This is a genomic window from Neobacillus terrae (assembly GCF_011393025.1).
GTDB classification, from domain to species: Bacteria; Bacillota; Bacilli; order Bacillales; family Cytobacillaceae; genus Neobacillus_A; species Neobacillus_A terrae.
Genome location: NZ_JAAOEO010000001.1, coordinates 1 through 56889, shown reverse-complemented (window position 1 = coordinate 56889; position 56889 = coordinate 1). Strand labels below are relative to the sequence as shown.

The following is a 56889-nucleotide window of genomic DNA, read 5'->3' as shown; positions in this document are numbered from 1 at the left end:
CGATGCATCCGCATAATGGGGAAGGAAAGCAATGAAAAGCGAGACAATGAGAGCAAGTATGCCTGGTTTCCTGATCCTAACCATTTGATAACCTCGTCTCCTTATATGTTTGTACAAGTTTATGCTGGACAAAGGCTGATATGACAAAAAACCGTCCAGGACTTCCTGAACGGTCAGAAATAATACTTATTTAATGGGTAAAATGATAAACAAACAGGCAATACTTGATTTAAATTACAGGCCATTTTAGTTCTCTTGCTTTTTCAAATCTGTTTTTTACATTTTCCCAATCAACAATCTTCCACCAATTTTCAATATATTCTGTACGGTTATTTTTATATTGCAGGTAATAAGCATGCTCCCAGACATCCAAGACAAGCAAGGGAATTGCGTCCCATTGTGCAAAGTCCATATGTTTTTCTGTTTGTAAGACTTCCAAATGCCTTGACCTTGGAGACCATACCAGCAGAGTCCATCCATTCCCCTCGACCTGCTTAGCTGCCTCTGTAAAATGTTTTTTAAATGCTTCAAAACTGCCAAAATAGCTTTCTATGCTTGAAAGCAGCAGCCCTTTTGGCTGTCCCCCGCCGGTTGGACTCATATTTGACCAGAAAATGGTGTGGAGATTATGGCCTGAACCGTGAAAAGCGAGTTCCCTTGACCAGTGCTTAACTAATGAAAAATCATTTGTGTCTCTAGCCTTTTTCAAATTCACTTCTGCTTTGTTGAGGCCATCTACATAGCTTTTATGATGCCTGTCATGGTGGAGTTTCATAATTTCCTCTGAAATTACCGGCTCCAATGCACTATAGTCATAGGGAAGAGGGGGAAGGTGATGGCCGCCAGGAGGCAGTACAGTTTCATGGACATATATATTGCCAATCTCCTGCTTTCTTTTAAAATAATTCTCAAAATCCTCATGTACCATCTCTGCCTTTTCCTGCAAATCCAGAAGATCTTTATTGTTTAAAGGATCTGAGACTCCCTCCATGATCTCTGTAAACCACTCCAGCCTTTCCCATAGCTCTGTACTTGCACCATCGTTCTCTGATTCCAGAAAATTTTTCATCTGCTCATTCCATTCGAATAATTCATTAACATACTGACGGAAACGGTCCATAAATATCTCCTTTCAGGTAGGACTGTTATAGAGACTGAGCCCATTTATAGAGATATTTTTATAATATGAAAAATGGTCGCAGGGGTTCTTATTAGAAAGGCTCTGTAAAATATGTCTGTTGATTTCCGCTTCACAAAGGAAAGCTCCCTTGAAGAATCATCGCAGGGACAGGCCGCAGTTTGCCTGTCACGAGACGCTCGCTTTCCGCGGGAGTCTCGCTCCTTTCTCTCCAATCAAAATAGTGATAAAAACAAAAAAGTGCTTTAACAGATACTATTTATAAAAAAATTAATGTTAACGATGTTGTCGTTTCTGAGGGAATTTCCGGTACTCTTCGAAAATGCCTTCGCATTTCCTTCGTACAGTGTTTAATCGAGGATGCTAGTTCAAGGAATAATGGGCTGGCAAGAGCCAACAGTAGAAACGAGTGAGGGGACTTGGCATTTCGTCCGCGGAAAGAGAGCAGATTCCCCCCTCTTTAAAAATTCAACAATAAATGTTAACACAGTACTTAAACAAAGGATAAAGAAAGGCACAAGAAAATGGACTGTATTTGCTTTAGTGCAATACAGTCCATTAAAAAAATTTATTTAGATTGAATCATTTTAGTCCGGTAATCTGTTTCATAGAATTCCAATTCTTCGCGCATACGCTGGAATTCCGCTTCAAGACTCTTTACCAGCTGCTGTACAGCTTCCGGCACTGCTTTGTAAAACTTAATTGAATTTTTTCCTGTATAAGCAGAACGGCTATCCTCATACCATGCATCATTTTTCGGAGAGAAAAATTCTTCAATGCACTGATGGAAAATCCGATATAAGGTTTTTTCAGCAGCAGCTTTCTGAAAAGGCTCGCTGCCTAATATTACTGCACATGCGTCATGGGTATCCTCACAGTTAACAAGCAGTTTCCTGAGACTTGAGAGAATTAATTTGCAGTAATCCTTATCGTCCTCATTGCCCGAAGAAAGCTGTTGTAGTGTCGTATCATTCAAAAAGTCCTCTAGCTTGAATTGGGTTGCTTCTAAAAAATTTTTAACATCGTTCAATTGTGTTTTTACTAATGTATTAGCCACTATTTTACCCCCGGATGATCAATTTGCTTTTAGCTGTGCAATAAACTCGAGCGGAGACCGTAATTCATATCCATTTTGAGTTCCCAAAGAGTTGAAAACTTCCGGCAGCTTTTCGAAATTTATACCTTGGAAATAAGAAACAAACTCCTGCTTTGAACTAATATAAACCCTCTTTCTATGTCGAAGGCCTGGATTTTTCAACAGGCACACGAGGGCTACTGTATCTTTAAATGTTACCTCCTGTGAACCAGCAGTAAAAATTGGCTCCTGAGTGAATGGAGTAAATTCAGGGAATAATTGATCAAAATAACGGACGTACAGAACATGCAGAGTTTTTTCTGTCCCTTCTTCAATAAAGGTTATTTCACTTCTGTTAAAGAAATCTTCCGAGGTATTTGATTTTTCCTTTACGAGCTCGTATCCCTTGCATTCTTTGATTAACAAAGATTTCTCCCCCTTGTACTATCCTATAAGAGTCCACCTTATTTTAACACAAATATCATCAAAATGTTTGAAAATTAAGAGCGTTTCCGCACCATCAATTACTTCATTGTTTCCTGGAACTTTTCGAAGAATAAATCTGCCTCTTCCTGTTCAAATTCTTCCTCCACTCTGTCCGGTAGAGGTGGAAGCTCATCAATATTTTTTAACCCAAAATAATCGAGGAATTCTTTAGTGGTTCCATATAGATAAGCACGGCCAGTACCTTCATTCCTGCCTACTTCCTTTATTAAAGCCTTAGCCATAAGAGTCTGAATAGGCCTTTCTGTTTTTACGCCTCGTATTTCTTCTATTTCCACTCTTGTTATCGGCTGCCTGTAGGCTATAATGGCCAAAGTTTCAAGGGCTGCTTGTGATAAGGTATGGTTTCCTGGGGAATCAACCAGCTTTTTCAAATATGGTGCATTTTCTTTTTTCGTTGCAAGCTGAAACACACCTGCCAACTGGACAATGATGATGCCCCGATCTTTGTTTTGTTCCAGTTCTGTTTTAACATCTTCGATGATATCCCTTGCGGTTTCAGACTCTATCTCTAAGACCTCCGCAATCTGCTTGAGGGAAAGACCTTCATCACCTGCAGCAAATAATAGGCTTTCGAGTATGCTTTTCCAATTAATAATTTCCAATCTCCCTTACTCCTTCCCCAATTGCTTCAACAAAAATCTCCTCAAAGTTCCCTTGCTGTTCCACATCTATTTCTTTTCTCTTAATCAATTCGAGGATTGCCAGAAAAGTTATCACTATATGCTCTTTGTCGGGATAGGGGAAAAGATCATTAAAGCTTTTTCTCCCATTAAAGGACTTAAGATCAGACAAAATTTCATCCATTCTCTTTTCAATCGATATTTCCTGCCTTGCTATTTTGGTAGCCATTGGCCTTTGCAATTTTTTTCGGCGCATCAGCTTTTGAAAGGCACTCAGCATATCATAGAGTGACACATTCATATCTATTTTTTCCGGCTTGATGTCTTTCGCAAAATCGGACAAATCACTTGGCGGCTTGGTATACATTAGGCTTCGTTCCTCTTCAAGCGATTTAAGGTCATTTGCTGCTTCTTTATATTTCCGGTATTCAATTAGCCTTTCGACAAGCTCATCACGCGGATCTTCCTCATACTGAATTTCGTTTTCCTCATCTTCCAGAGTTTCCTCATGCTTTGGGAGCAGCATTTTGCTTTTGATCGCAAGCAGTGTAGCTGCCATAACAAGATATTCACTGGCAACATCCAGCTTTAAATCCTTCATCGTATGTATATACATTAAGTATTGTCCGGTTATTTCAGCCACCGGAATATCGTAAATATCAATTTCAAGGCGATTGATCAAATGAAGAAGCAAATCAAGCGGTCCTTCAAAGGCATCAATCTTTACATTATAATGCTCGTCTTGCATGTCTCTCACCAATATTTCTTCACATATTTGTCCTTTGTTTTATGACTATTAATAGTATAGAGGATTCCCTAGGCTTATCCAATAGAAAATTAACCCTTACGCCGTTTTTCAGGACATCTGCCTATAACATATTCGTCACCTCTTACATATGATGTCAGGGAAAACAATCAAAATTATAGGAGGTTTTATAAATGTCCGGTGGTGGATTCGGCTTCGGCTCTGGTTTCGCTTTAATTGTTGTTCTGTTCATTTTGTTAATTATCGTAGGTGCTTCCTGGGTTTACTAATTGAACAAAAGGCTTTAGCGACCTTGCGCTGAAGCTGGATTATAATAACCTTGTCGGAGTTATTGGCAAGGTAAAGATCCTAGTTCCCTTAATACCTAGAAAGCAGACAAATCCTGCCAAAAGCCCGCTGATAATAGCGGGCTTTTTTCATGTTTAAGCGGGGCATATTGAACTTGAACATTTGAAGATATACCAGCAGCTACGTATCCTCTTTCTCGATTCAAGTTCTTCAGTTATGCTAGAATGTATATACTTGCGTATGGAGGATTTTAAGAATGTATTCAAAAGCTTATATTGAGTATTTAGCCCATTTCCATGGCGATCGTGATTATTTTGAATGCCATGAAATCCTGGAGGAATATTGGAAAGAAACAGACCCAGGCAATAAGAACTCTATTTGGGTAGCGCTTATCCTGCTGGCTGTTTCCTGTTATCATCACCGCCGGGACAATTTCAAGGGTGCTTTCAGAACCCTCAGGAAGGCATTGGATCTATTTTCTGCTTGCAGGGAAACCATTAGCGGTCTTGGAATAGATCCTTCAAGTTTCTTTTGTATCCTTGAGGAGCGTCAAAGCAGAATTGAAAAAAAAGATTCATTTCAAGTTCTTGATATACCCCTAAATGACCAGAAGTTAATAATGGAATGCACTGAGATGTGCAAAGTAAAAGGTTTTGAATGGAAGAGTCATAAACAATCCCCAGAGGATATTATCCACAGGCACTTAACGAGGGATAGAAGTCAAGTGATCCGGGAAAGAGAGCAGGCTATCCATATTAGAAAAGTTTAAAAACAATTATGTATAAAACAAAAACCAAGGCAGCGAATTTTTTATTCGCTGCCTTCTTCTGAACAATCATCATATTTTATACACTTTTCCATAAAAGGTGTAATAAATTCAGTAGCCTTAATCTGTTTTTGCGGAAACATATCCAGAAGGGCACGCACCATTTTTTTCCCTACGCCCTGATAGCGATGTGAAGGATTAACGGAAATATGCTGAACTTCCCAGACATCCTTTTCCAGAAAAAGCACTCCAAGAAGGCCTATTATATCATCTTCCTCTTTCCAGAGAAACAGCTGCCAATTTTCTTCATTTTCATATTGCTTCATGGTTTGCTGAAGTTTTTTTAAATCCTTTTCATTTGGCATGAAGGATAACAAACCCATCGCAATTTTCTCGAAAGTTTTTTTATATCTAATTAACATATTAACCCCTCATTATTTCAAATAAAAACAGAAACTTGTGGTATCCTATTCTTTCCCCTGAAGATTGCATTAAACGCTCTAACAGGTGTAATTTATTATATGTGCTGAAGGAATTATGTTTCATTACTCAACATCATACAAAATAACGAGCAATTGAGCAAACAATTATTATGGCCTTACTTTGGGGCAATGAATATCCAATAAATTAATCCCCATAATATTGCAATCCCCAGTAGAATCCCAAATAAGGTCCAATTGCTTTTTTTCATTAAATTCACTTTCCTTTTAAAAATTAAGTTCTGTAAGTTGATTTAGTCCATTCTACACCAAACCAAAGAATTAATCCATTTTCGTTCTAAAAACCCACCCTCGATAAAACCAAATGGTACAATATTAATTACCCCCTATGAAACTTTAAAACGAGATTTTACGTTTAATATATTGGGGAATATAAAATGAAATACTCACAATTAAAGGAGATCATCCCATGAAAAAAATGACCTTGTATTTAATCCTATTGTTTCTTTTCTTATTGCCGGTACACAGTTTTGCAGACATGGCAGAAGGAGATATGATTGTTACTCTTGGTGAAAATTTAACCCAACAGCAAAAAGCTGATCTTCTGGAAGAAATGAATGCTCCCAGCAGTGTGCAGGTTATCACCGTTTCTAATGCTGAAGAACATAAATATCTTGGAAAATATATTTCAAGCGCCCTAATTGGGACAAGAGCTCTATCCTCATCGGCGATTACAATGGCAGCTAAAGGAGACGGAGTTTCTGTTAAAACCAAAAACATTACATGGGTAACAGACGAAATGTATGTTAATGCCCTTATTACGGCAGGCGTAAAGGATGCGAAAGTTTATATCACTGCCCCAAGTCCGGTTTCCGGAACAGCAGCTCTGACCGGAATTATAAAAGCCTATGAAATATCTGCTGATAAAACCATTCCTGAAGATGTAAAACAAGCAGCCAATGAAGAAATGGTAAAAACAGCAAAGCTTGGTGATTCCATAGGAAAAGAAAACGCAGCAGCCTTGATTGCTAAAATAAAAGAAGAAATCGCCAAAGATAAGCCAAAGAATGATGCTGAACTGCGGCAGATTATCGAACAGGCCGCAAAGGAACTTAACGTCAAACTTACTGAACAGCAAATTCAGTCGCTCATGGACCTGTTTAACAAACTGAAAGACTTAAATATTGACTGGAACCAGGTTGGCGATCAGCTAAACAAAGCAAAAGACAGAATTTCAAAATTCCTTCATTCTGAAGAGGGCCAAAGCTTTCTCGATAAACTCAAAGAATTTTTTATCAGTCTAATAGACGCTATTAAAGCTTTATTTAGCTAAATGAATAAAATCAGCCCCGCTTTCATGAAAGCGGGGCTGGTGTATTTTATTTGGCTCTTTTCGTAAACTTTATTGTTTATTAAAACAAAAATAGACTCGCTTTCCGCGGGCAACCAAGCTACTGCCTGTAATAACTTCGTGATTAAGCATCTGTGTTCAGCTACTTGCAGCTCTGCGACGAGCTGAAGATTGGCTTCTTCGAGTATGCTGTGGCGCAGGAGCACGCCTCCTCGGTCGTGAACGATCTGCGGGGTCTCGCCTGGCTTGCTTTTCCCGCAGGACGTTGAGATTGCATCGGTCAATCGTCACCACACGAAGGAAATGCAAATGCATTTTCGAGGATCTCGCCTATTTTTGCTTACTGTTTCTTCAATTTGCAACAATCTTTTAGATAATAGCCTTTTATTTTAATGGTAAGTCACAGCGCAGCAAGTCCTCATATGTTTCTCTTCTGACTACAAGAACTGATTCTCCATTTTCAGTAAATACTACAGCAGGGCGCGGCAGGCGGTTATAATTATTCGACATTGAATAGCCGTAAGCACCTGTAGAAAACACTGCCAGAATATCTCTTTCTCCTGTTTCCGGAATAGGGAGATCCCAAATAAGCATATCCCCTGATTCACATGCTTTCCCAGCGATCGAAACAATCTCTTTAGACGGGGCTAACGGTTTGTTTGCAAGTACAGCCTCGTACTTTGCCTGGTAAAGCGCAGGTCTGATATTATCGCTCATTCCTCCGTCAACAGCAAGAAACTTTCTGATTCCGGGAACGTCTTTTGATGAACCGATCGTATAAAGTGTTACTCCCGCGTCACCAACTAGAGAACGCCCCGGTTCAATCCAAATTTCTGGCATTTTTAGAGAATATGAAGAAGAAAGCTTTTTCACTTCTCCAATAATTTCCTCCACATATTGTGATGGGGCAAGAGGCTCATCTTCCTTTGTATAGCGAATTCCAAATCCACCGCCAAGGTTTAAAACTGAAGCCTCAAAACCAAGTTCTCTTTTCCATAAATCAAGCTTTTCATAAATTTTTTGGGCAGCCAAAAGAAAGCCCACCGTTTCAAATATTTGAGAACCAATATGGCAATGAATTCCCAATACCTGAAACCGGCATGAATGAATAGCTTTCTCTAAAGCTTTTTGCGCTTGGCCATTTTGAAGATCGAAGCCAAACTTGGAATCTTCCTGACCGGTCAAAATATAATCATGGGTATGCGCTTCAATTCCAGGAGTTACCCGCAGCAAGATAGGAACTGAAGTGTTTTTTTCCGAGCAGATGCTATCCAATAAATCCATCTCATAAAAATTATCAACGACAATGCAGCCAATACCTTTATCAATGGCCATTTCAAGCTCATCACGGCTTTTGTTATTCCCATGAAAATGAATGCGTTCAGGGGGGAAATTTCCTGCGAGAGCAGTATAAAGTTCTCCTCCTGAAACAACATCAAGGGACAGCCCCTCTTCATCCGCAAGCTGTACCATGGCAACTGTTGAAAAGGCCTTACTAGCATAAGCGACCTGTGCATTTACATTTTGTTTTTTAAAGGTATCTTTAAAACCTCTGGCCCGATCACGGATCAGTGCTACGTCATAAACATACAATGGGGTTCCGTATTGTTCGGCAAGCTTTACAGCATCCACCCCGCCAATTTCAAGATGTCCAATTTCATTGACCTTTACTGTCATTTTTTGCAACCCCTTCTCCCGACCCTTTTAAAAAATAGACAGAATCCACGAAAGATACTGTCTACTTTAGTCCTTTATTTAATTAAAATTACTTTATCATAATTTAGGCCTTTTACGCAATCGCTTTTAATGTGGCTGCCGATACTTGTTTCTTGGATGTACAATGCTCGGCCTGATTTTTGAACCGGGAACAGCCCGGCGAATAACTATCTGCAAAAAGGCTTTTGGTTCAAAAGGCAGAAACGGCCAGAAATAAGGAGTATTGAGAACCCTGATATTGATGATAAAAAGGAAAAACAATGTACAGCCAATAATAAAACCAGGTGCATGGAACAGAGCAACTAATAACATTAAAATAATCCTTGCTATTTTATTGGCTACACTTAATTCATAGCTTGGAGTTGTAAACGTTCCTATGCCCGACACAGCGACGTAAAGAATAACCTCCGGTACAAATAATCCTACATCAATCGCTATTTGACCAATCAGCACGGCTGCAATCAAGCCCATGGCGGTTGACAGTGGTGTAGGAGTATGGATGGCGGCCATCCGTAAAAACTCAATCCCCATATCCGCCAGGAATAGCTGAATAATGATAGGTATATTGGTCTGTTCATTCGGGCCGATAAACGCTAATTTATCTGGGAGCATTGAAGGCTCTAATACAAAGAGCAGCCAAAGCGGCAGCAGAAAAAGTGATGATAAGACACCAAGGAACCTGGTCCAGCGGACAAAAGTGCCAACCGCTGGCGATTGCCTATATTCTTCAGCATGCTGTACGTGATGGAAATAGGTAGTCGGCGTAATAATTACGCTTGGGGAAGTATCGACATATATAATAACATGGCCTTCTAATAGATGGGCCGCCGCGACATCTGCCCGCTCCGTATATCGGACCAGCGGATAGGGATTATATCCCTGCTTGAGTAAAAATTCCTCAATCGTTTTATCTGCCATTGGTATTCCATCTATAACAATATTTTTAATCTCTTTGCGTACAATTTCAATTAAATCCTGGTCCGCGACATCCTGAAGATAGCCTAATGCTACGTCTGTTTTTCCTCTTACTCCTACTCTAAGCATTTCAAAGCGGAGCCGTTCATCGCGTATTCTTCTTCGTGTCATGGCTGTGTTAAGGATAATATTCTCTACAAATCCATCCCGTGATCCCCTTACAACCTTTTCTGTATCAGGTTCCTGTGGCGACCTCCCGGGATAGCTTCTTACATCAACAACAAGCCCGATCCCTACTCCATCGACAAAAACAACAATAAGACCGGAAAGAATCTTTGTAATACAGTCATCAAGAGTTTTAAATTGCTCAACAGACTGGTTTACCAGCCTGTTTTCCACTATTTTGAACAAATCGGTAGATAATTTTTCATGGTCATTGATACTAACTAAAACTTTAATTATCTGTGTAATATACGCAGTATCACACAGACCGTTTACAAAGTAGATATGTACATCCTTGCGAAGGATTTTAAGTTTCCTGACTCCCAGGTCAAAACTTTTTCCCAACCCGACTCTTTCTTTCATGTACTGCTCGATTTCATCGACAGTATTAGGGACTGGCCACTCCACTTTACCTATATCTACCATTCATAACCGCTCCTTTCCAAAATAAGTTCGACCGCTTTTTTTGTAATAGGTGCACCGCGCTCGTAGTGATCGCGTCGAGACATTTTCCCAATATCACCTATACCTACAATAATGGGTACATTCAATTGGTCGAGACAATAGACAGTATCTCCATTAATGCGGCCCATCTCCATTTCCGGAAATCCATATTTATCGACCCCATATGGTGTTAATTCCCCGTCTCTGTCGATACAGACATCGACCTTTGTCCATTCTTCCTTCCTTGTCTTAGAAGCAACAGCTATGATTCCAAGCACCTCAATATCTTCATGGAGTGCTACATACTTTAAGGCCATTTCCCCCAAACCTTCTCCCAGCAGACCTCCATCATCAAACATCACCAGGACAGGATCGTGATGGGCTTTTTTAATCATCTCTACCAGTTCCGGACCATTATGGACAGAAGGGTTCCCATGCGACATGGATATACAGCGGCCGCCTATTTCATAAGCCACATGCTCTACTGCCCGTCTGGCGTAATCATCTCCATCTGTTATGAGAATAACTTTTCTCTTCTCGCTCATCCTATTTTTCCTTTCGCCCGAAAGTTTAATGATGAATAAAATAAACCCATTGAAAAATAGATCCGAAGATTTTTCCAAGCACAAGAGCCATTAATAATGTGACTATCTCTCCGTCCATTCCAATTCTCTTGGCTAGAATAGGGATTACATTTAGGACTTCTGTTAATGCTGCAGCAAGCATACCCACATAAACCCCTCCGGCTAAGCCTAAGGGTATTAAAAACCATGGATGGATTCCCAGCACCGGGTCCCTAAGACTTGCCACAATGCCAACCACCGTTCCTAAAATAACTGCCATTTCATACCATTGAATCATCTTCATGGTTTTACTAAGCTGAGTTAACCTTGGAATAATACCAAGTACTGTTAAAAAAGCGACAAATCCTGCTCCGACTGCCAGCCCTCCGGCAAGGCCGATAAAGATAACAAATAAAATTTTAATCGTCATCATTAATTCTTTTAATACTTTCCTTGTTTTGACTGATAATGACATAATTATCGAGGTCCATCTGATAATTAAACATCTCTACTTCTAAAGGGCTGGGTTCTTCGTTAATTCGCTTTCGGAATATATGATTAAAGAACAGGATCATTCCCAGTCCAAGCCCAATAGAGTATGGGATTTGAAAAAGAAAAGGCTTCGGATCCTGTTTGCCGGTGATTATTGTTGTCAGCTTTGCCTGTACAGACCTCATGCTGACATCATCATGGAAGTTCATTATGGCGAGAGCAGAACCAAAGAAAAGCAAAAACCATATTAAAAGAAAAATGGGAGCAGACACTCTTTTTTTCTTATAAACCACTTCTATAATTGTTTGTACGGGTCCAATAGTTTGTATATCTGCTTCTTTAAATTGGTCTGTAATTTTTTCTAATACCTTCATTACATCGATAACGATAATATTGAGATCCCGCGGTGAAACCTTGTATATCACCATTTTTTGCAAGGCGGCAAGCATGTATTCGGGCGCAATAATTTGTGCCATATCTTCTAAGATCACTTTATCATCAGGCCGAACCTGAACACGCTGCCGCAGGCGAAGGTAGATCGTTTTTTCCAAAACTCTCACTTCCCACACAATGATTTCCTCGTATAGATTAGTATGGATTAAATCAATATTTTCATGATATCCAAAAATTTACAAAACAAAAAAAAGAACCGCAAGGATTTATATATCCATGCGGCTCTTCATTTCCTGTAATATCTTTTTTTCCAGCCTTGAAACCTGAACCTGCGAAATTCCCAGCCTTGCAGCTACCTCTGATTGAGTTTGATCCTTGTAATAACGCAAATACACAATCAGTCTTTCACGTTCATCGAGTTCCCTAATGGCTTCTTTTAAAGCGATTTTATCAAACCATTTGCCATTGTTTCCATCATCTATCTGGTCCAGCAGAGTAATAGGATCGCCATCGTTCTCATAAACAGTTTCATGAATAGACGTTGGAGTCCTGCTTGCCTCTTGGGCCATGATGATATCCTCGGGCGGCATTTCCAGATGTTCGGAAAGCTCACTGACAGTTGGAATCCTGCCGAGAACCTTGGATAATTCATCCTTTGCCTTCCGAATCCGATTGCCCATCTCTTTGAGGGAACGGCTGACTTTTACTGTCCCATCATCCCGAATAAATCGCTGTATTTCACCGATAATCATGGGAACAGCGTAGGTAGAAAATTTGACATCATAGGATAGGTCAAACTTATCTACTGACTTCAACAGCCCAATGCAGCCAATCTGGAATAGATCATCCGGGTCATAACCTCTGTTTAAAAAGCGCTGAACAACAGACCAAACAAGGCGCATATTCTTCTCAACAATGAGGTCTCTTGATTCCTGGCAGCCATCCTGGCTTTTTTTAATAAGCTCCTTAACCTCATGATCCTTTAAATACGTTTTGTTCTGATCGTTCTTGACCTCCACATCCATTGGCAAGTCTCCTTAATTGCAAAGCATTTTGCTCGATGACAAATGCTTACGTAATCTGACTTCGGTTCCTTTGCCAGGCTGTGAATGAATCTCTACCTCATCCATAAAATTCTCCATGATAGTAAATCCCATGCCGGAACGTTCCAGATCCGGCTTTGTTGTAAACAATGGCTGACGAGCTTCTTCCACATCTGCAATTCCATGTCCGATATCTTTAATGGACATCTCAATCAATCCATTTTCAATGGTTACATTAATAAAAACAATCCCTTCCGGGTCATTATCGTAGCCGTGGATAATTGAATTGGTAACAGCTTCTGAGACAACTGTTTTAATTTCGGTCAGCTCATCCATTGTTGGATCAAGCTGGGCAATAAAGGAAGCAACAGTAACACGGGCAAAAGATTCATTTTGGCTAAGAGCACTAAACTGTAGTTTCATTTCATTCTTCACGGTTACGCTACCCCCAATCTTTGCAAAGCAAATTCTTCTGACGGTTCCATGCCAATAATTTTAAACATGCCCGACATATCGAATAATCTTTGAATAGCAGGAGAAATAGCGCATACAACCATTTCACCGTGTACTTGCTTGATTTGCTTATATCTTCCCAAAATAACGCCCAAACCGGAGCTATCCATAAACGAAAGTTGTTCCAGATTCAAGACAATATGGCGAATTTGATGCCTTTCAATTGTCTCAGCTGCTTTCATGCGAAGTTCTTCTGCGGTATGATGATCTAATTCACCGCTCAAACGCAGGCACAAAACATCATTTTTTATTTCCATATCAATGTTAAGACTCACTATCCCTGGCCTCCTTAATCTGGTATAGTGAGTCAATTCGCTTTTAATTTGGCAATATCCTTCCCCTAAGACAAAACTAGTCGGCTTTCGCTAAAAGAAGTGCCCTTCCTTATCGTTTCGACAGAAGGTGGTGTTGGATTGATAATGGCCTGCTTTTATCGCCCGCTTTTAACTCCAAAGAAAGATTTGGCTTACTAAATGCCCTCTCTTTGTTACCGTTTTTCCTTCCGGTTGAAGGTTTGATGACTAAAGGCCTCTCTTTGTTACTATTTTTCTTTCCCATAGAGGATTTCGGTCACTAAAGATCAATTTAGATTTTTAACTTAAACTCTTATTCACCGGACTTTGTAAACATGCCGAATGCTCTCTTATAGAGGTTCCACCAGCTTGCTTCCTTTACATCCTTTTCAGCGACCAGAGGGCTTTCCATTAGAACTTTTCCACTTTTTACAAGCTGAATTGTTCCCACCTTATCTCCTCTTTCAATTGGAGCCTGAAGGTCTTTCATTATAACAATCTTTTTCTGGATCTTAGATGTCTTTTCTCCCTTCTTTGTTAGAAGAGAAATAGGTTCACTGGTTACAGCATTTACTTTACTTATTTTCCCTTTGCTGATTTTTGCAGTTCCTACGCTTACATTGCGTTTAAACATAGGATGAGTTTCATATTGGCTAAATGCATAATCTAGCATTTTTGTTACCTGTGCATTACGTTCTTTTGAAGTCGGAGCGCCAAAAACCACTGCAATGACTCGCATGCCATTTTTTTGCGCAGTAGCGGTAAGGCAGTATTTTGCTTCCGATGTAAAGCCTGTTTTAAGGCCATCAGCCCCAGGGTAGAAGCGGACAAGCTTGTTCGTATTTACAAGCCAGAATTTCTTATCTGTATCTTCACGAAGGTAAGCCTCATACATTCCGGTAAACTTCGTTATATCCTGATACTTTAATAATTCCTTTCCCATAATAGCCATATCATGTGCAGTGCTGTAATGGCCTTCAATCGGAAGTCCAGTAGTATTTTTGAATACTGTGTTTTTAAGGCCAAGCTGTTTGGCTTTTTTGTTCATCATTTTTACAAAGGCAGGCTCAGATCCACCTATTCTTTCGGCCATAGCCACAGAAGCATCATTTCCTGAACCAATAGCAATTCCGCGGAGCATTTCTTTTACCGTCATTTCCTCGCCAGGCTCCAGGAAAATTTGAGATCCGCCCATTGAAGCAGCATATTCGCTTGCTCGAATCTTTTCATTCCAGGATAATTTTCCTTTATCAATTTGTTCCATAATTAACAGCATGGTCATGATTTTTGTCATGCTGGCAGGGGGAAGCTTTTGATTGCTGTTTTTCTCATAAAGAATCTTTCCTGTATCCCTTTCAATTAGAATGGCAGACTTAACATTTTTGACGAGACTATCATCACTGTTTTCTTTGGCAAAAGCTGGCATGCCAAGGGATGAAATCAGTAAGAACATAACTATAATTGAGACGATTCGTTTCATTCGCATAACCCTCCTATTCTTTATAGGGTCATTTTTTCCAAAAGAAACATTTTTATACAGGATTTTCCTTCCCATAAAGAAAAAAGCCCGGGAAAGAATCCCAGGCCTAACTCAAACAACTATTCAGTTATTTCTCCATGTATTAAAATAGGCGCTTCTGCCTTTGCAGAAGTAAGAGTTATATTGTTATAAAGCATCTCTTTCACTTCATTTACATCTTCAAAATTACTATATATTGTAACGATTGATTCGCCCTTCTTTACTTGGTCGCCAATCTTTTTGCGTAAAACAAGCCCAACTGCCAGATCAATGACAGATTCTTTTGTTGCTCGGCCAGCTCCAAGGAGCATAGCTGCTGTTCCTACCTCGTCAGCGACGATTTCAGATACAAAGCCATCTTCTTTAGCTTCAAGTTCAAATGTATATTTGGCTTGGGGCAATTTCGATGGATCATCAACGATGCTTGCGTCACCGCCCTGGGAACTTAAGAAGACCTTAAGCTTTTCAAGGGCGGAGCCATCCTTGATAGAAGCCTCGAGCAATTCACGAGCTTCTGTCAGTGAAGAAGCTTTCTCAGCTAGATAAACCATATGGCTGCCCAGTGTGAGACAAAGCTCTGTTAAATCCTCTGGGCCTTCACCTTTAAGCGTATCAATAGCTTCCTTAACCTCCAAGGCATTTCCAATTGCAAAACCAAGCGGCTGACTCATATCAGAAATAACGGCCATTGTCTTTCTGCCAACATTATTTCCGATTCTGACCATTGCACGAGCCAATTCCTTTGAATCTTCAAGAGTCTTCATAAAAGCTCCCGCGCCTGTTTTTACATCCAGGACTATAGCATCGGCTCCTGCGGCTATTTTTTTACTCATAATTGAACTCGCTATCAGCGGAATGCTATCCACAGTCGCAGTTACATCTCTTAACGCGTAAAGCTTTTTGTCAGCAGGGGTCAGGTTTCCGCTTTGGCCAATAACAGCAATTTTATTTTTATTGACCAGATTGATAAATTCACTGTTCTCGATTTCAACATGGAATCCTTTCACCGCTTCAAGCTTGTCAATTGTTCCGCCAGTATGGCCCAATCCGCGCCCGGACATTTTTGCAACAGGTACTCCTACTGATGCAACAAGTGGCCCAAGTACTAGGGTAGTAGTATCACCAACGCCACCGGTTGAATGTTTATCAACCTTGATTCCCTGAATCTGCGACAAATTTATTTGATCACCGGATTCAACCATTGCCATTGTTAAATCTGCGCGCTCTTTCTCCGTCATTCCTTTGAAATAAATAGCCATGGTTAAAGCGCTGACCTGGTAGTCAGGTATACTTCCATCTGTATAGCCTTTTATTATAAAGTTAATCTCTTCTGAGGATAACTCCAGCCCGTCACGCTTTTTTTCAATCAAATCAACCATTCTCATTGCGATCATCACTCCGCTTAAAAAATAAATTATTCAGCCATGCTCAGAACAAGCTCTTTTACGTATAGCAGGAAGTCAGATTTTACTCTCTCAGTTGTTTCGATAACTTCATCATGTGTTAACGGCTGATCGAGAATTCCGGAAGCCATGTTTGAAATACAAGATATGCCAAGCACTTTAATCCCTGAGTGGCGGGCTACAATTACCTCTGGCACAGTTGACATTCCCACTGCATCTCCGCCTAGAACACGAATCATCCGCACCTCTGCCGGTGTTTCGTAAACAGGACCCGTATTGCCAAAATAAACACCTTCCTGGACTTTTAGATTCAGTTTTCCTGCAACTTTCTTTGCAAGGCTGCGAAGCTCTTTGGAATATGCTTCTGACATATCAGGGAACCGCGCACCCAAGCGGGCATCATTCGGTCCGATCAGCGGGTTGGAACCCATGTTATTAATATGATCGGATATAAGCATTAAGTCCCCTGCCTCAAAGCTTTGGTTAACGCCCCCGGCAGCATTAGTCACGATAAGAATTTCAATTCCAAGCTCTTTCATTACACGAACGGGGAAGGTTACTTTATCAAAGGAATATCCTTCATAAAAATGGAACCTTCCTTGCATAGCAACAACTTCTACTCCACTAATTGTGCCAAAAACAAGCTGACCTGCATGCCCTTCAACAGTTGAAACAGGAAAGTCGGGAATTTCGTTATAGGGAATCTTTACCGGATTTTCAATTTCATCAGCCAATACACCGAGGCCAGATCCCAGAATAAGACCGATCCTAGGCTTGTTTGAATATTTCTCTTTTAAAAAGTCTGCTGCTCCTTGAATTTGTTCTAATTTCATTTTTATCCCTCATTTTAACGTTATGTAAAATTTATCACCCGCTTTTAAGGCTATCCAGGTTAGGTACCTTACCTGGCAGCTATAGCGGGCGATAGTTGACACTTAAGCCTTTGATTAGAGCACTCTCTGCATTTCTTATTTCAATTCACTCAGGAAGCTTTTACCATACTCAGGCATTGTAACGTTGAAGTTCTCTGCCACAGTTGCACCGATATCAGCAAAGGTTTCGCGAAGAGGCAGCTCTTTTCCTTCCTTCAATCCTTTTGAATAGACTAAAAGAGGCACATATTCACGGGTATGGTCTGTTCCTGGATGGATAGGATCATTTCCGTGGTCCGCGGTGATGATTAAAAGATCATCTTCCTTCAGCTTAGAAAATACCTCCGTAAGCCTCGCATCATATTCTTCCAGTGCCTTGCCATATCCGATTGGATCGCGGCGATGTCCATAAAGAGCATCAAAGTCCACCAGGTTCAAAAAGCTAAGACCTTTAAACTCCATGTCCAGGGTTTGGACGAGTTTATCCATTCCATCCATATTCGAAACTGTGCGGAGTGATTGTGTTACACCCTCTCCATCGTAAATATCAGAGATTTTCCCTATTGCAATTACATCTAGCCCTGCATCCTTCAACTCGTTCATTACAGTCCGGCCAAATGGCTTAAGCGCATAGTCATGGCGATTAGCGGTTCGCTTAAAGTTCCCTGGTTCTCCAAGGAATGGTCTTGCTATCACACGGCCAACCATGTATTTTTCATCCAGTGTCAGTTCCCGTGCGATTTTACATATCTTATATAATTCATCAAGAGGGACAATCTCTTCATGTGCTGCTATCTGAAGGACTGAGTCTGCAGATGTATAAACAATCAGCGCACCCGTCTTCATATGTTCCTCTCCAAGTTCATCAAGAATTTCTGTTCCGCTTGCTGGCTTATTTCCAATTATTTTCCTTCCTGTGCGGTTTTCAAGTTCTGAAATTAGTTCGGGCGGAAAACCATCTGGAAAAACACGGAATGGAATTTCAATATTTAACCCCATAATTTCCCAGTGGCCGGTCATGGTATCTTTTCCATTTGAAGCTTCCTGCATTTTTGTATAAGAGGCAAGCGGCTTTTCTGCTTTTTCTACTCCGCCTATTTCACGGATGTTGCTCAAACCGAGCTTAGCCATATTTGGCATATTAAGGCCATTCATCCTCTCAGCAATATGGCCAAAAGTGTCAGAACCTTTATCACCAAATCTTTCCGCATCAGGTGCTTCTCCAATTCCCACAGAATCCATTACTATAAGAAAAACGCGTTTATATGCAGCTGTCATCGAGTTACCCTCCTTGGGATGAAAACGGTTACTTAATTACAGAATTAAACAGCTTCAGCATAAAAAGCTGAAACTTATTTATTCTGGAATACATAAGTGTATATTACCCTTTTTAGTTTAGATTAACCAAAATTTGCGAATAAATTCGTCAGAAGTCTGACATCTTTATTTTACTAAAAGTTTAAGAAATTACAAGAAAAAGCCACCCATTATTTATGGCAGCTTTTCGACATTTCTAGCAAAATATTAAGCTCTCGGATGAAATTGGCGGTAAACATCCTTTAACCTTGTTTTGGTTACATGTGTATAGATTTGGGTGGTTGATATATCTGCATGTCCCAGCATTTCCTGTACAGCTCTTAAATCAGCCCCATTTTCAAGCAGATGCGTTGCAAAGGAATGTCTTAGTGTATGCGGGGTAAGTTCTTTCTGTATTCCAGCTTCTTCTGAAAGCTTTTTGAGGATTTTCCAAAAACCCTGCCTAGTCAGCCGCTGTCCGCGAAGGTTCAGAAAAAGTGCATCATCCTTGTGTTTCTTGGAAACAAGCCTGCCTCGAGCGATCTCAAGGTAATTCTGCACTGCATTGGCCGCCGTTTTACCAAGAGGAATAATTCTTTCCTTATTTCCCTTTCCAATACAGCGGACAAATCCCATTGTTAAATGGATGTCTCCCATATTCAAGCCAATCAGTTCGCTGACACGGATACCTGTTGCGTATAGAAGCTCGAGCATAGCTTTGTCCCTTATTCCATAAGGATCGTTTAGTTTTGGGAATTCAAGCAGCACCTCAACTTCTTCCAGGCTTAATACCTTTGGCAAAGACCGTTCCATTTGCGGAGATTCAATGTGCACAGATGGGTCATGGTCTGTCGCCTTATCCCTTAGAAGAAATTGGTGAAAGGCACGAATGGAAGCTACATGCCTTGCCTGAGTTTTAGCAGACTTCCCCTGTTCCTTGAGATGTCCGAGGAAATGGACAATATGCACACGCTGGACATCGTTAAGAGTAGCAATGGTCTCTACATTTTTTAAATAAATCATATAACTCTTTAAATCACGTTCATAAGACACGATGGTGTTTTTTGCAAGTCCTTTTTCTACTATCAAAAAATGCATAAAGTCCTTCAAATGGTCTTCCATGTTTACATTACTCCCCGTTTAAGTAAAACAATAATAGTCTATCAAACCAGGAAGAGTTTTCATTTTCTGCCGCAGCGGACACTTTTACCGCTGCCCCTTCCGGCTTTTCATAGCGGTGGTAATTCTGATATTCTTCATTCATCCACATAATAGCATAATAAAAAAGTATCGTGCATCCAGTAAATAAAATAAAAACCTTTAATGTTTGATAAACCATTTTAAAAAAAGAAAACATAAGGGCGTTCCTCCAAATTGTCATAAATATGAGCCAGGGAAGACAAGGCTGATACTTGCCTGAAGATTCCGGCTAATAAAAGGTATGCCAATTTGGACAAGATTTATACCTCAGAGTCTTGTTTATCTATTAAAAAATAAAGAACCTCGTCATGAAGAGAAGGTTCCGGTTTCATTATTCAACTTGTCAGATTCTGTTTCTTTTTCCAGGCAGCGATGGCAAATACCATGGAATGTCAGCCTGTGATCTTTAATTCTAAAATTCCAACGGTTTTCAACAATAGCTTCCACATCTTCAAGCAGGTCCTCCTGAATTTCATCCACTGCTCCGCATTCAATACAGACAAGGTGGTGGTGAAAATGAGCGGCACCCTCCTGGCGAAGATCATAACGGGAAACTCCGTCGCCAAAATTAATTTTATCAACAATTTTTAATTCAGTAAGCAATTCAAGCGTCCGGTAAACAGTTGCAAGCCCGATTTCCGGCGATTTTTCTTTAACAAGGAGGTATACATCTTCTGCACTCAAATGATCCTCTTCATTTTCTAATAAAACTCGAACGGTAGCTTCACGTTGGGGTGTCAGCTTATAGCTCGATGAATGCAATAGTTTTTTTATTCTCTCAATTCTTGTCTCCATCCCGAAGTCCCTCCCTCGCTACTGTTAATTTTCATTATAACAGAAGGAAAACAGGATTCAAACTAAAATTATTATAAACAAGTCTATATAATTATTATTATATAATAATTATTTTTTAATAACCTGAACTACTGTTTTCATAAGTCCCGGTGACAGATATGCTTCTATTCCCGATGCAGCAGAAATAAAAACCGCTGCTGCAATAAGAGCAGCAAAATATCTTTTAATTAAAGGGGTAAATGGCTGACCTACTTTTTTCATAAACTGCCTGCTAATCATTTTTAATGAAAAAGAAACGGATACCACTGCCATTATTATAAATATTGGGATAATAATAAGGTTCTGAGGAAGAATGGAAACAAAGGCAAGCAAAAAACCATTCCATCCCATCTGGTTAACTAAAAAGCCAACCGTAAATCCTACAACCATACCTTTTATAAAAAGAAGAATTAGAATAATCGGAAGGCCAATAATGGAAATACCGAGAATCCACATCAATCCGATAAATTTGCTGTTATGGAGAAAGCTTTGAAGGAATAAATCCTGATTTCCCTCTACCTTTCCGTTTGAAATATCTCCGAAAAACTGAGAAAGATAATAGAATAAATCTTCTTTTTGGGACAAACTCATGCTGTTGACAACAACTGCTCCAAAGATTACTCCCATTAAAAATAAAATGATCACAAATAGAAAAATTGAGGAATGCTCGCGGATATAACTTGCGGCGACGTTCTGGTACATTCGTTTCTTCATTTCGGCTCCTCCTACTGCTAAATTACTACATTCTATGCCTGTCCTTTTGTTGTATGACAAAAAGATAGAGTCGCCTTATTGAGGGTGATATACTGTTTAGGAAAAATATAGTATTCCATTTGGGAGTTTTAAGAATTAAATAGTTTTATAGGGGATGTTAACTTGACAGAGATTGCTGAATTAAACTCAGTCGAAGAAAATATGGATGAACTTTCGGAAATGCTGATTAAGGTGGTGGAAGATGGAGCATCTATTGGTTTCTTACCCCCTCTTAATCTGAAGGATGCAAAAGCTTATTGGGAAACCGTAAACGGAGATGGGGTCTTATTATTTACAGCAAAGATAGATGACGCTATTGCCGGCTCTGTCCAGTTGCATTTAAACTCTAAACAAAATGGAAGCCACCGTGCTGAAATTGCTAAATTAATGACTCATCCGAATTATCGGCGCAAAGGGCTTGCCCGTTTGTTAATGGAGAAGGCAGAGGAACGTGCCCGGGAGGAAAACCGAACACTGCTGGTCCTCGACACCAGAGAAGGAGATCCCTCTAACCTGCTTTATCGATCACTCGGCTATATAGAGGCTGGCCGCATCCCTCAATATGCAAAGTCCTCCAACGGGGAGCTGGATGCGTCTGTCTTTTATTACAAATTGATTTAGATTGTTATGATTTGTCCTCGAAAGGCTCCCTCAGGCACAAATCCCACGCTGTTCTTATGAGTTATGTATTCGAAGGGCTGTCTCTGGGACAAATCCCTCGCTGTTCTTATGAGTTATGTATTCGAAGGGCTGTCTCAAGGACAAACCCCCTGGCTGTAAAAGAGCTCATAAAAATAAAGAAGGGAAACCACTCCCGAGGCTTCCCCTTATCAAACCATAAATGTCCTATTAAGGCATACGGCTTACCGATATGTTCAATCTGACAGCCGCTTATCAGCTTTTTGAAACAACGGTTCCGTATTTTCCCCCTCCACCTGCATTCAGTGACAGGGTCCCTTCTCTCGCCCGCATGATGAGATCAGCTATTTTAACAGGTACAACTTGTTTTATGGCTTCATAGGGCACTTCATGCAAGACTGCCATTTCTGTACCAAAATGCTGAAGCAGCGTATCCAGCATTTTAGGACCTAATCCCGGAATAAATTCCAAAGGAACCTGATGTACATAAGGAGGTCTCCAAAGTGGTCCCTCTTCCGCCGTTTTCAGTTCTCTAATTCGGTCAGAAACGCCTTTAACTATCTTCTTCTTTCCGCAATGCTGGCAAATTCCTTCACTTGGATCTATCACATGCATGCACTCCGCACAGACTGTTTTGTGATATTTCCCCAAAAGGGGATCGAGACCATAATTAGCGGCTATTTTACGCCCGCCTTCCCTCTTCAAAGCTTTCTCAAGCTCCTTAAAAGTAGGTTCTTCCATTTCAATCACCTGATATTCACGGGCAATTTTCGCAAGCGAATGTGCATCTGAGTTAGTAAGAAAAGCATAAGGGTGCAGTTCTTCAAGAGTATCAGCCATTGATGTGTCGGCACTTAGTCCAAGTTCAACTCCGTCTATGAGTGCCGGATCAAATACTTCTGTCAATGAACGCTGAACCCCTTTTCCAAAAAGGCTTTTAAAAGGAGTAAAAATATGAGCGGGAATAAACAATCCGCCAAGGTTTTTAACCACCTTTTGTAATTCCCTTCCAGTTACATAAATCCGCTGAGAGCTTAGCTGAATATTTTTCAAATGACCGCTCAGCCATTGAGAAAAAGAGCGCATTTCTTCCAGCCTTGGAAAAAAGCAAAGCACATGAACAGGTCCCTTACAATTTTCATCATATATTTCGAGTTCTGAACCAGGAATGATGGTTAAATCACCGTAAGCGATCCCTCCACCTTCATTTTCAACAATCTCCCCAGCTTCAATTAGCTGCTGCATTTCCAAAATGACCTCTGGAGAATGGCTATCGATAATTCCAATCATATTAAGGCCCTTTTCATTCCGGGCATGTGCAATGATATTCGAAAAGGTGAGCGTTTTTGCTCCTGTTATTTTTACCGGCTTGCCTGATGCGGTTCGCCCGATGTGTATGTGCAAATCGGCGTAGTATTTTTTCATTTTCCAGATAACGCCTCTTGAAGTTGAAAGTACTGAACGGCGTAAACTGTTTTGGCATCATATATTTTTTGTTCTTTAATATATTGCAATGCTTCCTCGAGGGTGATTTCTTCTAAATTCACAAACTCATCTTCATCAAGTGAAGCAGCATTTTCCTTCTTAGTTAATCCCTTTGCCTGATAAACATGGACAATCTCATCTGCAAATCCGGGAGATGTATAAAAAGATACCAGCAGTTCAAGTGATTCACACTCGTACCCTGTTTCCTCCTCTAATTCACGGCGAGCACAAACAGCTGGTTCTTCACCCTTTTCGAGCTTTCCAGCAGGTATTTCAACAATTGCCCTTTCGAGTGGTTTACGATACTGTTCCACCATTACAAGTTTATTTTCATTTGTGACTGCCAGCACTGCTACGGCACCTGGATGCTTAATAATCTCACGCTTGGAGGTTTTTCCATTAGGAAGCTCAACTTCCTGAACCTCCAAGGTAACTATTTTTCCTGAAAAGATCTTTTCGGTATGAATGGTTTTTTCCTCAAGGCGGCTCATTCCTGTCACTCCTGTTCTAATCCGTTATATTTTGCTCATACATTTTACCATACTTAGTATGGAGGGGCTGTCATGAAGGTTTATCTTCATTCAAAAGGCTTTATTATGGTCGGCAAAGGCTGGGAGATTGTACAAAAATTAAAGGAATACAATAAACATTATTCTTCCGTTTCTGAATGGATTCAATCCGTTAAGAGTTCAAAGACACATCATTTGAAGTAAGCCTCCATGTACCGTAAAATAGTGCAAAAAGGAAACGGGGCTGGCAGATGAAAAAACGTAAGCTTGGAAAATCAGATTTAATGGTAAGTGAGCTTGGCCTGGGCTGCATGTCAATTGGAACAGAGGAGAAAAAAGCGAAGGCTATTATCGAGGCAGCCTTAGAAGAAGGTATTAACTATTTTGATACAGCTGATTTATATGATTTTGGTGAAAATGAAAAGCTTATCGGAGACGCTTTAAAAAATGTCCGAGACAAGGTTATTATCGCCACAAAAGCAGGTAATCGCTGGAACGAGAGTCGTGAAGGATGGTACTGGGATCCATCCAAAGCACATATTAAAGAAGCAGTAAAAGACAGCCTGAAGCGGCTAGGTATAGAATATATTGACTTATACCAGCTTCATGGAGGAACTATAGACGATCCGATTGAGGAAACAATTGAAGCCTTTGAAGAATTAAAGTCTGAGGGTTTCATCCGCTATTATGGAATATCATCCATACGGCCAAACGTTATCAGGGAGTACGTTCATAAATCCAGCATTGTATCAATCATGATGCAATACAGCATTTTGGACCGCCGACCTGAGGAGGTTTTACCATTCATCCACGACCATGGCATTAGTGTAGTTACACGCGGACCGCTGGCCAAAGGACTGTTAAGCGATAAAATGCTTGAAAAGGCAACTTCAAAAGGGTATCTTGAGTACGGGTTGGAAGACTTGAAGGAAGTCCTTCCTGCTATTAAAGAAAAAGTGGCTGGAGCCCGTTCCATGACAGAAATTGCTTTACAGTATAATCTTGCTAATCCGGCCGTTGCATCGGTTGTTGCAGGTGCAAGTTCCACAGAGCAAATAAGGGAAAACGCAAGAGCAGTAAAAACCTCACCGCTGACTAATGAGGAATTATCTTTAATTCAGTCTCTTTCCAGAGCAGATACTTATCAGGACCATCGCTAAAATGCATAAGAGGAGAGCCCCTGTTTTGGCTCTCCTCTTATTTTTCAGCCCAAAACATTGCTTTTTTCTCCAACTCTTTTATTATCCCGTTTTTAAACTCAATATAAGAATCAATATTCCACGGAAACTTGGCAGCAGCCTCTTCCTTTACCTCAGCATATCGCCTTGCTTCATCCGGGAACTGTCTCAAATAATCCCGAAACACTAAGTGCCGCTTAATTTCAGGATTCCCTTTTTCAAAACCATGCAGATGAATAAGCCTATTCCCCTTTTCATCACACTTGAAAAAATAACGTCTTCCCGCTATTCCGTTTTCTCCTTTAGCTATATAACCTGAATTTTCGAATTGGTGTGTCTTTAAATCGAAATAATTCAGATTCGCCGTCTCGGCGAGAATATCAATAATTGGCTTGGCACACAATTCCGGAACAGATGTGCTTCCAATATGATAGAGATTTATTTTACAGGGAGAAAAGTCCCTGCTGATCAGCTCTTTTTCTGCCTGAAATTTCTCTATCCATTCCTTATTATAAGGAACCACTTCAACCTTTCTCTTTGCCATCTATTTAAAATCTTTCCAATTCATTTGATTCTCGTTCAACAATTCTTCAAAGCTTTTATTTTTTTCACGAAGCCTTCTTTCTTCCCTTTTTCTTGCTTCTTCCTCTTCCGCTTTTTTGGTTTCTGCAGCTTTTAGCTCCTGCTGCTTATCTTTTAATTGCTTGAATAAATCCTGGTTAATCATATCTCCAAGCGTAACCGGCGCGTCATCCTTTTTTGTTTTTTGCTGGATGTTTTTCCTTTTTTTCATCTAACTTCCCCCTTATTTTATTTGCAGTAATTATAACATTTAATGATGAAACTATCCTTTTTGCCTTATCGCTAAAGGTTATCTAGTATCTATTTTTCCAATCAACTTAGTGCAAAATATGACTTTAACACAGCCATTTTTTTAAATTTTCGTGTCTATCCACTATTGTCCCTTTCAAAATAAACAAGCTATACATATCATAATTAACTTTATAAAAAGGGTGGTGTTACTATGGGCTACCAGGGCGGTGGTGGAATGGGCAGCAATTTCGCTTTGATTGTTGTTCTTTTCATTCTGTTAGTTATTATTGGGGCTTCTTTTATGGGCGGCTACTAATATAGAAATAGTAGCTAGAATGGTCTCCGATAATATAATTATCTCACTGGGAAGCGTGTATGAACACGCTTCTTTTTAAATTCTAAAAATACCGCAAAAAAGACGAAACTAGTAAAAGTTTCGCCTTTCTTTTATTGCAAAGTTAAAATGCATTCAATTTAACATTGTCATCAACCTGAAGCTCTGCTTCTGTAGACTGAATGATGTCCTTTACTGTAAAACCTTCAGCTACTTCCACCAGTCGGAGACCGTTTTCGGTAACATCCAAAACGGCACGGTCAGTGATAATTCGGTTTACAACTCCCTTACCAGTCAAAGGAAGAGTACACTCCTTCAGGATTTTTGATTCACCCTTTTTATTCACATGCTCCATGATAACGATGATTTTTCGGGCTCCATGCACAAGATCCATAGCGCCGCCCATACCTTTAATCATTTTACCCGGAATCATCCAGTTGGCGAGATCTCCTTTTTCTGATATCTCCATTCCTCCAAGGATGGCAATATCAATATGGCCGCCCCGGATCATGGCAAATGATTCAGCACTATCAAAATATGAAGCACCTGGAATAGCAGTAACTGTTTCTTTCCCCGCATTTATGAGATCTGGATCTACTGCACTCTCTTCAGGGTAGGGGCCAATTCCAAGGAGACCATTTTCCGACTGAAGCACTACTTGCTTATTCTCGGTTATGTAATTGGCTACCAGAGTTGGCATTCCAATACCCAGATTCACATAAAATCCATCTTCTATTTCTTTTTCTGCTCTAATGGCAATCTTTTCACGAACATTGACCATGTTTATCTCTCCTTTCCCACACTATCAAAACCTATTTTTTTACCGTCAGTCTTTCAATCCTTTTTTCCTGCTGACTTTCAATAATAGCCTGAACATATATGCTTGGAGTGTGGATGTAATTAGGATCCAGCTCGCCAATTTCACAAAGGGTTTCAACTTCTGCGATGGTCACCTTGCCCGCTGCTGCTATCATCGGGCTGAAGTTCCTGGCAGTTTTGTTATACACAAGATTTCCCATCTTGTCGCCCTTCCAGGCACGTACAAGACTGAAATCAGCCGTTAATGCTTCTTCAAGAAGATATTCTTTACCGTTGAAGATCCTTGTCTCTTTTCCATCAGCAATTGGCGTGCCCACTCCTGCAGGTGTATAGAAGGCTGGAATGCCTGCTCCCCCCGCCCTGATTTTCTCAGCAAGGGTTCCTTGTGGAAGGAGTTCAACTTCCAGCTCACCTGAAAGCACCTGGCGCTCAAATTCTTTGTTTTCACCAACATAGGAGCCGATCATTTTTTTAATCTGCTTGTTCTGCATCAGCAGACCAAGTCCCCACTCGTCAACCCCGCAGTTATTTGAGATAACAGTTAAATCTTTTACTCCTTTCTCGACCAATGCGAGAATAAGGTTTTCTGGAATACCGCATAATCCAAATCCGCCAACCATAAGGGTTGCTCCATCCTGGATATCTGCTACTGCTTCCTTAAAGGAAGTACAAATCTTTTTCATTCTGTTCTCTCCCCTCAAAATTCTCAGGCAAGCTCTACAATAGTTGCTACACCCTGGCCGCCGCCAATACAAAGAGTGGCCAGTCCCTTTTGTGCCTGTCTGCGTTTCATTTCATGAATCAAAGTTACAAGAATACGAGCACCGCTCGCACCGATCGGATGGCCAAGTGCAATGGCTCCGCCATTAACATTGAGAACTTCCTGATTAAATTCTAGATCCCTGCCTACTGCAAGCGCCTGTGCAGCAAATGCTTCGTTTGCTTCAATTAAATCGATATCTCCAATGCTTAAGCCTGTCTTCTGAAATACTTTTCTAACGGCTTCAACCGGACCAATTCCCATTACGCTTGGATCAACCCCGGCATTTGCATTCCCTTTAATGGTAACAAGCGGTCGAACGCCAAGTTCATCGGCCTTCTTTCTGCTCATTAAAATAACAACTGCTGCTCCGTCATTAATGCCGGAAGAATTACCAGCCGTTACACTGCCATCTTTCCTAAACGCCGGTCGCAGCCCTGCTAATTTTTCAGCGGTTGTTCCCTTCCTTGGAAATTCATCCGTGTCAAAAATAACAGGCTCACCCTTACGCTGCGGGATCTCTACAGGAACGATTTCATCCTTGAATTTTCCTTCTTCAATTGCTCTTACAGCTCTTTCCTGGCTCTGTGCGGCAAACTGGTCCTGTTCTTCCCTTGTAAGCTCATAACGATCACAGAGATTTTCTGCTGTAACACCCATATGGTAATTATTAAAAACGCAGGTTAAACCGTCTGAAGTAAGGGTGTCAATCAATTTCTGATCACCCATTTTAAAGCCTTCTCTGGCATTTTTTAATATATATGGTGCCTGGCTCATATTTTCCATACCGCCGGCAACTATAACATCTGCTTCACCCGCAAGGATGGCCTGAGTCCCAAGGTGCACAGCCTTCAGCCCTGATCCGCATACCTTATTAATGGTTAAAGCGGAAACGCTTTCAGAAATACCAGCTCTTAATGATGCCTGCCTTGCCGGATTTTGTCCCAATCCTGCCTGGAGAACGTTCCCCATGATCACTTCATCAATCCATTCAGGCTTTACTCCTGATTGTTCGAGTGCTCCTTTAATTGCGACAGCCCCCAATTCAACCGCGGAAACACTTTTGAGGCTTCCGTTAAAAGTGCCTATTGCTGTGCGAACTGCACCAACAATTACGACTTCTGTCTGTGTCATTTACATCCTCCCTTTGCTTTGTGCTACTTTTTATTATTTCTAGTGAAAACGTGAAAATCCTTTTATTTTGTCAAAATTTCTATTATTCTTGATTTCTCCTAAAAAATGCCTCTACAATAAAAATATGAATAGAGGAGGGAGAACATGTATCTTCAATTACCTGAAAAAGTAACAATCATCGAGGTAGGACCTCGGGATGGCCTTCAAAATGAAAAGGTTTTCATATCTACAGAAATAAAAAAGCAGTTTATTTCAGGGCTTCAGTCATCCGGATTAAAAGAAATGGAACTGACGTCCTTCGTTTCACCAAAATGGGTGCCTCAAATGAGCGATGCGGCTGAAATTGTTTCTGATTGCCTTGATCCTTCAATCCGGAGCATTGTACTCGCTCCAAACCGAAAGGGGATTGACCGGTTATACATGACTGATTGCCAATCCGTTGCGGTATTTGTAGGGGTAAGCAATACCTTTAACAGGAAAAATATTAATAAATCAACGGAAGACAGTATGGCGGAATTAAGACCTATTATCAAAGAACTGAAAGAAAAAGGTTATTTTGTGCGCGCTTGCATTTCAACTGCCTTTTATTGTCCTTATGAAGGAAAAATTGAACCGGCTGATACAATCAAGCTCTGTCGCCAGTTTGTAGAAGCGGGTGCCGACGAATTGAGTGTGGCGGACACAATTGGCATGGCAGCGCCAACAGAAGCTTATTCCCTTTTTTTCATGTTGAAAAATGCTTTTCCCCAGGTCTTAATAACGGCTCACTATCATGATACCAGAAAACTTGCGCTTGCCAACATTCTTGCTTCGCTTCAAGCTGGAGTAGACCGGTTTGATACTTCTGCCGGCGGACTTGGCGGGTGTCCTTTCGCTCCAGGTGCTGCTGGAAATGCAGCCACCGAAGATGTTGTTTATTTATTAGAAAGAATGGGAATCCAAACAGGCGTTGATTTAGCAAAGCTTGTTTCTGCCATTGATATTGTGAGGCCTCATCTTACCAGAACCATTGACAGCGCTTATTACCAGCTAAATACCCAAACTGTTTAGATTAGACGAATAACCCTGCTCCCAATCAACCATCTTATTAAATGAGACCATTTGAAGGGAGATACGTTATGAGCCAAAAACGAGATAAAGGGTACAGTCAAAAAGGAAAGCCCAACGCTGATACCGTAAAGAAAACAATAGCCGCAGAGGAGCTTCAAAAAGCCATTCATCCAACAAAGGGAGAAAATGCAGAGTAAATATACTTCTGTGCTATTTGGCTGAGCCGCAGTTATCTGCGGCTCTTTTCATGCACACAAGTCCTTTCAGCCATTTCCCCTTATGCTTTAAATGTGTTTTAAATTCATTAAAATGGTAAAATTAGAGAATACAGTTTCTTCTACTCTGGAGGGATTTTTTTGAGAAGGGCCTTGCGAATTCTGTTTTCAACACTGTTTGTCTTATTTTCTTTTGGGATTTATTTTACAAACAGGATTATGTATATGCGGCGAAAAAAAGATCAATTCATTCTTAACCGTGAAAAAGAGACGGGATGGTTCAATCCGGAGCAATTTGAAGCCCTTCCAAAACGAGAAGTATTAATTTCCTCTCCTTTCGGATATACCATTAAAGCACAATTAGTCGAGCCTCATGACACCAACCGATATATTATTATCGCCCATGGGGTCACTGAGAATAAAATTAATTCAATTAAGTATATGAATATTTTTCTTAACAGGGGCTTTAATACCCTTATTTATGACCATCGCCGTCACGGTGAGTCGGGTGGAAAAACAACAAGCTATGGGCATTATGAAAAGTTTGATTTAAAAGCCGTTGTGGATTGGCTCAAAAATGAAAAAGGCCAGAATATTTTCCTTGGCATCCACGGTGAATCAATGGGAGCGGCTACCCTTCTTTTATACGCAGGGATGCTCGAGGATGGTGCGGATTTTTATATTGCGGACTGTCCCTTCTCGGATTTTAAGGAACAGCTTGCATATAGGTTAAAAAAAGAATTGAAGGTTCGAGGAGATATTTTCCTTCCCCTTGCCGACCTCTTCCTTAAATTTCGGGATAAATATTCGATTTCTGAGGTTTCACCTATCTCTGTCATTGAAAAAGTCAAACATCCTGTCCTTTTTATCCACAGCCAAAAGGACGACTTTATCCTTCCTTCCATGACAGAAGAACTCTTTGAACATAAAAAAGGTCCAAAGATGCTTTTCATGGCGGAAAATGGGTCTCACGCTCAATCTTTAAGGGAAAATCGTGAAGATTATGAAAAAGCTATAGATGAATTTTTAGAAAACTATGTGCTTTTATCTAAGCAATCAGTTGTTACCAGGTAATAGGCACAAAACCCTTCTTTTCAAAATGGAGGGTTTTCTTTTTAGAAGGTTTTCGCAATCTTGCTGCAAAAATAAATAATGAAAACTTTAAACTACCAAATATGGTGAAGAGCCTTATTAAGAAAAGCAGCAAGCGCCCGTTCAGCGAAGCAACTACCTTAGTAGACTTCCTATAACGGCTTCTTTGAATAGACGACATGCTGCTTTGCGACGAGCTGAACATAAGCTTCTTTGAAAAAGCTGTGGCGCTGGAGCCAGACAATTAAAAAAGCAGCAAGAGAGCTGCTTTTTTAATTTAAATTATTTAGACTTTTGTCCGATCAATAAGGCTAATACGCCCGTTCAGGATTTCTCCAGGGCTTTTTAGCTGAAAGCAGTTAGAGACACTTGAAAAGTCTAAGGTCATTTTCTCATCAAAAAAAACACTTCTTGATTTCTGAATATAAAGAGGAACCCCGTTCGTTTGAATCTCTACTTCATCATTATCCAAATCCCTCTCCAGGGAAAGAACTGCTACACCATTGACGGCACAGCCACATCCGTCGATATCATAAAGCAGCTTTAAATAACCGCCATTTTGCGTTTTTTCTTGTATTTTTCGAGCTGCCGCCTCGGTTATATTTATTTCCACTTCTCTTATCCCCTTTCCTTGCTCCAGTATCTTAACACAGGCCGGGGAAATTTTATTTCTATTTGCTTTTTCCACCTATTCCCTTTAACATTTAAAAGAGATAACTAAGAATTAGGGGTGCCGAGATGTCAAAAGTACAAATAAAGGTAAACGACAATGGTTCACTTCGTGTTTCTGGAGAAGTAGAACTTCTTGACGGCGAAGGCAATGTAATTCAAACAAAACCTGCTTTTTCCCTTTGCCGTTGTGGGCTTTCTAAAAACAAGCCATTTTGCGATGGTTCCCACAAAGGTGTTTTCCAATCAGAAGTACGTGTACAAAAAGAGGACGAATAACTCAAAATGTTTTTTTAGGCAGTTCTCCCTGGGGAACTGCCTTTTCTTTTTTTTCGTTTATCTCCAGACTGGTGTCCCTCATAGCCTTAATCGTGCAGCCGGACATCAGCAATATTCTTCATCGGAATCCGATGGACCTCTCCAAAATTATCGACTATATGAAGGTTCTGCGACAGTTCATCCCAATAGTGAATTTTTCCGAGCACAAGTTCATAATTTTGGCCTCTATAATGAGTAATAGCAACAGTCTGGTTAAATTCCATGGCTTCCCCAAGTACTTCGCTCATTAATTCAAGCTGCTGCTCATCCAATTCTTTTGGCTGTTCATACGTGTCCTCTTTTACCCATTCCCTCAGCATCTTTACATGCTCAGGAAGCATCATCGATGTCCATTTAATTCTTCCTCGGTCCCGGATCATCCTGTATCCCCCATTTCTGCATTACATTTTATGCCCGCCAACAAGCTGCGCCCGCTGTTTTGCCGTTCCGGCAGAGGTATAGGAAACGGCCCGCAAGAGAGATCCTGATCCAAATCTGTTGCGGATTCTATCCACTACATAACCCAGGTCCCTTCTTTGATCCCCTCGCGGATCAAACAAACTAAGCTGGATTTCACTGTCATCGACAATATTGCCGAGTGAAATGGAAATCTGCCTAACGGTTTTTCCGGAGTAATTTTCATGAAATAATTCAAGGCAAATGCGATATAAATCCATGGTGACGTTTGTTGGCTGAGCAACCGTCCGCGATCGGAGGAACCCTCCGCCAAATTCATCCTGGCTATAGCCAATGCCCAAACTCACTGTGCGCCCGGCTTTACGATGGGAGCGGGTTCTTCGGGCCACCTCCTCACACATTTCAAGAATAACGTTTTGAATTTCCTTGGCCTCTTTGTAATCTCTTAATAAAATCTGGCTTTTTCCGAAGCTGATCTGCCCCTCAATAATCGGAGCGCCCATATCGGAAAGGTCAATTCCCCAAGCATGGTAATAAAGCTGATTGCCCATAATCCCGAACTTTTTCTCCAACTTTTCCAAATCGTAACGTGCCAGCTGGCCAACAGTGAAAATCCCCATTCCGTTCAGTGTTTTTTCAACACGTCTTCCAATTCCCCACATTTCCCTCAGCGGTGAAACACTCCACAGCTTTTCCGGAACCTCTTCATATGTCCATTCCGCAATGCCATGTTTCTTTGCCTCTAGGTCAAGGCAAAGCTTAGCCATCAGCATATTCGGCCCTATTCCTACTGCGCACGGCAATTGAAATTCGCGTTCAATATCATCCTTTATTTTCCTCGCAATAGTCCACACATCACCCCAAAGATGAAGAACTCCATCCACCTTGATAAAGCTTTCATCGACACTGTATGTGTGAATAGCTTCCTTAGGAACATACCGGTTAAAAACACGGGATATTTCGGTTGAAATCCTCAAATAAGTTCCCATCTTCGGTTCAACAATTTTAATTCGGGGATCATTTGGGATTTCAAAGAGCCGCGAGCCCGTTTTAATTCCAAATTCTTTTTTCATCCGGGGAGAAGCAGCCAAAACGACACTTCCCTGCCTTTCATGGTTTCCAACAACAGCGAGATAACAGGTTAAAGGATCAAGTCCCTCCATAACAGCGGAACAGCTTGCGTAAAAGCTCTTCATGTCCACACATAAAATCTTGTTTTTCGGAAATTTGCTGTAATCAACCATTTTCCTTTCCCCCAGCCTGCTAAATAAGTAACGAACATCCGTTCTGTATCATTCTACCCATTATCTTAAGCGAATATGCGTTCTGTTTCAATGGAAATTTTTCCGAGAAAAGCAGAAGCGCCCGTTCAGCGAAGCTACTACCTGAGTAAAACTTCCTGAAAAACCTACTCTGAATAGACCACATGCAGCTTTGCGACGAGCGAACATTAGCTTCTTTGAATAAGCTATGGCGCGGGGCGCTGGAGCTAGACAATAAAAAAAGATAAAAATTAATTTGGCTTCTTTACCATGGTGGATATTGGCGAAAAAAGAGGTATAATCGGGTTGAGGTGCGCCTAATGGAGAAAAAATTCATTTTAAAAATGATTAAAAATTGCTTTAAACAATATTATGCCGAGGCAGAAACACTGCCTCTTAACGAAGAGGATTATGAAGAACTTTACAAACGAATTCTAATAGTGATGGACGAGCATCCGGATGCAGAGCTATATGAAATCGTAAATGATTCGGTTTATGAATTTATAACGGGGTGAAAACGAAAGCGGAGTGGCCCGGTTAGTGAAGCAACTGCCTGAGTAAACTTCCTGAAAATCCTTCTCAGAATAGACAACTTGCAGCTTTGTGACGAGCTGAACATTAGCTTCTGTGAATAAGCTATGGCGCAGGAGCACTTCGAAAGGTTCCATATTGACTTATCGATGGGAGGTGTGGGATGGACACTAGGCACCGGAGCTAGACATCAAAAAAGAACGTCTGCCTAAGGTTTAGGCAGACGTTCTTTTTCATCCAGTAAGATCAGTAGAAGAAATACTAAAATACTTTTTCTTATCGGGGAGATTAATACAAATGGAAAGAGTAACAGAGAGAATTACTGCGATAAGTGAAAAAATAATGGAGACTGGCTGGAGAGTAAAAATATCTGCCAGGAAACCAAGAATAAGTGTGAAGATAATTTGAATAATGGCCTGCAAAAGATTTGTGACACTCATAAACCGCCCCATAAGCCTGCCAGGTACCTGATTTTGCAGGAAGGTTGCAAACCCAGCATTGGCGAAGGATGCAAAAAATCCTAAAATAATAAACGCTGCCCCTGCAAAGAAAAAATGGGAAGAACTATAGAACAGCAAATAACCAATCATATTAAAGAATAACCCGATTCCAATATATGATTTTAATGACAGGCGGGAAGCTAGCGCAGTACATGCAACCGAGCCTGTAAGGTAGCCAACTCCGGCCATGCTGCAAAGTATTCCGTAACTTCTGTCTGATAGATTGATTACTTTTTTTATAAAGGTTACCTCCTGTGAATCGAGAGCAAATCCGAACAGAACGGCTGCCTGAAATAGGATATAAATTAGCATAAAATAACCTGCACCTTTTGCAAATCGGCTAATTTCTACCCAATCCCCCGCAAGAAGGGAAAAATTCATTTTTTGTTTGTGGCTAGGACTAGTATCAAGACCAGGCAAGAAATAAATGGCTAATGCACAAAGAAAAAAGGATAGGGCGTTTAAATAAATAGCCGTATCAATGTTTGTATAAAGGATTAAAATTCCAGAAAGGCCGGGACCAATTAAAATAGCGCCAGAATTTGCAAAACTGAATAAAGAGTTGAATTTTTGTCTTTTTTCAGCAGGCACCAATTTAGTTATATAAGCAGCAGAGGCCGGACCAAAAAAGGCAGTACCGAGGTTAATAGCAAACAAGACAGCATAAACCGCCCAAACGGATGTTAAAAAAGGAATGACTGCTACAAGCACCCCTCTTATACAGTCCATTATTATCATAAGCTTCCGCTTATCAGTCCGGTCAATAATACCTCCGGACCAGCTATTAGTAAACAGCATTGCAATTGGCCTAATGATAAACAGACCCGCTACCGCAGCAGCAGAACCAGTCATTTTAACAACCAATAGATTAATCGCCACTAAATAAATCCAGCTTCCTAAATTTGAGACCCCAATCCCTGCTACCAAGAGAAAGTGGTATTTTCTGTCATTCAAAGGTTCTCCTCCTCTCCCCTTTCGTATTATTCTATAGTTAACAGTAGAAACCCTTTAATAATTACAAATGACGATTCAATATCTTAATTAAAAAGAGAGGTTCAGAATGAATATTTTTGGTGAAAAGCTTGAGGGTGTTACATACAATCATTTTAGAGGATGGAAAGGCTGCAGCAGTCAAAACTTCAACGGGCTATTTTCTCCCTAGGGGAGGAATTGAAAGAGATGAAAGTCATGAGCAATGCTAAGAAAGAGAGTGTTTGGAGGAAATCGGGTTTAAAATAAATATTATGGGCTTTGTAGGAAGAGCCAAGAAATATTTTTATTCGACGACAAGGTTCGAATATATGGTAAGTGACGGTTATTTTTATTTGGCAGAATTAATCGGGGAACAACAAAAGCCAACGGAAGAGGACCATGAACTCGTTTGGATTAAGCGGGATGAGGTAAAAGAATTGCTTTTCCTCGAACATCAGGCATGGGCAGTTGAAAAAGCATTCGAAGTGAATTTTAAATTTTAAAAAATAAGAGCAGGGTTACCCCGGCTCTTATTTTTTATCGAATGCCCTCTTGCCAATCCGCTCGAACATGCGCGGAAAAAGGGCGAATACAATGCTGCCCATGTTCATCCAGCGCGGAAGATTAATCTCCCTGGTCGGGGTAAGCATCGCATCAACAACCTTCAGAGCAACATATTCCGGCTGAAGCATGTACCTCTGAACATTTTTTACATATGTACCCTTCTCATCGGCAATCTCAAAAAAGTTTGTTGCTATGGGACCTGGATTTACCGCTGTTACAAATACATGAAAGTCTGAAACTTCCATTCTAAGACTGTTTGTATAACCAAGAACAGCATGCTTGGTAGCAGAGTAAACACTCGATTTTGGTGTGGCAATTTTGCCGGCCTGCGAAGCTATATTGATAATATGCCCGCTGCGGCGTTCCCTCATTTCCGGAAGCACCATTTTCGTACAGGCCATCAGTCCAACTACATTGACGTTAAACATATTTTTAATTTCTTCCACCACAGCTTCATGCGCTTCACGAAAAATCCCAAATCCATCCGAAACTTTACTTCTGATTTTTGAGTTTTGTGTGTTTCTTCCTTCAAACTGATTTTTGATTCCAGAACAGCAAATATAACCCATTACTTTTAATTTTTGTGAATATATTCCAATAATTCTAGTTTCTCCAGTCTAATACGGTATAATAAATTAATGGCAAATTCAACTTAGAGATTTGAAAAAACTATTGTCTAAAAATAATAATGGAGATAAGAAAAATGAACGTAAGACAATTTTTAAAATGTAATGTATGTGAATCAATTATTTTCGTTCGTACTCAATTGGGATGGCTTGAAGAATATCCTATACGTGTACATTGTGGTAATTGTGGGATACTTATTTCAGGAAAAGCATATCAGGATCCATTTAATGGGCGTTTTAAAATTACTTTCGATAATTCAACAAATGTTCCAGAAACTAACCCAGATTATTATATTGAAGCTTCCGGAGAATTACTTACTGAAAAGTTGCAACATGCTAATTTTGATAATAAATATTTGTACAGTTTACCGCCTTTCTTTAATGCATTATTTTCCATGGGTGATGAAAATTATGATACTTTTAAACAAAATACCATTGGATTTTTAAGCAAAATTAAAAGTGATTGGCCTAGAGTGAGAAGAATATTTGAATTATTTTTAACAGGTAAGAAAGAATACTTGAAAAAAGAAGTAAATAAACACTTGCCAGTTAAGCAATTCCCAATGAATAATGAATTAGAATATGTTAGAGGAGTTCATCACCAATACTTATTTTTTTTAAGACCAATAATAAATGAGAACTTTTTTAAATCAATTACAAAGTTTATATGGAATGAAATTAATGAAATTTCAAAAGTGGAAGGAAAAAAGCTATTTGAATTAGCAAAGGAATTTGGGGATAATGGCTTACTTCAACGATATAATGAAAAGATTTTTTCATTATTAACTCAATTCGTAGATAATTTCCAATACATGTTACCTGTTTTTGGTATTCAATACTTACAAAAAAACGAATATAAAAATACTAAGGGTATTACTACTGCATCATTTGAGGACTTAAAACAATTTTACGTAGATTGCTTTGAGGTAGCTGGAGAATTAATTGTTCTCTTAATTTCCTATAACAATCTCAAATATAGAAAAGATTTCAAGTTAATGAAAAAGAAAAGAAAAGATGTACAGTTGCTTGAAAATTATCTAAAACTAAGCAAGGGTGCCAGGGTCGAATTCTTAGATGGAGAAGAAAATTTTGATAAACTTATAATTCCAACTATAGATAGTTCCATTAGAAACGCTATTGGTCACAATACATATAAGTATGATGGTGCAAAACAGGAACTTACTTATTATCCAAAAGGTAAAGAGACCACTTCAGATGCAAAAACTATATCTCTAGTAGATTTCATAGAAAAGTGTTGGAATTTATTCCAATCGATAAATGCTATGGCTGAGTTAGTATATCAAACACAAAAAATATATTTTGTTGGAAAAGGTAATAAACCTATAAACCCGAATATTTTTGAAGTTAAGTTAAAGAAAAAAAAGATTGGAAGAAATGATCCCTGTTACTGTTCGAGTGGTAAAAAATATAAAAAGTGTTGCGGAAACAATCAATAGCTTTTATGAAAAATTACAATATTTAACAAAAATGTTCATTTGCCACAACCAAGCTCCAAACTATGCTGAACAATAGGATAAAATGTGGTAAAAGGCGAAATCCTCAAATGGATGCCGCCTTTTCTTTACTTAAAATAAGTTAACAAAAGTTTTTTTCAATATTAAAACGTTTTGAGCAAATTATCGATTTCTTCATCAATAATTTTTTGTATCGGTTTCACCTTGCTATAAATCACTTCAATTTTACAGCTATTCAATCTGTCTATAGTCCTAGCCAAAATGTTACCTTCCCTGGTAAGTTTATAAAACTCATCAAAATTATATTTATTAAGCCTTTCCAAGGAAACCGTATTGTACATTATATATATAATTATACTTTTTTCTACCATTATCCTAATACTTGGCTCTTCAATAAAAGTATCTTTTAATAATAAAAAATATCTAAATGTTATATCATTTCGGATATAGGGAGTAAAGCCTAAAAATGATGTAATAAGTAAAAGATCTATAATTTGAGCAACATATGAAAATGTTGCTACATTAATAATTTGAAGATTTGTCAATCCCCTAAACTGAGGAAACTCTACTTTGTATTTCTCGCACCTTTCTTCCAAAGTTAATTTATTATCAAATTTATCAACAAAAACTAAATTATCTAATATAATCTGATCGAGTTCTTTTTCAATATCGGATAATGAAGTAAAGCTCTTAAAAAACTCTGCAGAGTTTTTTACTTCTTTTTTAAAAATTGTAGAAATAAACCTCCAATAAAAGGTTTCTATTAATTCCTGATTATCAGGGTTATATTTATTAACTATTTCTTTAGCAGGGAGTATATGAATTGCATTGGAATAATTTTTTGTAACTTCTAGAGTATCCAAGTAGGCTCTTTTAAAAACGTTTAAAATAGATTCATCTTTAAAGTTTTCACTTGACACTCTAAAAAATCCCTCTAACTTTAATAAAGGATCATCTACAACATGGTACTCTCCAAAAAGATTAAAGAAAAAATGTTCATTGTCTTTAACATCTAAATATATTGCTCCAGAAAGCAATAGGCTTTCTTTAGATTTAGCCCAATGCTCTAATTCAAATTCAATTAAGGGTAACCTTTTATACCAAAATAATTTTACTTCATCAATTATTGATAATAAATTAGACAATTCTATTTCGTTTATATTTTCAATTTGAGGTAGAAATTTGGTTAATAATTGACTATATTCTATTTGAATATTAATTAAAGCCTCATTGTTATAACCCATAAGTTAATTCCTTATATTTTAATTTATACCATTTTGGAAATTCATACACACTAGACAACAATTCAATGTGCTTTTTAAAAATTTTATCTATATCATAAATAACGCTTGGAAATTTTTGGTCAAAACCTAAATCTGCTACCGTGTGATATTTATGTAACGGGTTATCGCATACCAATTGGGAGCTTTCTCTTACAGCTCCCCAAAATCCATGAGCATAGTTAGTAGTATATTCATAAAAAATTTCGTATAATTCCCTTTCTCCAACTTCCTCAAATTTTCTTTTTATATTTTGTTGATCAAAAAAACGCACATCAATATTCATAAACTCTTCCCACATTGGCTCATTCACAATTACATCTACTATAGGAACCGTTATAAAACTTTCTTCACTCAGCTCGCTCTCACGCAATCTAAGTAAAATATGTTTATATTTCCCTATGCCGTATAATTGATAACTCTTAAATATACTTTCATTATTCTTCTCTTTAAGAATGAGATACTTCATCATTATGAAAACCTCAAGAATTGTTCTAAATGCGTGCCGCCCTAATATGCCATTTTTTAGACCACTTGATATAACTTCATTGTATATTTTAAGCATATACCCAGTAGACCCAATAAGCACATTGAATTTAGGGTCCTCGATTGATTTCTCTTTATTTAATAAAATAATATTTTCAAATGCTTTTTGAGTATCCTTCAAAAAATAATCGTCATTATTTTCTATATGTTGAGCGATATATTTTGGTGAACAATCAGTCATTAAACCAACCTCCCTCCAAAAATTATTAATAAATTTAGTGTCAGGATCTTCTAGATCAATAAGTTCAATACTTCTTATTGATGGCCTATAAAAACTCATTTTTTCATCTTTATGGTCTGTTTTACTATAATTTTTAAGAGATTCAATTGTCATTTCAACTTTCTCTGAAACATGTACCCTCCCTTTGAAAAGAGGTAGACAAATGGATAAATATCTTAAATCTGTTGCAGAATCTGATTGTTGACTATAAAACTTCTTTACAGTTTCTTTTAAAACTAAAATTCTATTTTCTACTGTTTGTTTATTAATATAAAAAAAACGGTTAAAAGTTTCATTCTCCTCCCTTCGATAAACTATTGTTAGCGGGGATAGTATTACTGGATCAATAATTGAACTAATTATTTCATAAATTTTTTCCTGATTTACTATTGATAATTTTAGAAAAAGTGAAAGTTTCGGTTGGACAATATCCAAATTCATATTTGAAATTTGATAGAGGATATTCTCTCCTCTTTTTAATCCTTCTTCTCTTCCATAATAGTTTAAAATTAAGCCCAGCCATAGATATTCTGGTAGTCTTTCTTTAGTCCAGGAGTTTAATTTCAGTGTTTGTCCAAATGCATTGTTAATAGGAGATTCAATTATCCCTTTAGTATATTTATGATCTGATAAATTACTTAAATTTTTCTCAACCATATTCTTTCTCCTATCGCCTAAATTGGTATTTTACAAATTTTACATTTAAATTATTTAATCCTACATTAACAAATATTCTTAAAATTGTTAATTATTTTTTAACGACTTTGGCGGAATCTAATCATTGTGATGAAATTTGTTTATTTTTGTAGAAAAATTTTCACATTTGCCTATTTTTTCTATTTTTGACTAGTTCATAATTAAAATCAAAAGGAGTGATGAGATGAGTAGATTGCTATTAATGGAGGTTGCTATGAAAGAAGAAATACCTGAGTTATATGAGATTTATTTTGGGGGTTCTGTACCAATTTATTATGATGAAAAAGTTCCTTTTATTGTAGTGGGTACTTCATCAAAAATGAGTAAAAATGCTGCCGTGGAATTTATTAGAGGATGCGAAAACTTTAAAGAATATCACAAAGAGTTATTCGGAATAGAAGTTAAATCTTTTGTTACTGATGAAAAGAACTTTAAAAACATTAAGAATTGGTGGAATTACTTTCATCCCAATGGTATTTACGGATGAAAAAGTTTCGAAGGGGAATATAGCTTTCCCTTTGGATATTAAAGAAAGAGTGAAAACTGGAATATATTGAATAACATCCTATTTATTAATAAATTACTTGTTGTCCATTTAATGATTGTGTATTTAGTACCTTCACATTCCTATAGGGCCACCTTTTTAATATTAAATTTTTCCATAAAAAGGTATAATTTAGATATTATTTTTTATAAGAGGTGCACGGGATGAACAAGGAGTATTTTGCGAAATTTTTCGAAGAACCCAGTCGCGAAGGTTTAAGAGAGATATTAAAGAATCAATCAGGTGAGCATAATGAGTTGGATTTTAAACAACAATGGCCATCCTCAGGTAAATTAGCAAAGCATATTTTAGCCTTTGCTAATTATGGTGGTGGTTGCCTAATAGTCGGTGTGAGTGAGGAAAACGGAGTTCTAGAGTCTGTCGGAATGATAGAATTCAAGAAAAAAGAAGATATTTTTAATGAAATTGATAAATTTCTACCAAAAGATTTAAATCAAGAATTGTCAATTCTTGATTTTGAATATAAAGATTCAGAATATCCCACTATTAAGAATAAGAAATTTCAGGTTTTAGTTGTAAATGATTTACCTCAAAAAATTCCTTTTGTTTCTCCAAAAGACGGTGAAGGTATAAAAAAAGACCGTATATATACACGTAGAGGCATACAGACTGTTGAAGCATCTTATGAAGAAATACAGCAAATTATTAACAGAAGAATTGATACTGGTTATTCATCCACGACTGAAATGGAGTTAGAGACTCATTTAGGACAATTAAAAACGTTATATAACGAAATAAAACAATATAATTACTACTACAAAGGAGGGGCATTAACTAACTTTGGTAGTACAATTGCCGAATCACTTTACGGTGCACAGATTAAGAAAAAAAATCCACACTACCCTGATGAAAATTATGAACAATTCATCTCTAGAGTCATCGCAAAGAAAAAAAAGAGAATTGAAATGGATCTTGATGTAATAGGAATAGATTAAAGAGCAACCAAAGGTTGCTCTTTATTTATAAGGTATTATTTTCTTCAATCTATCGAGTCTAAAACAAATTTAAGATAATCACAAAAACTACTTGTAGGAAAATATTGTTTTGCCCATCTTGTTGCCCGGGGGTTATTACTTAAAACCTCGCCAATTATCATGTTATGATCGTCGCTTGTAACTTTTGAAATTTCATCCCCTAATAATCTAGCTATATAAAAACGATTGTGGCTATACCCCATCTTCAATATACTTTCAAAAGCATTCTCATATAAATCTATATTCTGCTGTATTCTTGGTACAATATTATGAAAAACAAAATTTGCGATTGTATCGGTAAAACTATATGAGTGGCCGCCTTGAATTAAAGTTAGAAAATTTTCTACAACCTCATAAAATTCTTCCAGATAGCTATTGTACATTTTTTCAATGCCAGCTTCATCCATATTCATGAAGTGCTCTGTATAAAGAGTATAATCAGTATTATACTTATTTAGTAAAGTAATAATCTCCCAAAGAGAAGTTAAATCACCTGTATCATTATATTTATTATAAAAAATATTAAATTGGTGCGTTGATGTTTTTAAAGCCAAATTAATTCCCAAGGCCATATTTATTCTATCTCTCATTTCTTGTATTGAAGCAAACCTTCTATACTTATTAGAATGAGTTGCCTTCCGAATAATTAATTTAAGCTTTGAGGAAGCAATCTTGTCATAGTCAATTGAAACAGGCAAATCATAAGTAATAAGTTCATATAAAATTTTTCCAAGTGAAAAGATATCTGCCCTTTCATCTACTTCTTTAGAATCAGAATATTGTTCAGGAGCTGCAAATACATCCGATCCTAAAGCAATATGTGTTTTTGTTAATTGAGTGTTACCATTCAAAAACTTTCCTAATCCAAAATCCGAGATTTTAAGTACTTCTTCTCTCAATTCATTATAAACTAGAATATTTTCAGGTTTTAAATCCCGGTGTATAATCCCTGCTTTATGTGCATATTCCACCCCATCTAATATTTGGTTAAAATAAAATACAGCTGTTTCATCATCCATCCTACCTATATTATTTAACCTGAATTGAGACATAAGATCCCTTAAGTTTTTTTCTGCTAAAGGCATTGTATAATATGCAAAACCTCTTCCATCGTCTCCAGGCAGGGAATCATCCAACTCAAAATTAATAATAGGAACAATATTTTTATGCTTAAGTTGAGAATGGATTCTTATCTCTCTTTGAAACCTCTCCAGTGTTTGATGGTCAAGTTGTTCTGGCTTTAATATTTTAATAGCTGATAAGTCTTCATCCTCATCACTAAAAATATCTCGGCATTTATACACTCTTCCAAAACCTCCTTCCCCAACTTCACCTTTAAGATGATATAAATGCGGCTCAGTTCTCGACACATTTCTCCCTCATTCCGCTTTTTTATACAAATTATAACATTTTTGTTTTTGTTTTGGTTAAATATGCTAAAATAGTAAATTGAAGAAATAAGAGTGGAGGTTAGTATCATGGATACGATAAAGAACTTTTTAGGTGATTTTTATAAAGGAATGACTCTTGCCATTATTATTCTATTAATGATATCTGTATTTACAGATCAAAATGTAGTCGTTAATAATATATTAGCGATTGCTGCAATAATAACATTTCCTTTATCCTTTGCTGACTTTTGTTCCTCTGCGTCAGATTTTGCTAAGGCTAAGGAACAACCTAAAGAAAAGATATTTTTTTATTCTTTATTTTGGATAGGTATAGCAACTACTTTAGGCATTTTTATAAAATTAATAATCCTTTTAACTCAGCAGGGCTGGGAAAGGCCCTTTTATCAAGATTATGGTATTCCTATTGCATATGTAGGAAGTCTTTCGGGCGCCCTGTTTTTTTATACTTTAGCTATAAAGAGAGAAATTGAAATAGTAGAAAATAAAGGTAAAGGGAAATTAATGAACCTTACAAATATATTAATAGTTATAGCTGTTACTTTTATTGTAGTTTGGAATGTGAAGCAATAATACTACTTATGATATAAAAAATAGCCCTATAATTTAGGGCTATTTTTTATATCATCTTGCTAAATTTCATACTTCACTTGACTTTTATATTATCAATAAATTACACCTGAAACTTAACCTTATAGTTTATTTTTATGAGAAATTATTTTTTGTTCAATATACCTCCAGTTATCCTTTCGGCTATACCCGGAAAGAGGTTATATAGAGTGCTCCCCAAGTTCATCCATTTAGGTAAATTCAATTCACGTTTTGGTTTAAGCATCAAGTCCACTATTTTTTCGGCAACTTCATCTGACTTTAGCATGAATTTTTTTATGTTTTTAACATAATTACCTGATTTATCAGCATTATTGAAGAAATTTGTTTCAATCGGGCCAGGGTTAACTGAAGAAACAAATATATTTGTTTCTTCAAGCTCCATCCTTAAACTATTTGTAAAGCCAAGAACAGCATGTTTTGATGCGGAGTAACCACTTGATTTTGGTGTAGCTAATTTGCCTGCTTGAGATGCAATATTAATGATGTGCCCAGTATCCCTTTCAAGCATAGAAGAAAGTATCTCCTTTGTACAGGCCATTAAACCAAGTACATTTACTTCAAACATCCGTTGAATATCCTCAAAATTAGCTTCCTGAAATGAATCAAAGACCCCAAAACCAGCATTATTTAGAAGAATATCTACATGGTCTACTTCTTGAAGGAGTTGTCTAAAAACTACTTTCACCTCTTCGAAATCACCAACATCAAGTGGGTAAAATATACAACTCACATCAAATTGTTGATTAATTTTTTCACACACATCATTCAACTTATCACTAGAGCGAGCTAATAATATTGGTCTTGCACCCATTTCTGCTACTTTAAATGCAATTTTTTCACCTATTCCTGATGAAGCACCTGTTATTACAATATTTTTGCCTACCAAATTTTTCATATTCCACCTCGTTTAAATCAGCCTCATAATTACAAACAATTAATACTAAAAGTTCATTTTTAAATTACTAGTCTTCTTTTACACCTTGGCTTTAGGAAAGATTCTATTTTTTCTACAGTTTTAAAAATCCTATAATAATTTTCACACAAATAAAAATCATTCACAATAATTTAAGCAATCATTTCTCCCCCGATAGCCTTCAGAACTTACAGAAATGCCTTTAATACGCTCTTGATCTTTTTAATCTCACATTAGCCTTCCAAATGGTTAGAAACTCAAATACAAAGCTTTAGAGCATTTATAACACATTAAAAAGCACACCAAATTACTTTTTCGGTGCGCCAAATATCAAAAAACACTTTAAATATCCATTCTGACCCCAAAGTTTCTTAACCACTCTTTTCTTCGCTCATAATCACATAAAACAGACGCAAGTAAATCCCAAAAGTTTTGCGAATGGTTTTTAAATAACATATGGCACATTTCGTGAACAACAATATAATCAAGTACTGGAGAAGGAGCCATAACACAGCGCCAGTTAAACAAAAGTTCATCTTTTGAGGTGCAACTTGCCCACCGTTTCTGCTGCTCTTTTACCTTAATTGACGAAGGTTTCTTTTTAAAATAATGTTGATAATAATTGATTCTTTCCGTTACCTTTTGTACCATTTCTCAAATGCTTGTCTTATCAAATCTTCATCTTTTTCCGCACTTGTAACGAGGAACTTTCCTTGAAATAATTTGACAATTGGTTGCTTAACTTCTTTATCAATTAGAAATTGGAGGGAATAGTTACGACCTAAATACATAAATGATTCACCATTAACCATTTCTCTTTCAATTTTTTTATATTCCATCTCCTTTAAAAGATATAATCTCTGAACAATCCACCCTGCCTTGTTCTTAACCTTTTGAAGAATAATTGCTTCTGGTGTGTTGGTCGGAGCCACAACACTTACATTATGAGGAGGCTCAACGCTTATTTCCATTGTCTTTCTTTTTCGATATTCGATTGAAAACTCAATGGTTTTCGTTCCATAAATAATGGAATGCTTCATCTATCTCATCCTCTTAATCTCTTGTTGCAAAATGTTTTTTCGCAAGATGGAGTAGTGGTGTTATTAGTTGCTTCCGTACATCCATTTTAATTTGTTTAAAATATTTTGAAGTTAGCATCATAAAGATTGAACGTTCGATATCGGCAGTTTTAGTAGGGTTAGTTGTCCAATCGATTACCCAAGTATTTGCCACAATATCAGCAACATTTTGTGCAATATCCTTTGAAAGATCAAGGATATCTTGACTAATGTATACTTCTGATGCTTCTTTTGCTTTTGATCCTGCTGCTTCATCCGGTTCTAATAAATGTTTCTTTATTATTTCAAAAAAGGCATATTCCTTATTTGTTAGTCCTAATGCTTCAGCTTCTTCTGTTTCACCCATTTTTACGTCATTATTTATGAATTCTTCTAATTGCTTTTTCCGTTCAGTCCAATCGTTCTTCGTTTCGTCAAGAATTTGCTGTAGTTTTTCTAAAAGACTAGTATAATACACAGGATTATCACTCATCTTAACGTTAATCACATGTTTAGCAGCATGTTCCATACTAGATGCAATGGCTTCGTCTGATTTTAAAGTTTCTAGCTTCTTTTTATAGTCCTTGTCAAATAAAGTAATAGGCTTTATCCATTGCTCCACTCCGTAAGAAGTAAGATGATCGTTAATAATCTGACGTACCTTTTCACCACAATCAGAGATATCTAATTCTGTATCGGGTTCAAAACGTGCTTTTGCAGCTGCACGGATGTATGAGAGCCAACGTAAATCATTTGTGTTATCAGTCGATACATGACCGGGCATTAATTGCTCCATTGTACCAGCAAATTGCTTATAAGAGAGTTCAAATTCAGCGCGTTTATCCTCGGGTTCCAACTTTTTTACCAATGCATCTAAGTTAGTTTTATCAATCCCTTGGAACCTACTCCTTCCCCTTGTAATGTATTAGCAATGCGATAAGCATCTGATTTCCCTTTTTCAGTTAGCCCTCTTGTTCTTTCGTTTTCTCCCGTCTTTGGTGAGTCTCCATGCCTCACCATGTAAATGTATGTATTCATAAATTCCCCTCTACTTAATTAACTTATGACGTACGAATTATGAAATGGATACTTTTGTAATTATTATACGAAATATTCCATCTGTTAAAATAAAAATGCCTTTTCCTTCTTTCAACATGCCCGGTTAGTGACACATTAAAAAAGACTATTGGGCAGCCCCGCCTTGTTCAACTAACTAAAGCACCCAATAGTTTAAGTGAATACCTTCACAAAGTTATTATTTTTCCAATTCGGGGTACCGTCAGGAAAACGCGGATTTACAACGCTAAGCCTATTTTCCTGACGATTCTCCCGTTTTTAACAACGTTAAGAAAGTTTCAGTGGTCTTAAAGAATCTAATAAGATCACTTTCTCCGAATTAAAATGGTATTCTCCTAGCAAATTAATATGTTCCCAGCCTAAAGGTGACATATGGTGCAATAAGTCTTCATTAAAACTACCTGTCCGCTTTTGATATTCAACTGCTTTTGTTAGATGTAGAGTATTCCAGATACTGATGGCATTTATAATTATATCTAAAGCACTAGCTCTTTGAAGCTGATGCTGTATGGTTCGTTCCCTAAGCTCTCCTTGTTTTCCGAAGAAAATAGCTCTTGCCAGTCCATTCATGGCTTCTCCTTTATTCAATCCTCTTTGTATTTTTCTTCTTAGAGATTCATCCGAAATGTAATTAAGAATAAAAATCGTTTTTTCTATTCTCCCCATTTCGCGTAAGGCTGTAGCTAAGCTGTTTTGTCTAGAGTAAGAACCTAATTTCCCCATAATAAGGGATGCCGAGACTGTTCCTTCTCTTATTGAATGGGCTAATCGCAAAATATCCTCATAATTTTCTTCAATGACTTTTGTATTTATTTGTCCACGTAAAATAGCTTCAAGTTTTGGATACTCACTTGCTTTATCTATTGTAAATAATTTTGAGTCCGATAGATCCCTTATTCTTGGAGCAAATTTAAATCCTAATAAATGGGTCAATCCGAAAATTTGGTCTGTATAACCAGCTGTGTCTGTATAATGTTCTTCTATGTTTAGATCCGTCTCATGGTGTAATAAACCATCCAATACATGAATGGCATCCCTTGAATTAGTATGAATAATCTTTGTGTAGTAAGAAGAGAATTGATCACTCGTAAATCGATAGATAGTGGCTCCTTTTCCGGTTCCGTAATGTGGGTTTGCATCTGCATGTAGAGATGAAACCCCTAACTGCATTCTCATTCCATCTGACGAAGATGTTGTGCCGTCTCCCCAATAGGAAGACAATTGTAATTTGTGATGAAAATTTACTAATACAGCTTGGGCTTTATTCATTGCGTCTTCATACATGCGCCATTGAGACACATTGGCTAGTTGCTTATATGTCAGTCCGGGTGTTGCTTCAGCCATCTTACTCAATCCAATATTCAGTCCCATTCCTAAAAGGGCAGCCATGATAATGGTCGTTTCTTCTTTATCTGGCTTTCGATTATTGGAAGCATGAGTGAATTGCTCATGAAATCCTGTTAAATAAGCAATATCCATGAGTAAATCGGTTAATTTTATTCTTGGGAGCATCTGATAAAGACTTGCACTAAATTTCTTTGCTTCTTCTGGAACATCTTTTTCTAAGCGTGAAATTGATAACTTTCCTTTTTCAAGAGAAACTCCATCTAATTTGTTGGAATTTGCAGATAACCACTTTAATCTTTCATTAAGGCTGCTGTTTCTCTCTGTCATATATTCTTCGAATGATAAACTAACTGATAACCTCGTATTTCCCTTCGTTTGATTCCATGTATCCTCTGAAAACAAATATTCCTCAAAATCTCTATATTGTCTACTGCCCACAATGGATACATCACCAGCCCGAACATGTTCCCTTAGTTCTGTTAAGACGGCCATTTCATAATAATGACGATTGATTGTACCGTCATCCTCATATAAGTGTTTTTTCCAACGCTTTGAGATAAAGTCCACAGGTGAGTCGTCAGGTACTTTTCGCTTTCCAGATTCGTTCATTCCTCGGATAATCTCTACAGCTTGTATAAGTGATTCATTTGCCTTTGTAGAATGAAAGTCCAATACCCTTAATAGCGTTGGCGTATATTTTCTAAGTGAATAAAATCGTTTTTGCAGTAAGTCTAAATAATCATAGTCGGCAGGACGTGCAAGCTCCTGAGCTTCTTCCACCGAAGAGACAAAAGAATTCCATTCAATAACGGATTCTAAAACCTCAAATATGTCTAATTTTTCCTCTTTTGCTTTGATTAAAGCTTGTCCGATGTTCGTAAAGTGTATAACCTTTTCATTCAGCTTTTTACCGTTTTGTTTCTGAATTTCTTCTTGAGCCTTACGGCCTTTTGATAACAGACTGAGTATTTGTCTGTCATGAATTTCAAAAGCTTTATCCGTTAACTCCTGAGTAAGATTGTATAAATAGACGGTTAATATCGAATATCGTTTATTTTCTTGAAAGTCACGGCATAAGGCTCATATCTTGAACCTAAGCGAGATAGCTGTAACAGACGATTGCGATGCAAATGACTAATTTGTACTGTTTCTAATTCCATATCTCGTATGTATTCGAGTCGTTCTATTACTTTTAGAAATGTTTCGGGTGAAGGATGACCCGGTGGTTCTTTTAACCAACCTAATATCGTTTTATTAGATTCGGATGGATGCTGCGAAGTAATGATTTCTTCAAGCTTTTCTTTTTGCTCATTTGTCAGAGATTGACTAACCGTATTAAATAGCTTCTTTTCAGCCATTGCCCTTGCCTCCCACACCATTCTCTCAAGTGTAGTGATAGCAGGCAGTATGATTTTGTTTATTCTTAGAAAATTTATGCATTCATGTAGTAGATGAATGGCATCACCATTTTCCAAAGCTAATTGATGAAGATGCTTAAATATCATTCGATATTCTTTTAGAGTAAAAGTTACAAAGTCGTATTCACTTCGAATTTCTTTCAAATGATCCCAAAGTGTATTTTCTCTTTGAGGATAAAGACTAAGCGAAGATGGACTGGAACCGATTTGTTTCGATATATAATGTATGAATGAATCCGGGATGCTTTTGATATGAGTGTATGGCCAACCGGGATACCGAAGAACGGCTAATTGAACGGCGAACCCTAAACGGTTTTCTTCTCTCCTTCGTTTATTTATAATTTCTAAATCTCGTTTGGAAAAAGTGTAGTAGGTTCCTAGCACCCACTCATCTTCAGGAATTTGCATAAGGGCCTGCCGCTGTTCTGGTGTAAGCAATTCTCTACCTCTCGCAATTTTCATACAGTATCATCTCATTTCTGTAATTATTCAGTTAATTAGTTCAATTATATATCAATAGAGTGTACTCTATTGATACAAGTGTAGGAGACTGATAAAATCATAGTTAAGAGCGTCTCATAAGACTTGTCTCAAAAATGAGGTGATATTTTGCGGAAAATCGGTTATATACGTGTCAGTTCAACTAGCCAGAATCCTTCAAGGCAATTTCAGCAACTGAACGAAATCGGAATGGATATTATTTTTGAAGAAAAAGTTTCCGGAGCAACAAAAGATCGTGAGCAACTTCAAAAAATGTTAGAGGATATACAAGAAGGTGACATCATTTATGTTACGGACTTAACTCGGATTACTCGTAGTACACAAGATTTATTTGAATTAATCGATAACATACGGAGTAAAAAGGCAAATTTAAAATCCTTAAAAGATACATGGCTAGATTTATCAGAAGATAATCCCTACAGCCAATTCTTAATTACGGTTATGGCGGGTGTAAACCAATTAGAACGTGATCTTATCCGTATGCGGCAGCGTGAAGGAATTGAACTGGCTAAGAAAGAAGGAAAGTTTAAAGGTCGGTTAAAGAAGTACCATAAAAATCATGCAGGAATGAATTATGCAGTAAAGCTTTATAAAGAGGGAGATATGACTGTAAATCAAATTTGTGAAATTACAAATGTGTCTAGGGCCTCATTATATAGAAAGCTATCGGAAAGGAACAGTTGATGAGTTATACCAAAAATCGGAAATATATAATAGAAAATAAATTTCATATAGAGGTGGAATTATATGCCTAAAATTGACAATATGTTAGCAATTCTATGGATGCTTCGTTCAGGTGAAAAAATTACTGCAAAACAAATTTCAGAAAAGTTAGAGATGAATATAAGGACTGTGTATCGTTATATTGATACAATTTCAACAAGTGGCGTACCTATAATTTCAGAACCAGGACATAACGGTGGATACACTTTATTGAACAATTTTATTGAGGCTCCTCTTTTTTTTGATTTTGAGGAGCAAACTTCACTATTTCACGCTGCTGTTTTTGCAGAAGAAGCCGGATATTATGGAGGTGAAGCACTAAATAGGGCCATTTCAAAACTAAGTAAATACTCAAATCAAGAGCAGGAAACAAAGATAAACCAACATTTAACTAGTCTTGAAGTAATAAGTCGATTAAGTTCACTCTCTATGGAACCTTTTTTGAAGGAGTTGGAGCAGGCCGTAGCTGACGGGTACTCAGTAAAAATTCTTTACCATAAAAGTGGCGAAAAGCAATTAAATTATAGATTGGTCGATCCGTACAGAATTATCTATTGGAATAATAAGTGGTATGTGATTGGATTTTGTCATCTTAGGAATGATATCCGTAGTTTTAGAGTAGATCGAATTGAAAGTCTAATGCTAACCGAAAATAAGTTTAACCGGCCAGAAAATTTTTCAGCACGTGACTTTTTTATAAAAAGTCTTCTTCCAACTATAGAAGATAAGGAAGGGATTATTTCTTTGGTTATTAATGGGGATAAAAGTGTATTGGCTGATATTTGCCAACATTGGTTTTTAGGACATTATTTACAAGAACGGACTTCAAATCAAGCAGTTTTTCTTCTTGAAAAAGATATGATACATACATATGTACCTTATTTACTTTTACCGTACAATAAATCTATTAAAGTTATTGAGCCAATAAGTCTTAAGAAAAGACTTATTGAAGTTCTGTCGGAATTAATAAAATTTCATCAAGTATGATAACTTCCCTGACGTTAACTGTCAGGGAAGTTATATTATAATAGCTATATCAATTGTGATTGGAGTGTTATTGGATGCAAACAAAAAAAGTTTTTCTATATGTATTTAATACAATGTCGGACTGGGAATATGGATATTTAATTGCTGAACTAAACTCAGGAAGATATTTCAAAAAAGATTTAGCACCTTTAAAAGTAATTACAGTAGGAGCTAATAAAGAAATGATTACTACTATGGGAGGACTGAGCATAAAACCAGATATTTCCCTTGATGAATGTACTCTTGAGAGTAAAGATCTTTTAATTTTACCAGGAGGGACTACTTGGAGTGAAGAAATTCATCAACCTATCTTGGAAAGAGTTGGCCAAGCTTTAAAGCTTGGCACTATTGTTGCTGCAATTTGTGGTGCAACTGAGGGCCTCGCGAATATGGGATACTTAGATACTAGAAAGCATACAAGTAATAACTTAGAATATACTAAAATGGTATGTCCTAACTATAAAGGAGAAAAGTTCTATGAGTTGGGATCTGCGGTATCTGATGCGAATTTAGTTACTGCATCAGGAATAGCTCCTCTGGAATTTGCAATGGAGGTACTGAAAAAAATAGATGTATTTACACCAGATGCATTACATTCATGGTATAACCTAAATAAGACTCATAAACCTGAATACTTCTTCCAGTTAATGAATTCAATAAATAAATGAAGTAACTGAAAAGCTCAATTTCTCTATTTTGATTTGTAGAGAAGTTGGGATTTTTAATTTGGAATTTCCTTATCGTTGTAAATCCGCATTTTCCTGACGCTACCCCAATTCATTTATTACAGGAATGCTGCCCCGTTGGTAGAGTAAATTCTTCCAAAAAACACATTTACCTTTGTTGGAACAACTCCGTATTATCATAATTAAAAAGGCATCTATTTAATGACAGATAGAACTTAATTCATTCTTTATTTAATAAAACACTGAGGTAGGAATTACTGTCGCAAAAGGTTTCGTTTGAAATTAAATCATTCGAAATCACATAGGTTCCAAATAAATCTCCCTTTTTTATTTCAAAGTAATGCGTCTTTGGCATAATAGGACTTGTTTTCCTCTTTACATTATCTCTAATGATTTCTACCCATTTATTACTTTGTTGGTCTTTGTCTTCCTGGTTCACATTCGTTGCCCATATCGTTTTATCTCTTTTAATTATGATGAAAATATCTTTTTTGTGAATTACGCTAGGATTTATATGTGCCATAATAGGGTCGGCGTATACGGCAGTAAAACCACCAATGCATTCTACTTTTTGTTGGCTTATGAATTTCTTAATCATACGAAATCCTCCTAAAACTTTAAAAGTTTAATTTTTAATACTCTGAACCACTACTTAATGAATACTTGTTTTACGACTTTTATCTATTGAAGGTTTCAGTTTTTATGAAACTTCTTCTACAAACCTGCCCCTTTAGCAACAAAAGAAAAAGGCTTTCCTATCTAATTAAGGAAAGCATCCGTTATTTCAATTAAAAACCTGCATATATAACAGAATTTATATTTAAACCTTATTTAAATTTCAACTCATGTTTTTCTACATAAATGAATTGACCTTTAGTATTAAAATATATTTACTTGGAAATGACTTCGCCATTATCATTAAAAGTCCATTTATCTAAATCTTGGTCAAAAATAATTTGGTCAAAGTCCTCATCAAGAACTTTAAATACCAATAAGGCAACTTTACTCCCTTGGTCAATAATAGTTTCAGTTACACTTTGGCTACTTGTGAATTCATAGTCAAATCCTTTGACTCCCACTAATACCCCTGCCATTTTAACATATTTGATTGTACCAAATTCATAACGACCAGTAGTTGGAGAATTCGGGTCTCTTGGGAGACTATTGAATATAGGTTTTAAAACAGTTTGTAGATTTTCTTGAGGTTTCCCTGCTTGATCATAAAAGAATGTTTCTCTTGTACTTGTGTTTTGAGTTGTATTAATTTCTTCATTAGCATTAGCATGAAATTTTTCTATTTCCTGTTCATTAGCTGCAACCCAAGTTAATGTAGGTTGGTTCATAAAGGTAATCGTCCCTTTTAAATGTATAGCTTTTATTCTACCTTCCCAGTCCTCTTCTTTAAAACCTCTAAGTATAGCTAATTTTATTCCTTCGTCTTCTGCAAAGGTTCTGGCACCTCTTGTATATCCTTCAGTCGTAACAACAAAAGCTTCATTAGGGTTAATTTGGTGAATGGCACCAAAGAAATCCCTTACTATACTTATCCCAACTTTTGAATCATAGTCTTTACATTCAATTAAGATTCGTTTAGATACATTTGAGCCTGGGCTTTGAACTGTAACATCTATTTGATGTCCTGTTTTCTTACCATCTCCACGAAGAGTTAAATCATGAATAACAACATCATTCTGGTTTAGTATTTTAAATACTACTGCTGCAAGTTTTTCATACTTTGTACCTTGCTTTAATTTTTCCTCTGCAATATTTTCGTTATAAATAGTGTCCATTTCTTTACTCATTCTAACTCACCTTTTTACCTTATTATACCATTAATTACAAGTATAAGGATGGCTGAAATAAATGAATTACATAAAGTGAAGTCAAATACTTAAAACTATTTATCGCTTTTATGGTAGACACCTTATTAAGCTAAACTGCCCCTTTAGCAGAACAACAAAAAAAGACTTTACTCCAATTGAAGTAAGGCCCCTGTTAGCCTTAAGAACAATTCTTCACAATCTACTTATACATAAAGTAGCTATTATTCTCGATGCTAATTTATTGCCGTATGTCCAACGCTGTTTGGAAATGGCAGCTAAATCTTTAACATTTGAACCTGTTTGTGAAAGTTAAAGTTAACCCAATAAGTCATCAATCATTAAAAATTTTTAACACAAAGTACATATTCTATTAATATTTTTACTTTAAAATAAATTTTAGTGGGGATAGCATGAGTGGCTATCACTGTATTTGGCGTAGGCGGAGCCAAATACTTGCGCAAATCGAATGTAGGGTAATCTACATTCCTGATTGCCAAGCAATTATAATAAAAGTAGTCCATAGAATTGTTGCCGAAATTAATATTATATTTATAGTGACCAATAAAATATGTAACTTATATTTGTTTAAAGACATACAAACAATTGAAGATAAGGAAAAACAGTAAGACAAAATCGCACCTACCCAGAATCCAATCCAAGTAAATGATCCACCAGGTCCCCAATAAGCCATCCCCTGAAACATCATACTAAAAGTCACACCAATAATTGCTAAAACCAAAGTTGTAATTTCCCATTTATTAATATTATCCATTATGTATCACCCTTTGTTTGAAAAGTGTAATTTTACACTAATTATAACAAAGGTTTCCAACTGATGCTATAATATTCCTTCACTTGTTAAACTTACCTGCCACTTTAGTGAAACAACAAAAAAGCTTTACTTCTCTTAAAGTAAAGCCCCCTTTAGCCATCCATGCAGCGGGAAAGATTTTCGCAGCTCCACAAAGAATGAAAATATACTGAACTGTCTATACTGTTTCTGAATCCAATCAACCAATTTATATTTTGTTACAATTGTGGCCCTCACCACTTTTTTAAAAGGAATGAGACGGGTTTTCTTTAGTAATGTCTTTTTTCAGAGTTAAAGAATTTTATTTTCATGGTAGTTTAAGTGAAAACCTTCACAAATGCTTCTATAAAGAAAACTTGGAAATCCAAGTTTAGTTACTCCTTATTTACTGCCATAAATATTTGTTATTTCCATGCGGAC

63 protein-coding genes and 4 pseudogenes (1 of these 67 only partly in view) are annotated in these 56889 nt (G+C 37.6%); 20 read left to right on the top strand and 47 right to left on the bottom strand.

The window, feature by feature from the left end:
- From G8761_RS00330 to G8761_RS00305, 6 genes are all read right to left on the bottom strand, one after another.
- On the bottom strand, positions 1 to 84 hold the 5' end (the start) of the coding sequence (locus G8761_RS00330; protein WP_166022530.1) for a D-alanyl-D-alanine carboxypeptidase family protein. Its footprint begins 1056 nt before the window's first position; 84 of the gene's 1140 nt are visible here — the first part of the coding sequence; it begins with the start codon at positions 82 to 84; the stop codon falls past the left edge of the window.
- A gap of 145 nt (positions 85 to 229) precedes the next feature.
- Entirely contained in the window at positions 230 to 1120 is an 891-nt protein-coding gene (locus G8761_RS00325; protein WP_166022528.1) for a superoxide dismutase, read from the bottom strand.
- 586 nt (positions 1121 to 1706) lie between these two features.
- On the bottom strand, positions 1707 to 2195 hold the full coding sequence (locus G8761_RS00320; protein WP_166022526.1) for a DUF3907 family protein: 489 nt from the start codon (positions 2193 to 2195) through the stop codon (positions 1707 to 1709).
- An 18-nt stretch (positions 2196 to 2213) separates the two neighbouring features.
- The gene (locus tag G8761_RS00315; RefSeq protein ID WP_166022524.1) at positions 2214 to 2639 is read right to left on the bottom strand and encodes a hypothetical protein; all 426 of its coding nucleotides are present in this window, start codon (positions 2637 to 2639) and stop codon (positions 2214 to 2216) included.
- Positions 2640 to 2737: 98 nt separating this feature from the next.
- Positions 2738 to 3322, bottom strand: a complete 585-nt coding sequence (scpB, locus tag G8761_RS00310) for an SMC-Scp complex subunit ScpB (RefSeq protein ID WP_166022522.1) — start codon at positions 3320 to 3322, stop codon at positions 2738 to 2740.
- Positions 3309 to 4088 carry a segregation/condensation protein A gene (locus tag G8761_RS00305; RefSeq protein WP_166023279.1) on the bottom strand — a complete coding sequence of 260 codons (780 nt, stop codon included), beginning with the start codon at positions 4086 to 4088 and terminating at the stop codon, positions 3309 to 3311. The genes scpB and G8761_RS00305 overlap by 14 nt, the downstream gene beginning before the upstream one ends.
- A 191-nt stretch (positions 4089 to 4279) precedes the next feature.
- On the opposite strand from G8761_RS00305, the gene G8761_RS00300 reads away from it, so the two are divergent.
- Both G8761_RS00300 and G8761_RS00295 read left to right on the top strand, forming a co-directional pair.
- Positions 4280 to 4375, top strand: coding sequence for a YjcZ family sporulation protein (locus G8761_RS00300; RefSeq protein ID WP_081680198.1), 96 nt, complete (start codon positions 4280 to 4282; stop codon positions 4373 to 4375).
- Positions 4376 to 4650: 275 nt separating this feature from the next.
- A complete protein-coding gene (locus G8761_RS00295) occupies positions 4651 to 5163 on the top strand; it encodes a DUF309 domain-containing protein (protein WP_166022520.1) in 513 nt (170 codons plus the stop codon).
- A gap of 41 nt (positions 5164 to 5204) precedes the next feature.
- Here G8761_RS00295 and G8761_RS00290 read toward each other — a convergent pair whose 3' ends face one another.
- Positions 5205 to 5582 carry a GNAT family N-acetyltransferase gene (locus G8761_RS00290; RefSeq protein WP_166022518.1) on the bottom strand — a complete coding sequence of 126 codons (378 nt, stop codon included), beginning with the start codon at positions 5580 to 5582 and terminating at the stop codon, positions 5205 to 5207.
- A gap of 487 nt (positions 5583 to 6069) precedes the next feature.
- Between G8761_RS00290 and G8761_RS00285 the strand changes: the two genes are divergently transcribed.
- Positions 6070 to 6933, top strand: a complete 864-nt coding sequence (locus tag G8761_RS00285; protein ID WP_166022516.1) for a DUF1002 domain-containing protein — start codon at positions 6070 to 6072, stop codon at positions 6931 to 6933.
- Here G8761_RS00285 and G8761_RS00280 read toward each other — a convergent pair.
- The 17 genes from G8761_RS00280 to spoIIM form a co-directional block, all read right to left on the bottom strand.
- On the bottom strand, positions 6930 to 7235 hold the full coding sequence (locus G8761_RS00280) for a hypothetical protein (RefSeq protein WP_166022514.1): 306 nt from the start codon (positions 7233 to 7235) through the stop codon (positions 6930 to 6932). The genes G8761_RS00285 and G8761_RS00280 overlap by 4 nt on opposite strands.
- 100 nt (positions 7236 to 7335) lie before the next feature.
- A complete protein-coding gene (lysA, locus tag G8761_RS00275) occupies positions 7336 to 8628 on the bottom strand; it encodes a diaminopimelate decarboxylase (RefSeq protein WP_166022512.1) in 1293 nt (430 codons plus the stop codon).
- 126 nt (positions 8629 to 8754) lie between these two features.
- The gene (locus tag G8761_RS00270; RefSeq protein WP_166022510.1) at positions 8755 to 10230 is read right to left on the bottom strand and encodes a spore germination protein; all 1476 of its coding nucleotides are present in this window, start codon (positions 10228 to 10230) and stop codon (positions 8755 to 8757) included.
- Positions 10224 to 10793 carry a stage V sporulation protein SpoVABEA gene (gene spoVAEA, locus G8761_RS00265; RefSeq protein ID WP_166022508.1) on the bottom strand — a complete coding sequence of 190 codons (570 nt, stop codon included), beginning with the start codon at positions 10791 to 10793 and terminating at the stop codon, positions 10224 to 10226. The genes G8761_RS00270 and spoVAEA overlap by 7 nt, the downstream gene beginning before the upstream one ends.
- A 25-nt stretch (positions 10794 to 10818) precedes the next feature.
- A complete protein-coding gene (locus G8761_RS00260) occupies positions 10819 to 11241 on the bottom strand; it encodes a stage V sporulation protein AB (protein ID WP_166022506.1) in 423 nt (140 codons plus the stop codon).
- A complete protein-coding gene (locus G8761_RS00255; protein WP_166022504.1) occupies positions 11231 to 11854 on the bottom strand; it encodes a stage V sporulation protein AA in 624 nt (207 codons plus the stop codon). The genes G8761_RS00260 and G8761_RS00255 overlap by 11 nt, the downstream gene beginning before the upstream one ends.
- A 108-nt stretch (positions 11855 to 11962) precedes the next feature.
- Entirely contained in the window at positions 11963 to 12721 is a 759-nt protein-coding gene (gene sigF, locus G8761_RS00250) for an RNA polymerase sporulation sigma factor SigF (RefSeq protein ID WP_166022502.1), read from the bottom strand.
- Between the two features lie 12 nt (positions 12722 to 12733).
- Positions 12734 to 13174, bottom strand: coding sequence for an anti-sigma F factor (gene spoIIAB / locus G8761_RS00245; protein ID WP_166022500.1), 441 nt, complete (start codon positions 13172 to 13174; stop codon positions 12734 to 12736).
- 2 nt (positions 13175 to 13176) lie between these two features.
- A complete protein-coding gene (gene spoIIAA / locus G8761_RS00240) occupies positions 13177 to 13527 on the bottom strand; it encodes an anti-sigma F factor antagonist (protein WP_166022498.1) in 351 nt (116 codons plus the stop codon).
- Positions 13528 to 13858: 331 nt separating this feature from the next.
- Positions 13859 to 15025, bottom strand: coding sequence for a D-alanyl-D-alanine carboxypeptidase family protein (locus G8761_RS00235; RefSeq protein ID WP_166022496.1), 1167 nt, complete (start codon positions 15023 to 15025; stop codon positions 13859 to 13861).
- Between the two features lie 119 nt (positions 15026 to 15144).
- Complete coding sequence (locus G8761_RS00230) at positions 15145 to 16449, bottom strand: pyrimidine-nucleoside phosphorylase (RefSeq protein WP_166022493.1); 1305 nt, start codon at positions 16447 to 16449, stop codon at positions 15145 to 15147.
- A gap of 29 nt (positions 16450 to 16478) precedes the next feature.
- Positions 16479 to 17300, bottom strand: coding sequence for a purine-nucleoside phosphorylase (locus G8761_RS00225; RefSeq protein ID WP_166022491.1), 822 nt, complete (start codon positions 17298 to 17300; stop codon positions 16479 to 16481).
- 135 nt (positions 17301 to 17435) lie between these two features.
- Entirely contained in the window at positions 17436 to 18617 is a 1182-nt protein-coding gene (gene deoB, locus G8761_RS00220; RefSeq protein WP_166022489.1) for a phosphopentomutase, read from the bottom strand.
- 246 nt (positions 18618 to 18863) lie between these two features.
- A complete protein-coding gene (gene xerD, locus G8761_RS00215; RefSeq protein WP_166022487.1) occupies positions 18864 to 19757 on the bottom strand; it encodes a site-specific tyrosine recombinase XerD in 894 nt (297 codons plus the stop codon).
- A 7-nt stretch (positions 19758 to 19764) separates the two neighbouring features.
- On the bottom strand, positions 19765 to 19992 hold the full coding sequence (locus tag G8761_RS00210) for a YqzK family protein (protein WP_166022485.1): 228 nt from the start codon (positions 19990 to 19992) through the stop codon (positions 19765 to 19767).
- A gap of 149 nt (positions 19993 to 20141) precedes the next feature.
- Entirely contained in the window at positions 20142 to 20630 is a 489-nt protein-coding gene (gene fur, locus G8761_RS00205) for a ferric iron uptake transcriptional regulator (RefSeq protein ID WP_166022483.1), read from the bottom strand.
- 108 nt (positions 20631 to 20738) lie between these two features.
- The gene (spoIIM, locus tag G8761_RS00200; RefSeq protein ID WP_166022481.1) at positions 20739 to 21383 is read right to left on the bottom strand and encodes a stage II sporulation protein M; all 645 of its coding nucleotides are present in this window, start codon (positions 21381 to 21383) and stop codon (positions 20739 to 20741) included.
- Positions 21384 to 21584: 201 nt separating this feature from the next.
- On the opposite strand from spoIIM, the gene G8761_RS00195 reads away from it, so the two are divergent.
- Positions 21585 to 22043 carry a GNAT family N-acetyltransferase gene (locus G8761_RS00195; RefSeq protein ID WP_166023277.1) on the top strand — a complete coding sequence of 153 codons (459 nt, stop codon included), beginning with the start codon at positions 21585 to 21587 and terminating at the stop codon, positions 22041 to 22043.
- Positions 22044 to 22316: 273 nt separating this feature from the next.
- Here G8761_RS00195 and G8761_RS00190 read toward each other — a convergent pair whose 3' ends face one another.
- A complete protein-coding gene (locus tag G8761_RS00190) occupies positions 22317 to 23486 on the bottom strand; it encodes an endonuclease Q family protein (RefSeq protein ID WP_166022479.1) in 1170 nt (389 codons plus the stop codon).
- On the bottom strand, positions 23483 to 24037 hold the full coding sequence (locus G8761_RS00185) for an NUDIX hydrolase (protein WP_166022477.1): 555 nt from the start codon (positions 24035 to 24037) through the stop codon (positions 23483 to 23485). Before G8761_RS00185 ends, G8761_RS00190 begins: the two co-directional genes overlap by 4 nt.
- A gap of 72 nt (positions 24038 to 24109) precedes the next feature.
- Between G8761_RS00185 and mciZ the strand changes: the two genes are divergently transcribed.
- Together mciZ and G8761_RS00175 are read left to right on the top strand one after the other, a co-directional pair.
- Complete coding sequence (gene mciZ, locus G8761_RS00180; RefSeq protein WP_166022475.1) at positions 24110 to 24259, top strand: Z-ring formation inhibitor MciZ; 150 nt, start codon at positions 24110 to 24112, stop codon at positions 24257 to 24259.
- A 47-nt stretch (positions 24260 to 24306) separates the two neighbouring features.
- A complete protein-coding gene (locus G8761_RS00175) occupies positions 24307 to 25215 on the top strand; it encodes an aldo/keto reductase (RefSeq protein WP_166022473.1) in 909 nt (302 codons plus the stop codon).
- 37 nt (positions 25216 to 25252) lie between these two features.
- Here G8761_RS00175 and G8761_RS00170 read toward each other — a convergent pair whose 3' ends face one another.
- Positions 25253 to 25777: a GrpB family protein gene (locus tag G8761_RS00170; protein WP_166022471.1), complete on the bottom strand. Its 525-nt coding sequence runs from the start codon at positions 25775 to 25777 to the stop codon at positions 25253 to 25255.
- A complete protein-coding gene (locus tag G8761_RS00165; RefSeq protein WP_166022469.1) occupies positions 25778 to 26026 on the bottom strand; it encodes a YqkE family protein in 249 nt (82 codons plus the stop codon).
- Positions 26027 to 26257: 231 nt separating this feature from the next.
- On the opposite strand from G8761_RS00165, the gene G8761_RS00160 reads away from it, so the two are divergent.
- Positions 26258 to 26362: a YjcZ family sporulation protein gene (locus G8761_RS00160; protein WP_166022467.1), complete on the top strand. Its 105-nt coding sequence runs from the start codon at positions 26258 to 26260 to the stop codon at positions 26360 to 26362.
- A 142-nt stretch (positions 26363 to 26504) separates the two neighbouring features.
- Here G8761_RS00160 and G8761_RS00155 read toward each other — a convergent pair whose 3' ends face one another.
- Genes G8761_RS00155 through G8761_RS00145 form a run of 3 tightly spaced genes read right to left on the bottom strand, consistent with a single transcriptional unit; the run spans position 26505 to position 29093 of the window.
- Entirely contained in the window at positions 26505 to 27161 is a 657-nt protein-coding gene (locus tag G8761_RS00155) for a CoA transferase subunit B (protein WP_166022465.1), read from the bottom strand.
- Between the two features lie 31 nt (positions 27162 to 27192).
- Positions 27193 to 27882, bottom strand: a complete 690-nt coding sequence (locus G8761_RS00150) for a CoA transferase subunit A (RefSeq protein WP_166022463.1) — start codon at positions 27880 to 27882, stop codon at positions 27193 to 27195.
- A gap of 23 nt (positions 27883 to 27905) precedes the next feature.
- Positions 27906 to 29093, bottom strand: coding sequence for an acetyl-CoA C-acetyltransferase (locus tag G8761_RS00145; RefSeq protein ID WP_166022461.1), 1188 nt, complete (start codon positions 29091 to 29093; stop codon positions 27906 to 27908).
- A 144-nt stretch (positions 29094 to 29237) separates the two neighbouring features.
- Here G8761_RS00145 and G8761_RS00140 point away from each other — a divergent pair, with 144 nt between their 5' ends.
- The 3 genes from G8761_RS00140 (at position 29238) to G8761_RS00135 (ending at position 31432) form a co-directional block, all read left to right on the top strand.
- Positions 29238 to 30143, top strand: a complete 906-nt coding sequence (locus G8761_RS00140) for a hydroxymethylglutaryl-CoA lyase (RefSeq protein ID WP_166022459.1) — start codon at positions 29238 to 29240, stop codon at positions 30141 to 30143.
- A 68-nt stretch (positions 30144 to 30211) separates the two neighbouring features.
- Positions 30212 to 30340, top strand: coding sequence for a hypothetical protein (locus G8761_RS27570; RefSeq protein WP_275940671.1), 129 nt, complete (start codon positions 30212 to 30214; stop codon positions 30338 to 30340).
- A gap of 159 nt (positions 30341 to 30499) precedes the next feature.
- Positions 30500 to 31432 carry an alpha/beta hydrolase gene (locus G8761_RS00135; protein WP_166022457.1) on the top strand — a complete coding sequence of 311 codons (933 nt, stop codon included), beginning with the start codon at positions 30500 to 30502 and terminating at the stop codon, positions 31430 to 31432.
- Between the two features lie 304 nt (positions 31433 to 31736).
- Here the strand turns inward: G8761_RS00135 and G8761_RS00130 are convergent, their stop codons facing one another.
- Positions 31737 to 32063 carry an iron-sulfur cluster biosynthesis family protein gene (locus G8761_RS00130; RefSeq protein WP_166022455.1) on the bottom strand — a complete coding sequence of 109 codons (327 nt, stop codon included), beginning with the start codon at positions 32061 to 32063 and terminating at the stop codon, positions 31737 to 31739.
- A gap of 125 nt (positions 32064 to 32188) precedes the next feature.
- On the opposite strand from G8761_RS00130, the gene G8761_RS00125 reads away from it, so the two are divergent.
- Positions 32189 to 32398, top strand: coding sequence for a CDGSH iron-sulfur domain-containing protein (locus G8761_RS00125; RefSeq protein WP_166022452.1), 210 nt, complete (start codon positions 32189 to 32191; stop codon positions 32396 to 32398).
- A gap of 86 nt (positions 32399 to 32484) precedes the next feature.
- Here the strand turns inward: G8761_RS00125 and G8761_RS00120 are convergent, their stop codons facing one another.
- Together G8761_RS00120 and G8761_RS00115 are read right to left on the bottom strand one after the other, a co-directional pair.
- Positions 32485 to 32817, bottom strand: a complete 333-nt coding sequence (locus G8761_RS00120; protein ID WP_166022450.1) for a YolD-like family protein — start codon at positions 32815 to 32817, stop codon at positions 32485 to 32487.
- 21 nt (positions 32818 to 32838) lie between these two features.
- A complete protein-coding gene (locus G8761_RS00115; RefSeq protein ID WP_166022448.1) occupies positions 32839 to 34098 on the bottom strand; it encodes a Y-family DNA polymerase in 1260 nt (419 codons plus the stop codon).
- Between the two features lie 338 nt (positions 34099 to 34436).
- Between G8761_RS00115 and G8761_RS00110 the strand changes: the two genes are divergently transcribed.
- Positions 34437 to 34631, top strand: a complete 195-nt coding sequence (locus G8761_RS00110) for a YqzH family protein (protein WP_166022446.1) — start codon at positions 34437 to 34439, stop codon at positions 34629 to 34631.
- A 249-nt stretch (positions 34632 to 34880) separates the two neighbouring features.
- On the opposite strand, the gene G8761_RS00105 is transcribed toward G8761_RS00110, so the two are convergent.
- A complete protein-coding gene (locus tag G8761_RS00105; protein WP_166022444.1) occupies positions 34881 to 36101 on the bottom strand; it encodes an MFS transporter in 1221 nt (406 codons plus the stop codon).
- A gap of 260 nt (positions 36102 to 36361) precedes the next feature.
- On the opposite strand from G8761_RS00105, the gene G8761_RS00100 reads away from it, so the two are divergent.
- Positions 36362 to 36622 carry an NUDIX hydrolase gene (locus G8761_RS00100; RefSeq protein WP_166022442.1) on the top strand — a complete coding sequence of 87 codons (261 nt, stop codon included), beginning with the start codon at positions 36362 to 36364 and terminating at the stop codon, positions 36620 to 36622.
- Between the two features lie 27 nt (positions 36623 to 36649).
- On the opposite strand, the pseudogene G8761_RS00095 reads toward G8761_RS00100, so the two are convergent.
- Positions 36650 to 37165: pseudogene (locus G8761_RS00095) on the bottom strand (SDR family NAD(P)-dependent oxidoreductase); the annotation flags it as partial.
- A gap of 221 nt (positions 37166 to 37386) precedes the next feature.
- On the opposite strand from G8761_RS00095, the gene G8761_RS26900 reads away from it, so the two are divergent.
- Complete coding sequence (locus G8761_RS26900; protein WP_166022440.1) at positions 37387 to 38766, top strand: YecA family protein; 1380 nt, start codon at positions 37387 to 37389, stop codon at positions 38764 to 38766.
- A gap of 161 nt (positions 38767 to 38927) precedes the next feature.
- Here the strand turns inward: G8761_RS26900 and G8761_RS00085 are convergent, their stop codons facing one another.
- Complete coding sequence (locus tag G8761_RS00085; protein ID WP_166022438.1) at positions 38928 to 40028, bottom strand: hypothetical protein; 1101 nt, start codon at positions 40026 to 40028, stop codon at positions 38928 to 38930.
- On the bottom strand, positions 40018 to 41487 hold the full coding sequence (locus tag G8761_RS00080) for a DUF5677 domain-containing protein (RefSeq protein WP_166022436.1): 1470 nt from the start codon (positions 41485 to 41487) through the stop codon (positions 40018 to 40020). Before G8761_RS00080 ends, G8761_RS00085 begins: the two co-directional genes overlap by 11 nt.
- A 223-nt stretch (positions 41488 to 41710) precedes the next feature.
- Between G8761_RS00080 and G8761_RS00075 the strand changes: the two genes are divergently transcribed.
- Complete coding sequence (locus G8761_RS00075) at positions 41711 to 42013, top strand: hypothetical protein (RefSeq protein WP_166022434.1); 303 nt, start codon at positions 41711 to 41713, stop codon at positions 42011 to 42013.
- A gap of 221 nt (positions 42014 to 42234) precedes the next feature.
- Entirely contained in the window at positions 42235 to 43026 is a 792-nt protein-coding gene (locus tag G8761_RS00070; RefSeq protein ID WP_166022432.1) for an AlbA family DNA-binding domain-containing protein, read from the top strand.
- A gap of 44 nt (positions 43027 to 43070) precedes the next feature.
- Here G8761_RS00070 and G8761_RS00065 read toward each other — a convergent pair whose 3' ends face one another.
- A complete protein-coding gene (locus tag G8761_RS00065; RefSeq protein WP_166022430.1) occupies positions 43071 to 44435 on the bottom strand; it encodes a protein kinase domain-containing protein in 1365 nt (454 codons plus the stop codon).
- Positions 44436 to 44543: 108 nt separating this feature from the next.
- On the opposite strand from G8761_RS00065, the gene G8761_RS00060 reads away from it, so the two are divergent.
- Entirely contained in the window at positions 44544 to 45047 is a 504-nt protein-coding gene (locus G8761_RS00060; RefSeq protein WP_166022429.1) for a hypothetical protein, read from the top strand.
- Between the two features lie 142 nt (positions 45048 to 45189).
- Here the strand turns inward: G8761_RS00060 and G8761_RS00055 are convergent, their stop codons facing one another.
- The 5 genes and pseudogenes from G8761_RS00055 to G8761_RS00035 form a co-directional block, all read right to left on the bottom strand.
- Positions 45190 to 45981, bottom strand: coding sequence for an SDR family NAD(P)-dependent oxidoreductase (locus tag G8761_RS00055; protein WP_166022427.1), 792 nt, complete (start codon positions 45979 to 45981; stop codon positions 45190 to 45192).
- Positions 45982 to 46341: 360 nt separating this feature from the next.
- Positions 46342 to 46970: pseudogene (locus G8761_RS27995) on the bottom strand (M48 family metallopeptidase).
- A gap of 82 nt (positions 46971 to 47052) precedes the next feature.
- The gene (locus tag G8761_RS00045; protein ID WP_207789034.1) at positions 47053 to 47913 is read right to left on the bottom strand and encodes a type I restriction enzyme endonuclease domain-containing protein; all 861 of its coding nucleotides are present in this window, start codon (positions 47911 to 47913) and stop codon (positions 47053 to 47055) included.
- Positions 47914 to 47960: 47 nt separating this feature from the next.
- Positions 47961 to 48095, bottom strand: a pseudogene (locus tag G8761_RS00040) (histidine phosphatase family protein); the annotation flags it as partial.
- 306 nt (positions 48096 to 48401) lie between these two features.
- Positions 48402 to 51361, bottom strand: a pseudogene (locus G8761_RS00035) (Tn3 family transposase).
- Between the two features lie 147 nt (positions 51362 to 51508).
- On the opposite strand from G8761_RS00035, the gene G8761_RS00030 reads away from it, so the two are divergent.
- The 3 genes from G8761_RS00030 to G8761_RS00020 all read left to right on the top strand — a co-directional run bounded on the left by G8761_RS00030 (position 51509) and on the right by G8761_RS00020 (position 53817).
- Entirely contained in the window at positions 51509 to 52084 is a 576-nt protein-coding gene (locus G8761_RS00030; RefSeq protein WP_033728358.1) for a recombinase family protein, read from the top strand.
- 63 nt (positions 52085 to 52147) lie between these two features.
- The gene (locus G8761_RS00025; RefSeq protein ID WP_047155544.1) at positions 52148 to 53110 is read left to right on the top strand and encodes a helix-turn-helix transcriptional regulator; all 963 of its coding nucleotides are present in this window, start codon (positions 52148 to 52150) and stop codon (positions 53108 to 53110) included.
- Positions 53111 to 53184: 74 nt separating this feature from the next.
- Positions 53185 to 53817: a type 1 glutamine amidotransferase family protein gene (locus G8761_RS00020; protein ID WP_047155545.1), complete on the top strand. Its 633-nt coding sequence runs from the start codon at positions 53185 to 53187 to the stop codon at positions 53815 to 53817.
- 238 nt (positions 53818 to 54055) lie between these two features.
- Here G8761_RS00020 and G8761_RS00015 read toward each other — a convergent pair whose 3' ends face one another.
- The 3 genes from G8761_RS00015 to G8761_RS00005 all read right to left on the bottom strand — a co-directional run bounded on the left by G8761_RS00015 (position 54056) and on the right by G8761_RS00005 (position 56430).
- Positions 54056 to 54433 carry a hypothetical protein gene (locus G8761_RS00015; RefSeq protein ID WP_166022425.1) on the bottom strand — a complete coding sequence of 126 codons (378 nt, stop codon included), beginning with the start codon at positions 54431 to 54433 and terminating at the stop codon, positions 54056 to 54058.
- Positions 54434 to 54725: 292 nt separating this feature from the next.
- The gene (locus G8761_RS00010; RefSeq protein ID WP_166022423.1) at positions 54726 to 55637 is read right to left on the bottom strand and encodes a restriction endonuclease; all 912 of its coding nucleotides are present in this window, start codon (positions 55635 to 55637) and stop codon (positions 54726 to 54728) included.
- 499 nt (positions 55638 to 56136) lie between these two features.
- Positions 56137 to 56430, bottom strand: a complete 294-nt coding sequence (locus G8761_RS00005) for a hypothetical protein (RefSeq protein WP_166022421.1) — start codon at positions 56428 to 56430, stop codon at positions 56137 to 56139.
- Positions 56431 to 56889 lie beyond the last annotated feature (459 nt).

What these genes read in the sequence shown, in the direction of transcription:
- G8761_RS00150 (WP_166022463.1), bottom strand. Translation starts at nt 27,882, where the DNA reads ATGAAAAAGATTTGTACTTCCTTTAAGGAAGCAGTAGCAGATATCCAG.
- G8761_RS00185 (WP_166022477.1), bottom strand. Translation starts at nt 24,037, where the DNA reads ATGAGCCGCCTTGAGGAAAAAACCATTCATACCGAAAAGATCTTTTCA.
- xerD (WP_166022487.1), bottom strand. Translation starts at nt 19,757, where the DNA reads ATGGAAGACCATTTGAAGGACTTTATGCATTTTTTGATAGTAGAAAAA.
- G8761_RS00160 (WP_166022467.1), top strand. Translation starts at nt 26,258, where the DNA reads ATGGGCTACCAGGGCGGTGGTGGAATGGGCAGCAATTTCGCTTTGATT.
- mciZ (WP_166022475.1), top strand. Translation starts at nt 24,110, where the DNA reads ATGAAGGTTTATCTTCATTCAAAAGGCTTTATTATGGTCGGCAAAGGC.
- G8761_RS00325 (WP_166022528.1), bottom strand. Translation starts at nt 1,120, where the DNA reads ATGGACCGTTTCCGTCAGTATGTTAATGAATTATTCGAATGGAATGAG.
- G8761_RS00085 (WP_166022438.1), bottom strand. Translation starts at nt 40,028, where the DNA reads ATGGGTTATAACAATGAGGCTTTAATTAATATTCAAATAGAATATAGT.
- G8761_RS00230 (WP_166022493.1), bottom strand. Translation starts at nt 16,449, where the DNA reads ATGAGAATGGTTGATTTGATTGAAAAAAAGCGTGACGGGCTGGAGTTA.
- G8761_RS00125 (WP_166022452.1), top strand. Translation starts at nt 32,189, where the DNA reads ATGTCAAAAGTACAAATAAAGGTAAACGACAATGGTTCACTTCGTGTT.
- G8761_RS00080 (WP_166022436.1), bottom strand. Translation starts at nt 41,487, where the DNA reads ATGGTTGAGAAAAATTTAAGTAATTTATCAGATCATAAATATACTAAA.
- G8761_RS00260 (WP_166022506.1), bottom strand. Translation starts at nt 11,241, where the DNA reads ATGACGATTAAAATTTTATTTGTTATCTTTATCGGCCTTGCCGGAGGG.
- G8761_RS00210 (WP_166022485.1), bottom strand. Translation starts at nt 19,992, where the DNA reads ATGTTTTCTTTTTTTAAAATGGTTTATCAAACATTAAAGGTTTTTATT.
- G8761_RS00075 (WP_166022434.1), top strand. Translation starts at nt 41,711, where the DNA reads ATGAGTAGATTGCTATTAATGGAGGTTGCTATGAAAGAAGAAATACCT.
- fur (WP_166022483.1), bottom strand. Translation starts at nt 20,630, where the DNA reads ATGGAGACAAGAATTGAGAGAATAAAAAAACTATTGCATTCATCGAGC.
- G8761_RS00235 (WP_166022496.1), bottom strand. Translation starts at nt 15,025, where the DNA reads ATGAAACGAATCGTCTCAATTATAGTTATGTTCTTACTGATTTCATCC.
- G8761_RS00225 (WP_166022491.1), bottom strand. Translation starts at nt 17,300, where the DNA reads ATGAAATTAGAACAAATTCAAGGAGCAGCAGACTTTTTAAAAGAGAAA.
- G8761_RS00015 (WP_166022425.1), bottom strand. Translation starts at nt 54,433, where the DNA reads ATGATTAAGAAATTCATAAGCCAACAAAAAGTAGAATGCATTGGTGGT.
- G8761_RS00270 (WP_166022510.1), bottom strand. Translation starts at nt 10,230, where the DNA reads ATGGTAGATATAGGTAAAGTGGAGTGGCCAGTCCCTAATACTGTCGAT.
- G8761_RS00300 (WP_081680198.1), top strand. Translation starts at nt 4,280, where the DNA reads ATGTCCGGTGGTGGATTCGGCTTCGGCTCTGGTTTCGCTTTAATTGTT.
- lysA (WP_166022512.1), bottom strand. Translation starts at nt 8,628, where the DNA reads ATGACAGTAAAGGTCAATGAAATTGGACATCTTGAAATTGGCGGGGTG.
- G8761_RS26900 (WP_166022440.1), top strand. Translation starts at nt 37,387, where the DNA reads ATGAACGTAAGACAATTTTTAAAATGTAATGTATGTGAATCAATTATT.
- spoIIM (WP_166022481.1), bottom strand. Translation starts at nt 21,383, where the DNA reads ATGAAGAAACGAATGTACCAGAACGTCGCCGCAAGTTATATCCGCGAG.
- G8761_RS00145 (WP_166022461.1), bottom strand. Translation starts at nt 29,093, where the DNA reads ATGACACAGACAGAAGTCGTAATTGTTGGTGCAGTTCGCACAGCAATA.
- G8761_RS00190 (WP_166022479.1), bottom strand. Translation starts at nt 23,486, where the DNA reads ATGAAAAAATACTACGCCGATTTGCACATACACATCGGGCGAACCGCA.
- deoB (WP_166022489.1), bottom strand. Translation starts at nt 18,617, where the DNA reads ATGACAGCTGCATATAAACGCGTTTTTCTTATAGTAATGGATTCTGTG.
- G8761_RS00295 (WP_166022520.1), top strand. Translation starts at nt 4,651, where the DNA reads ATGTATTCAAAAGCTTATATTGAGTATTTAGCCCATTTCCATGGCGAT.
- G8761_RS00010 (WP_166022423.1), bottom strand. Translation starts at nt 55,637, where the DNA reads ATGAGTAAAGAAATGGACACTATTTATAACGAAAATATTGCAGAGGAA.
- G8761_RS00140 (WP_166022459.1), top strand. Translation starts at nt 29,238, where the DNA reads ATGTATCTTCAATTACCTGAAAAAGTAACAATCATCGAGGTAGGACCT.
- G8761_RS00020 (WP_047155545.1), top strand. Translation starts at nt 53,185, where the DNA reads ATGCAAACAAAAAAAGTTTTTCTATATGTATTTAATACAATGTCGGAC.
- G8761_RS00195 (WP_166023277.1), top strand. Translation starts at nt 21,585, where the DNA reads ATGGATGAACTTTCGGAAATGCTGATTAAGGTGGTGGAAGATGGAGCA.
- G8761_RS00110 (WP_166022446.1), top strand. Translation starts at nt 34,437, where the DNA reads ATGGAGAAAAAATTCATTTTAAAAATGATTAAAAATTGCTTTAAACAA.
- G8761_RS27570 (WP_275940671.1), top strand. Translation starts at nt 30,212, where the DNA reads ATGAGCCAAAAACGAGATAAAGGGTACAGTCAAAAAGGAAAGCCCAAC.
- G8761_RS00115 (WP_166022448.1), bottom strand. Translation starts at nt 34,098, where the DNA reads ATGGTTGATTACAGCAAATTTCCGAAAAACAAGATTTTATGTGTGGAC.
- G8761_RS00120 (WP_166022450.1), bottom strand. Translation starts at nt 32,817, where the DNA reads ATGATCCGGGACCGAGGAAGAATTAAATGGACATCGATGATGCTTCCT.
- G8761_RS00285 (WP_166022516.1), top strand. Translation starts at nt 6,070, where the DNA reads ATGAAAAAAATGACCTTGTATTTAATCCTATTGTTTCTTTTCTTATTG.
- G8761_RS00170 (WP_166022471.1), bottom strand. Translation starts at nt 25,777, where the DNA reads ATGGCAAAGAGAAAGGTTGAAGTGGTTCCTTATAATAAGGAATGGATA.
- G8761_RS00155 (WP_166022465.1), bottom strand. Translation starts at nt 27,161, where the DNA reads ATGGTCAATGTTCGTGAAAAGATTGCCATTAGAGCAGAAAAAGAAATA.
- G8761_RS00070 (WP_166022432.1), top strand. Translation starts at nt 42,235, where the DNA reads ATGAACAAGGAGTATTTTGCGAAATTTTTCGAAGAACCCAGTCGCGAA.
- G8761_RS00055 (WP_166022427.1), bottom strand. Translation starts at nt 45,981, where the DNA reads ATGAAAAATTTGGTAGGCAAAAATATTGTAATAACAGGTGCTTCATCA.
- G8761_RS00290 (WP_166022518.1), bottom strand. Translation starts at nt 5,582, where the DNA reads ATGTTAATTAGATATAAAAAAACTTTCGAGAAAATTGCGATGGGTTTG.
- spoVAEA (WP_166022508.1), bottom strand. Translation starts at nt 10,793, where the DNA reads ATGAGCGAGAAGAGAAAAGTTATTCTCATAACAGATGGAGATGATTAC.
- G8761_RS00305 (WP_166023279.1), bottom strand. Translation starts at nt 4,088, where the DNA reads ATGCAAGACGAGCATTATAATGTAAAGATTGATGCCTTTGAAGGACCG.
- G8761_RS00165 (WP_166022469.1), bottom strand. Translation starts at nt 26,026, where the DNA reads ATGAAAAAAAGGAAAAACATCCAGCAAAAAACAAAAAAGGATGACGCG.
- G8761_RS00005 (WP_166022421.1), bottom strand. Translation starts at nt 56,430, where the DNA reads ATGGATAATATTAATAAATGGGAAATTACAACTTTGGTTTTAGCAATT.
- G8761_RS00025 (WP_047155544.1), top strand. Translation starts at nt 52,148, where the DNA reads ATGCCTAAAATTGACAATATGTTAGCAATTCTATGGATGCTTCGTTCA.
- sigF (WP_166022502.1), bottom strand. Translation starts at nt 12,721, where the DNA reads ATGGATGTGGAGGTCAAGAACGATCAGAACAAAACGTATTTAAAGGAT.
- G8761_RS00175 (WP_166022473.1), top strand. Translation starts at nt 24,307, where the DNA reads ATGAAAAAACGTAAGCTTGGAAAATCAGATTTAATGGTAAGTGAGCTT.
- G8761_RS00060 (WP_166022429.1), top strand. Translation starts at nt 44,544, where the DNA reads ATGGATACGATAAAGAACTTTTTAGGTGATTTTTATAAAGGAATGACT.